The organism is Lysinibacillus sp. NPDC047702 (assembly GCF_050272555.1).
In the GTDB taxonomy this organism is placed as follows: domain Bacteria; phylum Bacillota; class Bacilli; order Bacillales_A; family Planococcaceae; genus Lysinibacillus.
The window spans coordinates 1-57,671 of the sequence record NZ_JBNNMG010000024.1; the positions used below are offsets into that span (position 1 = coordinate 1).

Here is a 57,671-nt window from a genome sequence, read left to right on the forward strand (position 1 = left end):
CCCTTAAATTTTTTGTGAGGCGAGCAAGCGATAGCGCGCTTAGATTTAAAGCAAAATCTCAATTTTCCCTGTCCATTTTCTTGACATAGTATCATGTATAATAATCCATTCCTTTAAAATCTAGATGTTCTTTAGGCGGGTTTGTTATGGAATATTGTTTAGTCATCCCAATTTTCTCTAAAATCCTTACCGAAGGAATATTTTGAGGAAATACCATTGTCACTATTTCATCTAATCTTAAGGTAGAAATACCATAATCTACTAAGGCTTTTGCCGCCTCAGTAGTAAGTCCTCTTCCTCTAAAAACTTTATTGAGATCATAATAGATTTCAATTTTTGTAGAATCTAAATCATAGGGACCAAGACTACAAAAACCAATAAAGCAATTTGATTCTTTCAAAATAATACCAAGATTTAATTTATAAATCTTCTCTAGGGTATTTTTATTATTGCAATCCATAGACCATTGTATTATTTCCTCAACTTCTTTTAGGGAAGGTGGGGTTTCAGGAATGTAGTCATAAAAATTTGGCTCCGATATTATGTTAAACAAATCTTTAATATCTTCCAATCGATAAGGTCTAATAATGAGTCTTTCGGTTTCGATTAACAAATTCTCGAAAATAGTCTGATTTTTGATTTCGCTATTCTCCTTTAATTCTCCTTTGTACATTTTCACACAGAACTAAAAATAACTATGTTTGTTAATATTGTCAAATTGTCACCTTGAGAAATGATATTTCCAAAGCGTTTGATGCTCATAAAAAAGAAAAAGAATAATCTAGATAGAGAATCCATACATTTTTAAATAACGATTTCTTTATGAAGAGGTGAATAATTGGAGAATATGCCAGAGGGCTATTTTTATGTTCCACAGCCTATTCGAGATGATGGAGCGGGAGGGGTGGATAAAGGGCCAAGGGATATTATGAGGGATCTAGAAAATCCAGATATGCTAGTCCCTCCAATAACAGATGCTGGGCTTATCCCAAATCTAAAATTCTCTTTTTCTGATACACATATGACCTTAAATAAGGGCGGCTGGTCACGAGAAATTACTGTGCGTGATTTGCCAATTGCCAAGACATTGGCAGGGGTTAATATGAGTTTGACACCTGGTGGCGTACGTGAGCTACATTGGCATCAACAGGCAGAATGGTCCTATATGCTTCTAGGTCATGCCCGTATTACAGCAGTTGATCAGGATGGCAGAAATTTTATTGCGGATGTTGGACCCGGGGATTTATGGTATTTCCCACCTGGAATTCCTCATTCGATACAGGGTCTTGAGGACGGCTGTGAATTCCTACTAGTATTTGATGATGGGAATTTCTCAGATCTTAATACATTTTCAATATCCGATTGGTTTGCGCATACACCTAAAGATGTGCTGTCAGCCAATTTCGGCGTTCCTATTAGCGCTTTTGACCATATTCCAACTGAACAAGTCTATATTTATCAAGATAAGGTGCCAGGACCTATCGAAACACAAAAGGTACAATCTCCATATGGTAAAGTTCCTCAAAGTTTCAAACATCGATTACTTTCACAACCCCCCATTAAAACACCAGGTGGCAGTGTTAGAATTGTGGATTCCTCTAACTTCCCTATTTCCAAAAATATTGCAGCAGCACTTGTAGAAATTGAGCCAGGCGCAATGCGAGAATTACATTGGCATCCAAATAATGACGAATGGCAATATTATCTACAAGGAAAGGGGCGTATGACTGTGTTTGCCGCTAATGGTACGGCTAGAACATTCGATTATCGTGCAGGAGATGTCGGTTATGTGCCATTTGCCAACGGTCATTATATTGAGAATACAGGAACAGAAACATTATGGTTCCTCGAAATGTTTAAAAGCAACCGTTTTCAGGATGTGTCATTAAATCAATGGATGGCGCTGACCCCATCAGAGCTGGTGCAAAGCAATTTACATGTCGGACCGGATCTCCTTGAGGTTTTGAGAAAGGAAAAGTGGCCGGTCGTAAAATATCCAGGATTTTCTTACTATCCAAGATAAAACAATCAGGTGAAGAAAGATAAAGTGTCTTTCCCACCTGATTGGTTTTAATATTGGTATTTATTTCTAGTTGCAAGCAAAATTGCGATAGCCGGCACAGTACAAATCAGCATTGCCCCAAAGGATAGACCTGGGGAAATTTCGTATAAATAACCACCTAAAAATGTAAGGATGGCTGTACTTAATCCCATTGCTAATGCTGAATAAAGTCCTTGAGCATTTGGGATTTGTTCCTTTGGTAATATTTTAGTCAAATAGCCAATAAAGGCAAAATGCGCAAGGGCAAATGACAATGCATGCAAGGTTTGAGATGCGATAAATACCCAAACATTGGGAAATAAATAGATAAGTAACCAGCGCAAGGAAGAACCACTTGCTGCTAAAAGCAATAAAGAGGATGAGCGCCATTTTGTAAATAACGTATCCGCCTTCATAAAGTATAAAATTTCACAAATAACCGCTATGTTTATAATCATCCCCATATAGAACGGATCGACATGTAAATCACCTAAATAAATATAACCGTAGCTATAATAAGAAGCATGTGCACCTTGCAATAGGATGACGATGAATAAAACAATAGGGAAGCCTTTAATAGTCCATAGTGTTTTCATCGACAGCGATTTTGCTCGTTGTTCTTTTGTCGGTACCACAAGCAATACTTTTGGTGTCGCTAGCTGTTGCATCAACAGCATACCGACTAGACCAATGACCATACTCCAGAAGATAACTTCCTTGCCAAATACACCTGTTAACATACTAATAATTAACACCGCAATAACAAATCCGAAAGATCCATATGAACGACTTTTACCATAGTGAACATTTCCGTTCTGGACTAATGTAGCAGCACTACTTTCGACGGCAGGTAGAAGAGCTGGGTAAAAAACGCTAAATAATATAGTAACAGTTAAAAGCATACTAAAGCTTGTGCTTGGTAAGTAAAGTAATGTTGTTATAAGTGCACCTATCGCTAGAATTGTAATAAGTCTTTTATTGTGTACATACTTAGCAAGGGTTGGGAAGAAAAACAGATTTGAAGTTGCCCGAGCTAAAAGACCACAGCCCATCACAACACTTGCCTGTGAGACAGTAAGATGCTTGACATCTACGAGCCAGCCTGTCCAGTAGGGTAAGAAAATACCCCAAGTAATAAAGAATGCAAAGAAGTTCTGAGAAAGCCATCGTTGATTATTCATAAATTTACCGTACCTCCATTAACTATGTTGAATAATAGCACGTTCGTCGGTACAATAATGTGAGATATCTCATATTTTTTAGGAGAGAGTAAAAAAATGCACATACTGACAGCTAATAAACGCTTACATTATCTAGAAAAATACCCGATCCATGATTTCTTTTCATTTGATATTTATCCTTATCTTGAAGTATGTCAATTTGACAATGGGGAATGGATTTTTAAAGAAGGATCATTTCCAGATACGCTTTACTACATGGTGGAGGGGAAAGCAAAGCTATATATGACCCATAAAAATGGTAAGGTTTCTCTTATTGAGTATTTAGAGGCACCACGTTTTATGGGGGAAATTGAGCTGTTAAATGAAGCAAGATATACTAAAGGGATTCAAACGGTAACAGAGACTATTTGCTTCTCTATTACACAGGCATGTAAAGAAAAACTCCTGGCTGATGCCCTTTTTTTACGGAGACTCTGCGTGTTTTTAGGAGAAAAGGCGACAAATATGACAGCTAAATATACGCAAAATCTGGCATATCCTTTCGAAAATCGTTTAGCTGCCTTTATTCAATTATCTGCAGATCAAGGTATCTATAAAGAAAGGCATACAGAAATCAGTGAATATTTGGGCGTTTCCTATCGGCACCTATTATATGTTTTGGCTCAATTTTGTGATGAAAAGATTCTAGCAAAGAAAAAGAATGGTTATCACATTATTGATGAGGAGCGTCTTCACCGATTGGCCCAGGAAATTCAGTAATTCTAAGTTTAAATAGTTATTACCACCAATTGAGAAATTTTTAAAAAAATAAAAAGGCAACAGTTAATACTCTTTAATTTTGCAATCTTTTTCTATATTTCCTTACAGCAGGCATATATCTAAGTTGTTAGAGGTTCGTAAAATAAAAATTACAGCACATAATGAAGCCATTGAAATGTTAACTAGTTATGAAGGATAGTGAAAATGTTAGCAAAGTGATTGAGGAAATAGCAGCGGTAACTGAGCAAGTGGCGGCTTCAGCGGAGCATCTTCAGACAGTTACGGAGAGTATGCAATAGCTTGCAGTAACCGCTGATAAATTTGAGGAATTAATTAGATTTTATCAGCCAAGATCTGAAAATGAATTTAACAGACTTCAAATAAAGAGGTCAAGCTTATTATATTCACTTTTTTTAACCAACCAGCGAGCAATTTCCTTGCCGCTACAATAAAAGCTAACTTCATTGATTCTTTGTTTTTGTGGGGTAATGTTGAGGGTATTTTCCAAAACGTCAAAAGGAATAATGCCTGTACAATAATGCGTGTAGAGTGAGAATGGCTTATGCTTTACCTCAGTGGAAGTTGAAAATGTAGTATCATGTGATTTTCCAGATTTCTGTGCATTTTGGAATGGACAAGCAAGTAATGCTCCTTGTTCCCATGGTGTACTTGGTGAGTAACAATTACTTTTCATTCATCATGCCCCCTTTTGTCGTTAGTTTTATTGTACAAGATACCTGTCTTAAAAAGTCTTTATTTACAAGGCTTTAACGAAAACTTAAAGGTTAGTAACATGAAGTAGTAATTTGTAACCGTATTCATGCCGTTGAACGATAAAAATCATAGAAAACTGATATAATTTATCAAGCAAAAACAGATACTCAAACTATTGTGAATTTTTCTAACACAAAGTATTATTGTAAGTAGATTTAACGTGAAGTTTTTCACATAGTCACGTAATCTTGAGGAGGAATTTTAATGAGTGCAATTCGAGTAGGTATTGTAGGATATGGAAATTTAGGACGCGGGGTGGAATACGCTATTTCACAAAATCCAGATATGGAATTAGTAGCGGTATTTACTCGTCGTGACCCTTCAACAGTAAACGTTGCAAGTAATGCAAAAGTGTATGTAGTGGATGATGCTGAAAAATTCCAAAATGACATTGATGTAATGATTTTATGTGGGGGTTCTGCAACAGATTTACCAGAGCAAGGTCCACACTTTGCACAATGGTTTAATACAATTGATAGCTTTGATACACATGCGAAAATTCCTGAATATTTTGAAACGGTAGATGCGGCAGCACAACAATCTGGTAAAGTTTCAGTCATTTCAGTTGGTTGGGATCCAGGTTTATTCTCATTAAATCGTGTACTTGGTGAGGCTGTACTTCCAGTAGGTACAACATATACATTCTGGGGAGACGGTTTAAGCCAAGGGCATTCAGATGCTGTACGTCGTATCGAAGGTGTAAAAAATGCTGTACAATATACATTACCAATTAAAGATGCTGTAGAGCGTGTTCGTAACGGTGAAAATCCTGAGCTGACAACACGTGAAAAACATGCCCGTGAATGCTGGGTTGTACTTGAAGACGGTGCGGATGCAGCAAAAATTGAACAAGAAATTGTGACTATGCCAAACTATTTCGATGAATATAATACAACTGTTAATTTCATTTCTGAAGATGAATTTAAAGCGAACCATACTGGTATGCCACACGGTGGTTTTGTGATCCGCAGTGGTGAAAGTGGTGCTAATGATAAACAAATTCTTGAATTCTCATTAAAACTTGAAAGTAATCCTAATTTCACGTCTAGTGTTCTAGTAGCCTACGCACGTGCAGCCTATCGTTTAAGCCAAGCTGGCGACAAAGGTGCGAAAACAGTATTCGATATTCCATTCGGTCTGTTATCACCTAAAACTGCTGCTGAATTACGTAAAGAGCTATTATAATTTTGTATCGTTTATTACCTCGATTATCTCACTACCGATAATCGAGGTTTTTTATTTTACTGTAAAATGAAAGTGGTGGTTAGAATCTCTCCTTAGCCGAGCTGTATGGGACAAATAATTCTTCGAGCGGACCCCCCGTTTGAATTTAAATTCATTGTGTTAGATGTTTTCTTGTATCCATAAACGTAACTTTTCCGCATACAAGGGGCGCTCATTAGGTTCTGTGTAGTAACCTTTTGTCATGTAAAGATTATCAGCATTATATCTTGGGTATACATGAAGATGATAATGCCATACATCTTGATTTCCTGCAGGCTCATTATGCTGTCGCGTGGAAATCCCATCACAACCGTATGTATTTTTCATTGCAAATGCTGTTAATTGAGCAACACGATGGATTTCAGCAGCCATTTCTATTGGAAGTTCAAAAATATTTTCAAAATGTTCGTTTGGAACAACTAGAACATGTCCTTTATTATTTGGCCACCATTTACTCGCAATAAATGCTGTTACATGTTTATTTTGATAAATAATGTCTCTTTGTTTTGTACCATTATTTTGTTTTTCTTTACCTGATATAATTCTACAAAATGGGCACTCATAATCTTTTGGTTTATGAGAATACAAACTAGACACCTCTTCTTCCTTTAAATATTTTTATGCAATTATGGGAATATTTGTTCATTGTTTTATTATATAAGAAAATCACAAAGAAGATATACAAATAATACATCTAACCACTTTTAATATCGATAAAATGGCTCCTCAATTTTAATTATTATCTAACGATTTTTTGAAAAATTGGGTATAGATGATATATTAGTGGAAACAACATTTTTTGGAGGAACAACTATGCCATTTTGCCAGATAAGTAAGGCTAATATTTACTATGAAATGATTGGAGAGGGAAAGCCAATCGTTATGCTTCATGGATTTTCGCCAGATCATAGATTAATGAAGGGGTGTATGGAGCCGGTTTTCTTCAAAAGAGAAGGCTGGAAACGAATCTATATTGACCTTCCGGGAATGGGGGAGACGACAGACTATGAAGAAATTAATAACTCTGATGAGATGTTAAAGGCTGTAGTTGAGGTAATCTATTCCTTAATTCCAAATGAACCCTATCTTTTAGTAGGGGAATCCTATGGTGGTTATTTAGTTCGAGGAATCATGAGGGATTATCAAGAAGAAATATTAGGGGCTGCATTTATTTGTCCGTTGATTATTCCAGAAAAACAAAGAAGAACAGTGCCAGAACAAAGTATTATTCTGTCCGATAAAGAATTTATTTCGACATTGACGAAGCAGGAGCTAGAAGATTATAGCTCCTATCTAGTTGTTTTAGATGAACATCATTGTACCCGATACATGAATGAAGTAGTAGCAGGACAAGAAAAAGCAGACGCGGAATTTTTGGAAAAAATTCAGCAAAACTATAGTTTTCATGTTGTTGAAATACTATTATGTCAATGACATCAAGGTGACAAATTAAAAAGTATAGCCCTTTTTCAAAACGAGGGGTTGATCTACGTTCCGACTGAGTGCTTTCCTGGGGGCGTCCGATGAGCCGCTTGGGGCAACAGGAGGTTGGTCACGAAGGCGTTGTCACAGGACGTGACGGTTTTAGCCTTCGTTCCCCTAATTTGCTCGCTCCAGGGTCTCATCTGTGACGCTGAATCCCCGAGGAGTCACTCAGTCTACACTCCAATCAACCTTTGCTCATAGTATTTTCTCCTGGCAATACACAAATATATAGTGATAAATTTGAAGTCTTACCCATCACTAGATTGTGCAAAAATGGAGTTTTAATAACATTTTTCTATGCGAAAGCAGAGCAGTACTTTATGTAAAGTTACAAAGTAGTTTTATGCATAAAATGTAGGTTAATAGCTGTAGAATTGCACCAATATCTTATCCATTTAATGATGGTGAGTAACATACTTTTACTTTACTTTTGAGGGAAGAAAATATTTAAAGTTCTACACTATTGTTGATTGGAGTGCAAGGCTACTCGACTCCCGTGGGATAGCGAGACAGACGAGAAACTGAGGCCAACATGATGTTGGTCACGAAGGCGTTGTCACAGGACGTGACGCATTTAGTCTTCGTTCCTCCAGCGCAGGAAGCGGCTCGTCGCTCGCCCACAGGAAGCCTTGCTCTGCGCGAAAGCGAAGCGTCAGCGGCAAAGCGAGTAGCCTGAAACGGAGATCACTTTCATTCGACTTAGGAGTGTTCACAAAGAGTCCCTTGACCATTTAGTTTTTCAACACTATGAAAACTATAGTTTTTCCTTTCCTGTTGATGAAATGCTATTTGAAAAACCATGCTTATTTTTGCTGGGTAAACAGGATTCTATGGTTGGATATAAGGATGCGTTTGATATTATTGAAAAGTTCCCAAGAGCAAGCTTCACGATTTTAGATAAGGCTGGTCATAACTTGCAAATCGAACAAGCGAATTTGTTTAATAGCCTCATCGATGAATGGTTGGATAGAGTAGAGGAATTTACCGATTAAAAAGGGAATCCTTTGAATTTATTCACTCAATAAATTCAAAGGATTCGTTCCTGTATTTCACTTCTCATTAGAGTCTATCTCAATTTTTATTGTTTCCAGTCTATCTTTTGTGATATTGCCCTCTTTATCCATTGTATGAACGATTGGTGTGATGAATATTGAGGATGCATTAGCCTGAAAATTATTTAGTATTACTTTACCATTTGAGTAATTATCAGTTATTTTATTTGTGGTTGTTTCGGATGTGTCATAATAATGATTTTCAAAGTTATCAACAATGTCTAAAGTTATGAATTCAGTAGCAAAATCTAAATCACAGCTAAAGTAAATAGATGCTGTATTTTCTGAAATTGAAATACGATTAAAAATAAATTCATGCTGTTTTGAAAAGAGTTTTTCAGATAAAGTTACATCCTTAATTGGTAATATAGATGCCATAGATGGAAAATTCACTAAGCTAGCTGAACAAATTCCAATTGCAAGAATGGAGGCAATGGTCCATTTACGGATTTTCTTTCGCCTGAATTGCTTCTGTAAAACGGTGTTTAAAACCTTTTGCTTCTCATTTTTTGAAACCACTACTGGCGTTATATCATCTATATCCAACTGTAAAAAGATTTTTTCTTTATTCATGTCCAACACTCCTGTAATTTAGGATTTTTAGCAAGCTTTTTCTTTCCTCGATATAAGCGACTCTCCACTGCAGATTTTGAAATATGTAGAATTTCTGCTATCTCGTTATTTGTATATTCAAGGTAATACCTCATTAAAAATAGTTCTCTATCTAAATCAGGTAGATGCATGATTTCAAGAAGTAATTGCTCTTTCGCATACATTTTATCAAGCTGTTGTTCAATATTATCTGGTGCGATAAGAGGAGGAATATTTTCCATAGGTAATGTCGTTAGTTGCTTTTGCTGTTTTCTGTAAAGATCAATCGCTTTATATTTAGTAATCATTCCTATCCATCTTTTAAAATCAGCTTCCTCCCCAATAAAATAATTACTTTTTTGCCAAATAAGTAGGAATACGTCATTTACACATTCCTCAGCTAACATATAATCTGATGGTTTTTCTAAAATTTTTAGAGTAATTGCCTTTATAAATCCTAAATAGTGATCAACAACATATTTCAATGCTTTTTCATCATGTCGTTGAAGACGTTGGATAAAATCATTCATTTTTTCACTCCTTATGATCGTTATACATACTATAACGAAAATTTTGTGGAACACTCGCGCAAAAATGGAAAATTTCCTTTGTAAATATCTAGTTTTTTGTCACTCTTAAGCTAAATAAAAATGCCAAAGCGTTGATTTAAACAACATTTTGGGCATTTTAAGTGTCTTATTTTTTATAAAATAGGAACAGCCCAAATACCTTGGAATCGGAATTTTCTGTTATTAATGGGCTAACAGTGACTTAATGTGGATTTTTTGCTAATGGAGATTTACTTATTTATGAGAGACTATTTTTTATCTTCAGCAAATCAAACTTCTAATATAGTTCTGTTATTCATATCTTTATATTATGAGTTTCTTTTCTTACTATATTATCTAAAAACAACTCTTCCAAATAAATACCCTATTACAGCTCCTAAACTAGCAGTAAATACTTGAAAGTCTGGTAAAAAGCATGCCAAAAATTACACCTATAGCACAACCAAAAATCATCCCTAATGATATTAAACTATCTATTAAATCATTAGTATCACTAGATTTGCCACAATATCCATCAATAAAAAACCGTTGATATTTGTAAAATATATTAATTTATTGATAATGTATTGAAACTATTATTAGAATCATGTTTAATTAACGTGATTTACATTTTATACATATTATTCCTACAAGCTATTTAAGAAAGGAGAGAGAGATTTTGCACACATTTAAAATTAGTACAAAATTTAATTTGCTTTTAGTGGTGGTCATTATATGTTTAAGCATTATGATTGGCGTTGTTTCCTATGTGCAAGTGAAGGATATTATGCGCAATAATTTCGAGCAAAGTATAACGCATATTTCTAAGGTTGGTTATCTGCTGCTTGAAGAACGATTTAAGGGAGACTGGGCAATAAAAGATGGAGAGCTTTATAAAGGCAATGCAAAAATAGTTGACGAAGTGGATTTTGTAGATGAGGTAGGAGAAAGCATCGAAGGCGGTGTGACGATTTTTCAAGGAACCAAAGGGCTGATTACTAATTTACAGCTTAATGGTGATCGCTTAGTTGGCAAGGATGCTGACCCGAAAGTTATTGAAGAGGTAATGAAGAAAGGCAATACATTTATAGGTGAAGCTGATGTTGTTGGGACAAAATATTTAACACTCTACGCACCCATAAAAGATGCTAATGGAGACATTATAGGGATGTGGTTTGTTGGTGAGACGATAGATGAGGTTCAACAAATTATTTTCGCATTTATCGGCAAGCTGTTTATTGTCATGTTAATAGGAGCCGCCATTGCGACTTTGGGTAGTTTCCTTTTCACAAGAGCATTTGTAAGACCACTTAAGGAAATGAATCGTCAACTTCGAGATATTGCAGAAGGGGAAGGGGATCTAACAAAACAGCTACAAATTAATTCGAAGGATGAAGCAGGTGAGCTTGCACAATCCTTCAATAAAATGCTGACAAGTTTAAAGAGCTTAATGCAACAGATTGCCGAAACATCTCATCAGGTTGATTTATCCTCTGATACTTTAACATCCCAATCAGATCAATCAGCGGAAATGACAAGAGCATTAGCCTCAACGCTACAAGATTTAGCACAAGGCTCTAGAACGACATTACATACTACAGCGGAGAACTTAACGGCTATGCAGGAAATGGCCATTGGTATTCAGCAAGTGGCTGAAACTGCTTCAACAGTGTCAGATGCTGCTGATGTAATGGGGCAAGAGGCAGCGCAAGGAAATGATTCCTTGAATCGTGTAATGTCGCAAATGACAATTATAAATGATTCTTCTGATCATGTAGAGAAGCAGGTACGAATATTAGGTGAACAATCACAACAAATAGGCAATATTGTTGATGTGATAACTAGTATTGCAGATCAAACGAACTTACTTGCTTTAAATGCTGCGATTGAAGCAGCACGGGCAGGGGAACAAGGAAAGGGCTTTGCCGTAGTAGCAGATGAGGTACGAAAATTAGCAGAGCAATCGAAGCAATCAGCAGACCAAATTGCGGTCCTTATACAATCGATTCAACACGACACTACCAATGTGATTACAGCTATTTCGAGTAATACGAAGGAAACTGCTGCAGGTATGGAAGTTGTTGATGAAACAAAAGAGGCCTTCCAAAAAATTATGCAGTCCATAGAAGGAGTAAGTTCGCAGCTTCATGACATTTCTGCGGTGACAGAGCAGATGTCAGCAAGCATTGAAGAAGTGACCGCTTCCACAGAGGAAATGGCTCGTATTGCTAGTAGTGCAACAGATAGTTCTGAACATGTAACAGTCACTGCTAAGGAGCAATTAGCCTCGATAGAACATATGGCTTCTACAGCTAAGGAAATGGCTCAGCAGGCAGATGAGCTTCAGGGCTTATTAAAGAAATTTCATTACTAAGACTAAACAATCAGGCTGCAACGCTGCGTGGTGAAACTAAACATATAGAACATGATAACCTAACAGTCGCCCAATGGCTAGATATTGGTTCGAGTTAAATAAAGGTAAATGGAAACCTGCTACCATTACCCAACATGAGGGCTTTATAAAGCTATTTTAAGCCTTTTCTTGGCTCTTACAAGTTGAAAAAACTTGAAAAGGTTATTTATCAAACGGTATTTATTAATGTGCTACAGGACAAGTTAAAACCTTCTACAATACGTGCCCTGCATTCAATTTTTAAGATTGCTATCAATGCAGCGGTAACAGAGGAAATCCTATTACGCAATAAATTAAATGGAGTCGCTCCCCCTTCTCTAAGAGATATATAAACAGAAAAAAATTATCTCACGCCTAGTCAACTTAGTGTATTGCTAGATCATATTAAGCAACATGAGGATATTGCCTACTATTGCTTATTCTTAACAATTGCTTATACAGGTATGCGTAAAGGTGAGGCATTGGGGCTTCAATGGCGAAATATCGACTTTACCAATCAAACGATAACTATTGAGCGAACTAGAGGGAATAACGGTATAGGATCAACGAAAACAAAAAATAGTGAACGTACCATAAAAGTAGATGATATGGTGGTGCAGCAGCTATAGAGCTATCGAATGGCTGTTAAAGCGTTAATTGGATATGCACGTGTGTCAACAGGATACAAAATTTAGATTTACAAACAGATGCGTTAACACAACATGGTTGTACAAAAATTTTTCACGATAAAATAAGTGGGGCAAAAAAACAACGTCCAGGTTTAGAGGAAGTACTTCGGTATGCACGTGAAGGCGACACCATTGTCGTTTGGCGATTGGACTGACTAGGACGTAACATGCAAGATTTGATTTAAATTGTGAACAGCTTAAATGAACGTGGTGTTGGCTTTCATAGTCTTCAAGAAAATCTAACTATGGACAAAAGTAATGCAACGGGGCAATTAATGTTTCACTTGTTCGCAGCATTTGCGGAATTTGAATGTAATCTAATCGAAGAACGCTCTGTTGCAGGTTGAGCAGCTGCAAAGTCGCGTGAACGTCCGGGAGAAGTATGGACCAAAAGATATTGAAATGATGAAGGCTTTAATTGAAAGTGGTACACCGATTAAAGATGTTGCAGAAAGGTGGGGCGTGTCTCGGACGACGATTTATCGCTATTTAGAAAAAGAGTAAATCGGATTATGAGCGCATCGATCAAGCCCGATCTGGTCAAAGCCTTAACCTTGTCTAGCCAATGTCCGAAGTCTGCTTTGAACTAAGAAAAATAGCTGAAAAGCCGATCCAATCATATTTCTCGTAATCTAAAAAAGCCATTAGTTCTGTTTCGCTGTTTCTAAATTCATACAGAAAAAATTGGGTGTGGTGACTAATTCAAACAAGAAAAGGTCTTACGTTTTTGTTGACTTATTCATTAAAAAGAAATTTTTATACTTTCAATCAAAATCAACTGAAAAGTGTATTATTATAATATGTTAATAATTACAAAATATAGGAGATAGCAAACAACCAACAAGATTTATGCATCACCTCTCTATATAACAAAAATCTAGATGGTTCAAAATTTTATAAAAAAATAAAAGGTGGGAAATTTATGACAATCGTTGATATTGAACAAAAAGCTTATGAAGAGTTGAAATGGTATGCTACTAGAAAATTTAAAGTACAACCTAATTCATTTAAAAACCCTAGTTTATATAGTTGGAATATTAAGAATGTAGACGCTGTGCCAGATATAGTTAATATTAGATCTAATCCTAAAATATTGTTAACATCTGTTCAAGTTTTATCAAATGATACAAGTATACAGCAATCTCAAACTATTAAGTTTTCACAAAAGTGTACAGAGACTACTACAACAAGTACCACAACAGGATATAAGATTGGCACAAGTATTAAATCTACTACTAAAGGTAAAATAAAAGTAGGGTTTTTAATAGCTGGAGAGATTGAACAAAGTGTAGAAGTATCTTTAACAGGTGAATATAATCATAGCACTACTAAAACTACTACAAGTACTCATGAAGAATTATGGGAGTATACTCAACCTGTACTAGTTCCTGCTAGAAGTAAAGTTATCGCTACATTTTATATTATGGGAGGTCCTGTTACGATCCCTATGACCTTATCTGCTAATATTTCTGGAACTGGAGTCTCACCAAAAGGAAGTCCTTATCATCTATCCAAAATATATTTTAAAGAACAAAATTTTTCAAATAATTCTTCGTTATCAGCTAGGGCATCGGTCCTTTATAATCCGAACTGGTCAGGGTATTCTCCTGTGTTTACAGGAGTAGGAGAGAATTATTCATTAAATGTAGAAGGCGCATCAGTTAGTGCAAATACAGTTGGCTTATATTCCTATGTAGAATTCAAAGAATATCCATTATCTGCTGATACTGTTGATATTGATGCTGTTCCAATGAGAGAATATTATTCTACTCCAATTCTTAGAAATGGTACGCCTGCTCTTATTCCGACGGATTCATTTAACCCATATTCAAGATTTGCCTCTGTAGATCATAATGCACATTCAATGAGTAAAGAGGAGTGAAATAATTTATTTATTAAAACAGCCAGATTTCCCTAATTGGAGATTTGGCTGTTTTTATTTGTAAAAAAACAGTTTCTTAAATCGTTTCGATCAAGCCAGGTGCATCCTGTAGCGTCTGATCCGGCCAATTCCTGAAGTTTGCTTTTGACCACCCAAACACCAGGTACCCAAGATTATTTGTATGTAAAAAAAGTCTACTCTAAAATTTTCGATAAAGAAGATAAGTAAATATTTAGTTGTGCTTTTTATCATTATGTTGCCTAAAAGTCTGGCTTAAACGTTATCAATTTCACATAAGTGGCATGGTTTCAAAGATTGCCGAAAAGGTGATTGTCTGTGAGAAAGACATGGTAGATACAATCATTTCACCTTTCTCAAACGGCATTATGGAGAGCACAAATAATAAAATAAAGCTCATCAAAAGGCGTGGATTTGGCTACGTAAATGATGATCATCTTTTCCTTTGTTTACGTTTGGAAACAGGTCATTGAATTTGTCATCCCCGGAATTTGGTGATGATCCGGTTTTTCCCAAAAAATTTCATATTATGGGTTAACTAATATTTTCATCCTCTGAGGTGTAGAGTCTTTTTTTGCGAATATCTTATTTCAAAGAAGGATGATATATGAAAACTTCATTTTAAAGTTGTAATTTTAAACTTTGGTTCTTTGACAAATTTGTTTTTCAACACTTGATGAAACCATTAAGGTTTCATTAAGAAAAGTCGATTGAAATTAATGCAAACTTATAATGTATTACGCATTAAGATAGTAAAAGAAAAGGAGAATCGAAAATGGGTATCAAAAATAATTATGTAAAAGCAACAGTAGGTGTCACACTAGCTGTCAGTTCTGTTCCTATGTTTGCACCTACTTACGCACAGGCAACCACCTTTTCGGATGTCCCCCAATCTGCCTATTTCTATGACGCAGTGCATGCATTAGCTGAACGAGAAATTGTGAAAGGGTATGTGGATCATACATTTAAGCCTAATGTAGCGGCTACACGTGGACAAATAGCGAAAATTTTGGCCGGTATATTGGGGCTGGATACGAATGATGTAGTGGATCCAGGATTTACCGATGTTTTGCCTAGCGATTCCTATTATGGGGCGATTGCGGCCTTAGCACAGGCGGGCATTATTAGTGGCTATGAGGATCATACGTTCCGCATGAATGAACCACTTCAGCGCAATCATCTAGCAAAAATTTTGGTGAAAGCATTTCATTTACAATCACCAGAAGGCGCGATCATGCCGTTAATGGATGTGAGTAAGGAATATAAGGACTATATTCTGCCGCTTTATACAAATGGGATCACAACAGGGAGAACAGCGACCCAATTTGATGGTGGGTCGTACGTTACACGCGGGCAACTAGCGGTCTTTGTCATGCGAACAGAGGCAGTCGTCCAATTAACGGCGAACGAGGAAGAGACACCAAATACCGATCCGAACGCTTTAACTGAATCTTATCCAGAGCCAGAACCGGAACTAAATTTAACCTTTACACTGTCAATTGAAGGCATGGCAGAAATTTTTTCAACTGATAAGGAATATGAACTGATGACATCGGCTGTTATTGCGAAGATGTATTTGGAGGGGGATGTTGTAAAAATCACCTTTGTTTCAGAAGAAGCCATTCCGAAAGAGCCGTTTAAAGTAAAGATTCAAAATGTCGAGTATGAATTTAAATTTAATGTGAATGGAAATACATGGGTCGGGAATAAATTTAAGGAATCTGTTTCGCCAGTCCCAGAGTCAAGACCAACACCAGATCCAGCAACATCTCCGCCGAGTACGATTTCAGTAATAGATATCTCACTGAACGTTACAGCCGCAACGATCAATCAAGGGGAAACGGCGCAATTGACGGCATCCATCTTACCAGCAAATGCAACAAATAAAAATGTGACATGGACTTCCTCGGATTCGAAAGTTGCAACGGTAGATAGCCGAGGTAAAGTGACTGCGATTGGTGTAGGGAACGCAACCATCACAGCGAAAACAGCAGATGGAGCGAAAACAGCAACAGTAACTTACACGGTAACCCCTTAAGAAAAATAAACGAAACGTTACTCGATAAGTCTGAACAGATGAAACGAGTGGGTTTAGCAACATCGCTAAATCTAACGATGAAGAAGAAAGGGTTGGTGAATGGCCAATCTCTATCTAACAGTCAGCAGATAGAAGCCTAATCCTCCTGCATCCAGTGAGACGCTACCACGTCGAAGGGGTGAAGTCAGGTGAAGTCGTACTCGCAGGGCGAGGCGGGGCTCTTTAAAAGATGGCAATGGTTAGGACAACGAATCCATTATGTAAAGCACGAGTACCCAATCTGTATGATAAGAAGCTACGCTAGGGGTTTTGTACAGATTCGTCGAGTTGTAATGCTCGATTGGTCATGAAAGAAATTGACTGTTAAATTCATGTTGGTACGCGTTCGCAAAGTGGAAACCTAAAGTCATCAAAATAAGGGATTCTCTTCATGGAACGTTTGAAGCCTTCTGTGCGTAGGTGGGATAGCACCAATGAGGGATAGAAGGTGGCAGCGGGTTTGTAGTAGTGACGATTGCTAGCCGTTTGGACTTGACTGGTAACAGTCAAGAAGGAGAAAACTAGCAGGAACGAAGGAACCCAGTCAGTGACAAAAGTCGTTGATGGATCGCCGTGTGCGGTGAAAGCCGCCTGCATGGTGAAGGCTCACTATAAACCACATGCTATTGAATGTGGATAAGGTGGGAATAGCCCAGTGAATGTAGTAACAGTAAAAACAGCACCAACAAAAGTATCATACAATGTTGGCGATAACCTAGACTTAACAGGTTTAGTAGTTACTTTGCAAAAATCTAATGGGTCTACAGAAGATGTAGGATTAGCAGATTTTGCATCAAAAGGAATCACAGTAAGCCCAACAAATGGTACAGCATTAACAGTGTTAGATAATACAGTAACAATTACTGTGAGTGGAAAAACAGTCACTCAAATGATTACGGTTACGCCTATTACAGTAACAAATGTGGCAGTAAAAACAGCACCAACAAAAGTATCATACAATGTTGGTGATAACCTAGACTTGACAGGTTTAGTAGTTACTTTGCAAAAATCTAATGGGTCCACAGAAGATGTAGGATTAGCAGATTTTGCATCAAAAGGAATCACAGTAAGCCCAGAAGCTGGTGCGGTGTTAACAACGTCAACTACTGCAGTAACAATTACTGTGAGTGGAAAAACAGTTACTCAAGCGATTACGGTTACGCCTATTACAGTAACAAATGTAACAGTAAAAACAGTACCAACAAAAGTAACATACAATGTTGGTGAAACATTAGATTTAGCAGGTTTAGTAGTTACTTTGCAAAAATCTAATGGAACATCAGAAGAGGTAGCATTTGCAGATTTCGTATCAAAGGGAATCACAGTAAGCCCAACAAATGGTACAGCATTAACAGCGTCAAATAATACAGTAACAATTACTGTGAGTGGAAAAACAGTCACTCAAATGATTACGGTTACGCCTATTACAGTAACAAATGTGGCAGTAAAAACAGCACCAACAAAAGTATCATACAATGTTGGCGATAACCTAGACTTAACAGGTTTAGTAGTTACTTTGCAAAAATCTAATGGGTCTACAGAAGATGTAGGATTAGCAGATTTTGCATCAAAAGGAATCACAGTAAGCCCAACAAATGGTACAGCATTAACAGCGTTAGATAATACAGTGACAATTACTGTGAGTGGAAAAACAGTCACTCAAGCGATTACGGTTACGCCTATTACAGTAACAAATGTAACAGTAAAAACAGCACCAACAAAAGTATCATACAATGTTGGTGATAACCTAGACTTGACAGGTTTAGTAGTTACTTTGCAAAAATCTAATGGGTCTACAGAAGATGTAGGATTCGCTGATTTTGCATCAAAAGGAATCACAGTAAACCCAACAAATGGTACAGCATTAACAACGTCAAATAATACAGTAACAATTACTGTGAGTGGAAAAACAATTACTCAAATGATTACGGTTACGCCTATTACAGTAACAAATGTGGCAGTAAAAACAGCACCAACAAAAGTATCATACAATGTTGGTGATAACCTAGACTTGACAGGTTTAGTAGTTACTTTACAAAAATCAAATGGGTCTACAGAAGATGTAGGATTCGCTGATTTTGCATCAAAAGGAATCACAGTAAGCCCAACAAATGGTACAGCATTAACAATGTCAAATAATACAGTGACAATTACTGTGAGTGGAAAAACAGTTACTCAAGCAATTACGGTTACTCCTTAATAAAAATAAACGAAACGTTACTTTATAAGCTAGCTACTACGCTAGTGAAATAAGTGGAAATGATACATTTCTAACTATTACATTGAATAGGTGGGTGAAATACCCATCCTTGCGAAACAGTCAAGTAAGCAAGTGCCTAATCCTCCTGGGTCCAGTGACGCGCTAATATGCGAGAAGGGGCTAAGTCAGGTGAAGTCGTACTCGCAGGGCGAGGCGGGGCTCTTTAAAAGATAGCTATGGTTAGGTAGACGAATCCATGTAGGCAGGGTGAGGTAGTGAATACCGCGAAAAATGCTAGGAGTTCGGTAGGCATCCGAACATCTGAGATGATGTTATGGAGATGAGTAGAATTGACTGTTAAACTGGTCTTTCTCACACCTGATAAGATAGTGGAAACCTAAGGCTATAAAAAAAGGGATAAATGTAATGGAACGTTTGAAGCCTTCTATGCGTAGGTGGGTTAGCACCAAAGAGGCATAGAAAGTGACAGCGGGTTTGTAGTAGTGATGATTGCTAGCCGTTTGGACTTGTATGGTAACATACGAGAAGGAGAAAACTAGCAGGAGCGAAGAAACCCAGTCAGTGACAAAAGTCATTGACGGATCGCCGCGTGCGATGAAAGTCGCCTGCACGGTGAAGGCTCGTTATAAAACCGAGAGATAAAGAAGGTATAAGACGAGAATAGCGAATTAACACTCACAAGCCCATGGAATAATGAATTAGTAGTGAGTGGAGCTCTACCCAATGCAACATTGAGGTTATACTTTGCCGAGTATTATTTACCAGACAGGTTCTACTACTTCGATACAGTTCAAGCTGACGAGAATGGAAGTTGGAGCAATCCAGATCCGCTCACTTCAAGGAATTTATGGTATGTTACTCAAATTATAGATGGGATAGAAAGCGCACCTTCAGACATCGTAGTGATTAAATAAATATCGTGCACCGGGTGCACAGACAATTCAGAATGCGAGAAGGGCTCTACATAGCTTCGGCTGTGTAGGGTTTTTTTATTGTTAAGGAAACTATAGATTTTTTGGCTGTGGATAACTCATGTTTATTTAGGTACAATTTTACTTAAAAAGAAGGCGGTGATGACCATTCAATTTGATAATCATGGGGTGATTAAAACAATCTTAAAGGGCCATTTTTCTGGTTTTTGGGAATTCCATAAGGAGAAGTTTCCAGAAGCCTATCGAAAGGATATTCTTGAAACAGTTCAAAAAACGATTCGTTGTGGGTCATCCGATTTGGGGCATCGCCGTTATGAATGTTTAGGTTGTGAGGGGAATACAAAACCTGTCTTTATTTATTTCTCTCTTGTAAAAGTCGATTTTGTAATAAATGTGGATAAAAGTATACAGATGATTGGTCAGATAAACAACAAGAACTGAGCCCCATCGTCATATGGTATTTACGATTCCTGAAGAACTTCGCAAAGTATTTTTTGTTGTTGCAAGCGGTACTTTGGCTATTTATTTGAAAAGTTTTTAGGACCTGATTATACGAAGGTCCAGCAATATGCAGAGTCGATCAACCAATTTGCAAGCAATCAATCGGAAGTGAATATGACGTTCATCTGGCACCCACATCGATAGGTCTTTATCCGGAGCGACTTCCATGGTTAGCACCGTCATATCCTCAAAGGAAGGTAAATCAATTTATCGGGAAGACTATGTAGAGAGGTATAACCATTATGAATGGCTTTGATTTTTTGGAGCCACATGCAACTGAATCCATTTATTATTGGACTGAGCGTCATTGGACGACAAACGGTGCTTATCTGTCCTATGTTGCTTTTGCAGAGCAACGAAGGTGGCAACCTCTTTCTAAAAAAAGATTTTACGATTGAAACCGTGAGTAAATCATTTCTAGGGAGCTATCATACGAGGAGTCAGTTTACTGGTTTAACGCCGGATACGATTCAAACTTACATACCACTTCATCCAGTAACGACAGAGATGTGTATCGCGGATGCGGATCAAACAGTGACAAGCATGTATGATGAGAGCTTTCTTGCGAAAAAAGATCATTCCTATTTCTTGGAGGGCACTGAAAAAGTCCATAATTTACATCAGACATTTGAAAGTTCGATTTAATCGAACTTTCAAATGCCTTTTTACTTTATAATAATGATATTAAAAGTATGTAGGTGATAAACCCGATGATCTCAAACCAAGAATCTCTTAATCTCAGTCCATTTATGGCGATTTATGACATTATAGTATGAGGTATTATTAAATGAACGAGGCTAATTAGTCTAAGTAAGAGTGTTATAATTTTAATATCAAAATTGAGTGGGAGATATGATATATGTCTGATTGCTGTACAACAGGTACAAAAGAACGGATTTCTGAAAAAAGTGTATATGAGTTTTGTCCATCTTGTAAGGTGAAAGGTAAGAAATTAAAAATAATTACTTTAAAATCAATGTTAAAACCATTAGTACTAGATTCTTTGAATCCTGATTTAGTTCATTTTTTCTGCGCTACAGAGGATTGTGGAGTTGTGTACTTTGATGAACATAAAAAGACTTTCTCAACATCAGAAATTAAAGTTCCTGTTTATCAAAAGGAGGGTTCTCTTACTGTACCTATCTGCTATTGTTTTGAATGGACAAGAGATAAAATTAACAAATATGTGGAAGATGGTCTTTCTTCAAAGCCATTGGATCACATTCGTCAAAACGTTAAAGCAAATAGATGTGGTTGTGATGTAAATAATCCTCAAGGTAGTTGTTGTATGGGGAATATTACAAAATATATAAAAAACCTTTAAATTTTAATACACTTATTTTTACTTACTGACGCATTAGTTGAAAAATTCATAAAAAGATCACTTCGTGATGGAGGGCACTGAAAAAGTCGATTTGCCACAAGAAATGTGATGCAAATCGACTTTTTTTTAGTTTTCAATTCTAACATAAGACAGATTTTCGATATAAAAAGTTTCATTTTTAGTTTTTCAGCCTTCCGTATTATTTTTATAAAGTATTTTCCGATTGCAATATTAGGTTCACTGTTAGTGGCATGTACAGATAATGAGATTTTGTATTCAAATACTACTGATAAAAGGTACTCAATTAACTTTAGTTCTTGGTCATTTTTTATTTATATTATTGGTATATTTAGTAATTAGCTCATCATCTATTCCTTCAAAAATTACTAAAAAATGAATTGGGAAATTAAATAACCTTCTGTTAGTATTAAAGGAAAGGAGGAATAATATGAGAGTAATTACTTTTATTACAACAGTATTTTTAGCATTTGTTTTAATGCCTATAGGAAACGTACATGCGGCTTTGATTCAATTTAGTGATGTTTCTGAGAAGCATAGTAACTATGAGGATATAATGTATTTGTTAGAGAGGGGAATCGTAGCGCCTACGAAAACATATGGCGTGAACGATATTGTAACGCGTGAGGAAGTTGCGGTTTTGATAGCAAAAGCAGTCGGACTTAGTGGTACTCAAAGACCTACAAAATTCAGCGATGTACCTGAACATAGTCCAAATAGCGGTTATATCCAGTCTGCAGTTGAACAAGGGATTATTAAGGGCTATGAAGATGGCACATTTAAGCCAAACGTAAAAGTTACACGTGGTCATATGGCTACTTTCATCGCACGAGCCTTTAATTTACCAAGTGGCAAACAAACTTTTAAAGATATTCCTAAAAATAGCACAGCATATGAAGCGGTCCAACAACTAGTTGCAGCAGGAATTACGAATGGCTATGAGGATGGGACATTTAGACCTTCGAACAATTTAACTAGAGGTCATATTTCAGCATTTTTAGCACGCGCGCATAAATATGAAAATGCTAGTAAAGAGAAGGAATCTGTTGAAGAGCCAATAATCACCAAAACGCCATACAAAATAGATTTAGAATATTTAACAGATGAAGAAAAAGAATTGGCAACATTAATCAATGAATACCGAGAATCATTAGGACTGAAACCATTCATAATTTCAAGGTCATTAACTACAGTAGCGAGGGCGCATGTAATCGATTCTAATAATTATTCTCCATCACAAGGGGCGGATCAGCGGGGAATTAAATGTAACTTACATAGCTGGTCTAGCAATGGTTCTTGGTCACCGATTTGTTACACAAGCGACCACCAGTATGCAAAACAAATGTGGGATAAACCACGGGAATTAACGTCTTACAATGGAAATGGCTTCGAAATTTCAGCTAGTTCTATTGGTATAAGTCCTTCAATGGCGCTTGACATGTGGAAAAATTCTACGGGACATAACGATGTCATTATCAGTGCTGGAAGTTGGTCCACGTTAACAGTAATGGGTGTAGGAATTAATGGAAACTATTCACATGTGTGGTTTGGAAAAGAGCCTGATTATGCTTTGCCAATAGAGTGATTAAACTATTACTCTACACACATTAGTTCCTTTCTGAAAAAGCTCAGGTACTCAATTATTTTGATATGCTCCCTATTCGGTAGACAGATAAAAAATAAAATCTGTTTATCTAAGGGACGTAACAAGGTTTAGATAAAATAAGTTTGAATCAACTGAAAAGCGCTTCAAATCCTTTAGTATCGAGGGTTTGAAGCGCTTTCCTATTTTTGAGAATTCGTTAGAAAAGGATAGAAAATGAAAAGTTTCTACACATTTTCTACACAAAAAATGTTCAAAAAGATGCTAATTGTCAGTTCTAAATCGAACCCCTTTATCTAATACAGATTCCATCACCACTCGAATATGATGTAGCTTCGTTTTAATGTTTAACATTGAAATGAAATTAGATATTAAAAGAACATAATTTACCATATAAATGTGTCATGTCTTTAAACCTCTCTGATGTCACTATTCATGTGATATCTGTCCTTTCTTCTTAATCTACCCATTCCATGACCAATTTGTCCATGCACTGTTTGTTGTCATTGCGTTTTATTTCCTTAATTGGTTATCTTATACATAGTGTACTTGGTGAAGCTTATAGTGAAATAATGCCTGTCTTAAAGAAATCTTAAAAGTAGGTGATAGAATGCAAGATGTGTCAATTTTAGTGTTAGAGGATGAACGTGCTATTGCGGAGATGATTGAAATTATCTTAAGAAAAGATGGATTTTTAAACATCACATTATGTAGCACCGTAAACCATTTAATCACGGTGACGTGACTGTAGAAGAATATATAGTATTGGAAGGTTTAGCCGAATGTTTTGCTGAAGAGATGTATGGGAAAGAGTTGATAGGGCCTTGGATTGCAGATTTTGATAAAGAAGAGATGTAGTACTCAATCGAAGTGATAAAAAAAGGACGGAAGACTAAAGGTTTTGGAGAAGTATCAGCCTATATGTTTGGTGATGATATTGCTATGAAACGAGGGTACAGTCCAGTTGGTTTATCAGTAAATGCAGGTAATTTTGTTCAAATTAATGTAAATAACATTGATAAACGAACAAAAAGAAAGAGCGAAACGTGGATGATTTTCTTTAAAGATACTGAAGGAAATACACATGCTTTAATGTGCGAAGTACAAATTTAATTCGTATATCTTCTTTATCAGACTATCGGGTGCTTTACTTGAAGATCATTGAGTTACATATGCAGCTCAATATCCGAACCGTTGTTAGTGATTTCCAAGAAATATACTACAAATGCTTATTTATTGTTAGAAAAAAGGATTAATGATTGGTTTGCACGTTGTGAAAGCAAAAATATAAAGGTGGTATAATAAAGGAAAATGGTGATGATAGAACAATATGGACACTAAAAAAAATATTGCAAATATTAGCCTATTAAAAGAGAAAATTTCTAATTGTCATAAATTGAGTGATGAAGAGCTGTTTCTTGCTATAAAAGAGTTTGAGAAAACACCCAGGTTAGAGGTTTCAATTTATTATCAAGATATATTTAATGATCTGAAGTTTTCTAAAAACCTTCTTGATATCTATATTAAGCATAAGGATAATACTAAACTTGTAGTTCTGCTTGTTTCAGCAATTGGGAATATGATTCAGAGATATGATCTTCCGGAAACAAAGGAGATTTACGAATTCATGTTGGAAAATTCCGATAAAAGTAACATAGGACCTTATGTCGCGATATTCCTGCCTAGATTAAAACATTTTGAAAACTATGATAATAAGTGGGAATATTTTATGAATGTCAAAAAAATGTCCCCCAAAAAAGTAGCCGAAAGTTCTTTTGAAAATATAATGGATTTGTATTTAGAAAAAATTCCGGAACAATATAAAAATGAGGCCATAGAATATTTTAATAAAAAATTAGAAGAGTCTAACAATGAATATGGCAAACAATATTATCAAGATATCATCAATAAAATCAAGTGTTAATATCAACGAGAACCGGGCGAGATGACGTTTTCAGTGGATATTACCGTAAATTACATCGCAGCAGGATATTATAACTATTGTAGGAGAGTAATCATTTAGTAAATTATCGTTAAAAAATAAATATTATAAGTAAAAATTGCAGGAAACAGATAAACAATAAAAAAAGTATCGCTCATATTCTTTAAATTTCCGACTCGTTGATTTCAGCCAAAAGGAAAAGTTCGATTTGGAGAACGAGTAGTTTTCCAAGTCGAACTTTTTATTTAGAGACTTGCAGGGTAGCCCCTTATTCACACATGATATACCTATACACTCGCTCGCCTAGTTTTAATTAGCCCCATTCAGCCCCAATATATATATGCAGTATTCTGCATATATATATTGGGGAGAGACTTCCTAAATCATTGATGTATCAACGGTTATTCAGTTATTCATGTTCACTTTGCACCCTTCCCATATTACACAATCTAAAATCAACTTTGTGAATATTGGTGGAGCTATATATCAACAATAGTGTTTTGCCAATAACGGCTGTACAAACAGAAAAGCCTGAATAGTCTTAGCGTTATTTTTGTTGTCTAAATCGGCAGGGAATTACTTCCTTTAGTCGAATTGGTGTAGATGAGAGGAGTGAATTTTATGGCAAAGCCAAAGTGTCCAGAATGTAAAATTGAAGGATTAGAACACATAGTATCTGAAGATAGTACTGAAGAATCAGAAGATGGACAACCATGGTTTAATGTTGCTTTTTGTAATAACTGTGGGCATGTATATGGTATTTTTAACAAGTATTCGCTTAATCCTTTTGATTTTGACTAATTTAAAGTTTAATAATTTCGCACTCTCAACTGAGGGTGCTTTTTGGATAGTACCTATGGATGTTGGGATGTTTTAGTTATACTTATGTTCTAAATAAACCAAAGAATATATTTATATTAATTCAATGAACAAAGATGATTTTTTAGGTAGATTTAAATAGGAGCTAACGTATCTTAATGCGCCAAAATCAATTGTTGAGAAACTTTTAACTAGATTGAATTATATTGAAACTATTCAAGTACAAAAAAGACATGTGTATGATTACATATTTGGACATTCGGATAGTCATTACTTTTGATTTGAATGGGGAATATATGATTAGTACTTTGACTATTAATCAATAAGTACGTTTTGAAACGAATACATTCTAATAGTTCAAACTTGTAATGGGTGATCTGCTACACACAACACTACACTACACAATTATAGTCGGGAAATACGATGGAAGCTATGACTATGATATATAAGTGCTTTAGCTTTCTCAAGTTTCTATATGAACAAATAAATTATTATCAAACTGAAAACTTTACTGACAGTGGATGTCAGTGAAGTTTTTTTATAATAGGATTTATTAATTAGAAAGGAAGTGTCTATTATGAATGCAAAGGTGTATCTTTATGTATTTGATACAATGTCAGACTGGGAGGTAGGCTATTTAATTGCTGAACTTAACTCAGGGAGGTATTTTAAAAAGGAACTAGCACCTTTAGAGGTGATTACAGTAGGCATTGATAAAAATGCTGTTACGACAATGGGAGGATTAAAAATAATACCTAGTGTTTCTATTGAAGAGTGTATTTTAACAAGTTCGGATATTTTTGTTCTTCCAGGAGGAGATACCTGGTTAGAATCAATACATGACCCCATCTTGAAAAAGATATCTAAATCTTTAAAAGAAGGAATGGTTGTTGCTGCAATTTGTGGTGCAACTGTGAGACTGGCAAATGAGGGATTACTAGACTCTAAAAGACACACAAGCAATCATCTAGAATATTTGAAAATGGTTTGTCCTAATTATAGTGGAGAAAAATATTATGCAATGGAACCGGCTGTAACTGATGCAAATTTAATTACTGCATCAGGAATAGCTCCTTTGGATTTTACAATGCATGTATTGAAATTGCTCGGTGTATTTGCACCTGAAACATTGCATGCATGGTTTAAACTGTATCAAACGCAAGAGCCAAAATACTTTTTTGATTTAATGAATTCTATCGAATAGCAAATGGGTGGAATATTATTAAAAAAATAAAAGCGATAATCTTCATCTTACTAGCAATTATTTTTTCTCAAAGGTTCCCATAATGAATACATATCAGTAAAATAGAGTAGGTTAGGGGGACTTTATTTTGAAAGATCAACGTTTTAAAGTTGCGCATCGAGAGGCGCTTATTGGTGTGGTGCTTGTCATCGTCAATTTTGCGATCTGGTTTGGCTTTGCCTATGGACTAGGTTCTGGTGATCCGACAAGCTATACGTATGTTTTCGGTTTCCCTGCATGGTTTTTCTATAGCTGTATCGCAGGGACAGGCTTTATGATACTTCTCATTTGGTTTGTCATGAAACTCTTTTTCAAAGAGGTACCGTTTGAGGATGAGGAGGTGGATCAATAATGCATTGGCAAGTTATTTTTCCACTGTTATTATTTTTAGTCATTATCTTTGGCATTGGTGTCTGGGCTAATAGGCATGTACGTTCCTCCAATTCATTTTTACAGGAGTACTTTCTAGGTGGTCGTGAAATGGGCGGTTTCCTCTTAGCTATGACCATGATAGCTACATATGGTAGTGCAAGTAGTTTTATTGGTGGTCCAGGTGTTGCTTACACGAAAGGTCTAGGATGGGTGTTATTAGCAATGGCACAGCTTCCTGCTGGCTATTTTGTGCTCATGATATTAGGGAAAAAATTTGCCATTCTTGCAAGACGTTATCATGCCATTACATTAATTGATTTTTTACGAGAGCGCTATAAAAGTCATGTGATTGTGATCTTATCCGCTATTAGTATTATTGTCTTTTTATTTTCTGCTATGATGGCACAATGGGTAGGTGGCGCACGACTTATTGAATCATTAACAGGCTTAAATTACACAGTAGCACTCTTTATCTTTGCGATTTCTGTGTTAGTGTATGTCATTATAGGTGGCTTTCGTGCTGTAGCATTAACAGATACTGTGCAGGGCTCTATTATGGTCATTGGAACGATTATATTATTAATTGGGACAATTATCGCCGGTGGAGGCATCGATCAAATTATGACATCCCTTGTCGCAGAAAACCCAAATTTTGTCTCTCCATTTGGAGCAGAGGGTGATTTAACACAATTATATGTTTCTACATTTTGGATTTTAATCGGGGTTGGAGTTGTAGGGCTTCCACAAATCGCAGTTCGTGCTATGAGCTATAAAGATTCTAAAAGCATGCATTTAGCGATTATCATTGGCACTATTGCCATTGGGACAATCATGTTTGGGATGCATTTAATTGGTGTCTTAGCTCGTCCAGTTTTACCAGGAATTGAGATTGGGGATAAGGTAATGCCCCTACTGACATTAAAGGTTTTACCGCCTTTTCTAGCTGGTGTTGTCTTAGCTGCACCAATGGCGGCCACAATGTCAACAGTCAACGCATTATTGATGCTTGTAAGCTCTACTGTTGTGAAGGATATTTATCTAAATTATATAAAACCAACAGCTAATGATACAGAAATTAAGCGAGCTAGCTTTATTGTCACGACTGTTATAGGTTTAGCCGTTATCGTTTTTGCTTTGAATCCACCAGATTTATTAGTCTGGCTGAATTTATTTGCTTTTGGTGGACTTGAGGCAGTCTTTATTTGGACAGTTGTATTGGGGCTCTATTGGAAGAAGGCTAATAAGTACGGTGCTATTGCGTCAATGTTTTCAGGCATGATCTTGTATATTGTTATTGATCGTTTTTACCCGTCCATCTTCGGAATGCATACCGTGACTATCCCGATTGTCGCTTCTTTATTCATCTTTGTAATTGTAAGTTTATTAACAAGCCATAAATTTAAGGAAGATAAGTTATTTATTTAACTAGAAAAATGCCGTGAATTTTCGTTCACGGCATTTTTCATGTCTATTAATGGGCAAAGTAATCATATGCATTTTTTGTTAATAATGTTATGGTCACAATAATAAACAAAACACGTACAAAACCGCTACCTTTTTTAATGGCTACACGTGAACCTACCATCGCACCAGCAATTTGAGCGATGCCCATTATGAAACCATAGGCAAAATGAACATGTCCTAAGTAGACGAACATTAAAAGACCCGCAAAATTACTTGCTAAATTTAAAAACTTTGCATTTCCTGCAGCCTTTAAAAAGTCAAAGCCAACAAGTAGAAAGCTAAAGATTAAGAATGATCCAGTACCTGGACCAAGAAATCCATCATAAAACCCAATACTAAATAGCAAAAACATAAATAAAGCCAAGTGTAAAGGAGACAATGTTTTAACAGCGGATACAGAGCCCCAATCCTTTTTAAAAATCGTATAAACTGTTACCCCTGCTAGCATTATGAGCATGATTGGTTTGAGTAGCGAGGGATTGATTAAATGTACAGTCCATGCGCCAAATAACGATCCGACAAAGGCTAGTGGAAAGTATTTTATGACAGAACGAATGTCTAACTGTCCTGAACGATAAAAGGAAATCGTAGAGGTTAAAGAACCCATAGTCCCCGCTAACTTATTGGTTGCAACGGCTGCTGCAGGATTTAAACCCGCAAACAAAAGAGCAGGTAATGAGATTAAGCCACCACCACCAACCACAGAGTCTACAAAGGCTGCGAGAAACCCAAACGCAATCAATAAAATTACTACATTTACATCTACTTCAAAAAGCATGTTGACACCTCATTAGATAGTTACTACTGAAATAGTAACTAATTTTTATTTCGCTGTAAAGACTATTTTTTTCATTAGCTTCTATTCATCAAATTATTCTATAATAAAGGAAATGGAGGGATTGGATGGATGAATTAATCGCCCAATTAAAAGAGCTAGGATTTACAGAATATGAAGGAAAGGCCTATACGGCACTTGTCCAAAAGAGCCATATTAGTGCTTATCAGGTCAGCAAAAACTCTGGTATTCCTCGAGCAAGAGTTTATGACATACTGGATGTGCTCGTTGAAAAAGGATTAGTGCTGAAAGAGGAGGCTGCTGATCAAACAACTTATTCTTCCATTCCTGTTGCTATGTTTTTACAGCAAATTCAACAGCGCTGGCAATCGAATTTTACGTCAATTAGTGACCAATTAGAAAAATTAGAAACTAAGGAGCAGGAAGCGGAGCCTAAAGTGTTAATGTTAAAAGGGAAGCAGACCATTATTAATTATTGTCAGTCATTATTAAAGAAAGCGGAGAAAAAGGTACTTCTTTCTATGTGGGAAGAGATGTATGAAGCATTGAGAGAGGATATTTTATTGGTGGCTGAACAAGTTCCTGTTCACGGTATTACACTATATGTGCATGAACCTGTGTCATCCATCGATATGCATCGAATGACATATTATACGAAAAAATCTTCTACACAGCACTGGTTTATCTTGTCTATCGATGGTCAAGAGATGATTTATGGACATTCTCCTTCAAATCTTGAAACTGCTTTTATTACGAATGATCCGGTTCACATTTATTTATTAGAGGATTATATTTGGCATGATGTCCTTATTAATCGTCTCCTAAGACGAGATGATCATGAGCTTGAGGAATGGATTACGAAAGAACGAAAAGCATTTTTTGTAGAGTAAAAAATAAAGAATCTGCTTGCCTTTAGAGGCAAGCAGATTCTTTTTTAATAAAATACTTTATCAACATTATATCTAGAGCGGAAAACATTAATGGCATACGTTTCGTAAATTTCACGTTCCATTGGATCTTCTATTTCATAAACTTCAATTTTGAAAATTTCTTGACGATGATTTTTCATAGGTGATACATTGTCTTCAAAATGTTTTTTTATACGTTGACGAATTTTACGCGCTTTACCGACAAATAAAAGCTCATTTTTCTCATTGTAAAATAAGAAGATGCCACCTTTGTCTCGTGTGATTTTATGGAAGTCAATAAAACCATGGTATGGTGTAATTGGTACATCACCAGGCTTTAAATCTTGCTCACGCTGGCGAATCACTAAATCTGGTTTAGGAAATTCAATTTTAATCAAGCTATTCACGTTCCTCTCTGTTACTAAAGGTATATGTTAACATAATCACAGCATGTTTACCATAAAATTTCATATGTTGTTATGATGATTAGTGTTCATCAAAATTTAGCTAAACATGCATAGTAATGACAAAATATTCTATGTTTTATTGATATTCTTAATAGTTCATGTTACAATTCATTTTAATTAAATAATCTTATCAAGAGAAGCTGAGGGATTTGGCCCGATGACGCTTCAGCAACCTCTAACAAATGTTAGAAAGGTGCTAATTCCAGCAAAGGTTTTTTCCTTTGAGAGATAAGAGTGAACGTGGTGAAAATCCCCCTCATTCTATCTCGCATGGAATAAGGGGGATTTTTTAATTTCATAAAAAGTGTCATTGTAAACTTGATTTTGAAGAGGGAAATAAAAGAGAGGGGAATGCAAGATGCCAATTAATATTCCAAAAAACTTACCAGCTGGAGAACATTTACGAGAGGAAAAGATTTTCGTGATGGAAGAGGATCGTGCGAATACACAACAAATTCGTCCATTAAATATATTAATTTTCAACTTAATGCCTGAAAAAGAGAAAACAGAGCTGCAATTACTGCGCTTGCTAGGGAATACGCCACTGCAAGTCAATATTACATTTTTAAATACAGCAACACATGAATCAAAAAATGTTAGTAAATCACATTTACAGCTATTTTACACGACTTTCCAACAAATTCGTCATCGCCGCTTTGACGGAATGATTATTACAGGAGCACCTGTAGAGAAGATGGCTTTTGAAGAAGTGAATTACTGGCAGGAAATCTCACAAATTATGGATTGGTCTAAGAAAAACGTGACATCTATCCTACATATATGTTGGGGGGCACAGGCTGCTTTATATCATCATTATGGAATCGGGAAGGTTGAACTTCCAGCAAAATGCTCAGGTGTTTATTCGCATGTCATTACAGATTTAACAGTCGACTTAGTGCGTGGATTTAGTGATTTATTTACAGCACCACATTCTCGTTATACATCTGTTTCTATTGATGAAGTACGCAATCATCCTGATTTACGTTTACTGTCCTATTCAGAGGATGCAGGTGTATTTATTGTGCAGTCCAAGGATAATAAAAACATTATGATCACAGGTCATCTTGAGTATGATGCAACAACTTTAGCAGATGAATATAATCGAGATGTCGCAAAAGGGTTAGATATTACTGTACCGGTGAACTATTTCCCGAATGACGACCCAGCACATGAGCCAATTAATACATGGCGTGCCCATACCCATTTGCTATTCTCAAACTGGCTGAATTACTATGTTTATCAAGAAACACCATATGAATGGGATTTCGTTGATGAAATTGAATATCATATTTAGTTAAATTTAAATCCGCAAAAAGCCCAATGTCTCAACTTACTAGAGTGAGAGGTTGGGCTTTTGCTATTTCACTCTTTGTTCACAAATACTGCCATTTTTCCCTTGGATAATTTCTAAAAAGTTGAATTCTACTTAATGTTTGGTATATTATTTTATCAAATGATAGATTTAACTATCATTTTTATTTTACTGAAAGAAGGGATTCATGATGATAAGTGTAGAAGATGTTCCAAAACCAAAAACATTTGGTCCACTTGGCCATTTGCCCTTAATCGATAAAGAGCAGCCAACATTATCACTTTGTAAGCTTGCAGAAGAGTATGGGCCGATATATCGATTAGAAATCCCAGGTTATACTAGCTTAGTAATATCTGGTCATGAATTGGTAGCTGATGTTTGTGATGTTTCACGTTTTGATAAGCAGATTTATAGTGAGTTAGAAAATGTTCGTGCTTTTGGTGGTGATGGCTTATTTACAAGCAGAACAACTGAGCTGAACTGGCAAAAGGCACATAATATCCTACTTCCCACGTTTAGTAAACAGGCTATGAAGGATTATCATTCTATGATGACGGATATTGCTACACAGCTGATACAAAAATGGGAACGTTTGAATCCGATGGAGGAAATTGATGTCCCAGAGGATATGACACGGTTAACGCTAGATACCATTGGATTATGTGGCTTCAACTATCGTTTTAATAGCTTTTATAGAGAAACACATAGCCCTTTTATTATGAGTATGGTTCGTGCTTTAAATGAAGCCATGTTAAAAAGTTCCCGATTAAAGATACAAAATCTGATGATGGTTGGCACAAGGCGTCAATTTAACGAAGATATTGAAACAATGTTTTCATTAGTAGATAAAATTATTGAGGAGCGAAAGACAAGAGGTATGCAGGAGGAGATAGATTTACTAGGCAGAATGTTAAATGTAAAAGATCCTGACACAGGAGAAACGCTGAGCGATGAAAATATTCGCTATCAAATCATTACATTTTTGATAGCCGGACATGAAACAACAAGTGGATTGCTATCCTTTGCCCTCTATTTTTTAATTAAGCATCCTGAAGTGCTAGAAAAGGCTTATAAGGAAGTTGATCAAGTATTGACTGAAGAAACACCAACATATGAACAGATTTTACAGCTAAAGTACATTCGTCTAATTTTAAATGAATCATTACGTTTATGGCCAACAGCACCTGGCTTTGAGCTTTATGCTAAAGAGGATACTGTGATTGGCGACAAGTATTTGATTAAAAAAGGAGACAATATTAGTGTTCTTCTGCCGCAGCTTCATCGTGATAAAAATGCGTGGGGTGAAAATGTTGAACAATTTTATCCAGAGCGCTTTGAAGATCCTCAGAATATTCCTACACATGCCTTTAAACCGTTTGGAAATGGTCAGCGTGCCTGTATCGGCATGCAATTTGCCCTTCATGAGGCAACTTTGGTGTTAGCAATGATTTTACAGCGTTTTGAATTAATTGATTATGATAATTATCAATTAAAAATACAGCAAACTCTTACGATAAAGCCAGGTGATTTTAAAATTCGAGTAAAGCAGCGTAATCGAGTAATTAACCAGAAAACAACAGTAGCACCTCAGCGACTAGAAAAAATGCATACTTTACCAAAACTCAGTGTAGAGAATGCAAAAATGTCTTTGTTAATCCTCTATGGCTCTGATTTGGGAACAGCAGAAAGAGTTGCTAAACAGTTAGCAGACGAATCTATTTTGTATGGTATTCACAGTGAAGTAGCTTCGCTAGATGAGTATGCTGGAAAATTACCTAAAGAGGGCGCTGTATTGATTGTTTGCTCTTCTTATAATGGTCATCCTCCAAGAAATGCTCGAAAGTTTCTTGCATGGCTAGAGAATAGTAATGAGAATAGCCTACAAGGAGTAAATTATGCTGTGTTTGGCTGTGGAGATCGAAATTGGCATTATACGTATCAAAAGGTACCTCGAACGATAGATCAACAGCTTGCCATTAAAGGGGCTACAAGAATTTTGCTACATGGGGAAGCGGACGCAAGTGCAGATTTTGAAAAGCAATTGGAGCACTGGCGAGAGCAGCTGTGGCAGACTATGAAAGAGACATTTGATTTAACTATAGATGACAATATGCTACAGGAACAAGCTAAATTGTCTATTCAAGTTGTAAAAGGCTTAGAAACGGTACCACTTGCATTAAAACATGGCGCCTGCTATGCATCAATTATAAAAAATGAAGAGCTTCAATCAGCCAATAGTAAACGGAGTACACGTCATATTGAAATTGCATTGCCAAAGGGGCTTAGCTATCAGGAGGGGGATCATCTTGGAGTGGTACCTAAGAATAGCAGCAAGCTAATCCATCGAGTTCTTCGTCGATTTAAATTGAATGCAAATGATCAGCTACTCATTTCGTTTAATGGAAATGGATCACATCTTCCTACAGATGATTATCCGGTCAGCTTATACGAAGTGCTTGCGACAAGTGTTGAATTGCAGGAGACAGCTAGTCGTATACAAATACGAGAGCTAGCAGCGTATACAGAGTGTCCACCGCATAAACGTGAATTAGAGCAGCTATTACAGGAAGATATTTATAGGGAGCAGGTATTAAAAAAACGCTTATCTATGCTAGAGCTCCTTGAAATGTATGATGCCTGTGAATTACCGTTTGAAAAATTTATAGCTTTACTACCGCCTTTAAAGGTTAGATATTATTCCATTTCTAGTTCACCAATGGAAAATCCTGAACGACTTAGTATTACAGTAGGTGTCCTGCAGGAAGCAGCCTGGAGTGGGCGGGGGGACTATCATGGCGTAGCATCAAATTATTTGTCACAGTGTCAACCAGGTGAATCGCTGGTGATATTTATACGTTCAGCTGATTCAGGATTCCTGCTGCCAGAGGATGCGTCTACATCGATCATAATGGTTGGACCAGGAACTGGTATAGCACCATTTAGAGGCTTTTTACAGGCTCGTGCTGCGATGAAACAGCGAGGAATTTCACTTGGGCAAGCACATCTTTTCTTCGGCTGTAGAAATGATGCTGATTTTATTTATCGTGAGGAGCTTGAGCAGTTTGAAAAGGATGGGATTGTGACACTTCATACGGCATTTTCTCGTAAAGATGGAATACAGAAAGCTTATGTGCAGCAATTAATGGTGCCATATGCCTCAAATATTATCGAAATGTTAAATAATAATGGACGATTATATGTTTGTGGAGATGGTAATTACATGGCACCAGCTGTAGAGGCTATGTTGCAGTATGCCTATCAATCTGAAAAAGGAGTAGAGGAAAAGAAGGCAAAAGCCTGGTTAGAGCAGCATCAGTATAGAGGAAACTATGTTAAGGATGTCTGGGTCCAGAATGGGTAGTGATATTCTTTGTAATGCAAAATGTTTTATTTCCTTGTAAGAACAGCCTTCACGATGTGCAAGTAGGTTGAATTCCAGTGTCCTGTATTCTACAATTGTATCAATTGGTAGTAAACACTATCTAGTATTCACCTTATTTTTGGAAAGAAGTGAAGCATGATGAAAAACGTAAAAGAGGCCAGGCTTCATGCTATATTAGATGCAGCTACAGAGCTTCTAGTCGAAAAGCCGACTGCCTCCTTAACTGACATCGCTAACTATGCTGGCATTGGTATCGCTACATTGCATCGTTATATTGAAAGCAGGGAACAATTGATGTTGCAATTAGGTTTTAGAGCTGTTCAGGTTGTCAGTGATACCATGAATGAAATACCAGTTGATGAAGAAAAGCTGGAATCCTATATCCCGAAGCTTGTTGAGGCTTTAATTCCGTTAGGAGATAAAATTTATTTTCTTGCACATGAATGCTCCGTAAATTACAGTTCAGAACTTTTGGCTGCTGAAGATCAGCTTAAGGAGCCTATTAGACAGACGATTATCCAATTACAAAACCAAGGTTATTTACGTCAGGATATGAGTAGCGAATGGATGCTTAATGTCTTATATTCACTCCTATTTACTATGTGGCAGCAAGTGCAGGAGGGGAATATTGCCAAAAACTCAGCTGCATTGTTAATTGTTGAAACGTTATTCAACGGTATTAAAGCGAAATAATGATAAAATGATGACCTGATAAAATATAAGGTCATCATTTTTAATGTTCACTTTTACCTTGATCAGATTTTACAACATTTTCATTTTTAGTATGCGGCTTACTATCATTTTCACGTTTATTTTCATTTTGTGCCTCATTTTTAGAATCACTTTGCTTAACTCCCTCTGAATCATTATTGCTTTTATTCTCACTATAGTTCTGCGCATGATTTTTGCTTGTTGTTTGAACTTCACTGCTATTTTCACCCTGTGAATGCCCATCTATTTTGCGGATCATCGCAACGATCAGTAAGGTTAACGGCAAAATAATGGTGAATATAGCAGAAAATATTGGCCAAATTTCATTGTTGTAGACATTGGAATGAACGATATTAGGATGAACAATTTGTGAAAGACCAATCATTAATAAACCAAGTGGAAAAATAAGTGGACGATGATCCTGTATCTTACATATCTGCGCTATACCAATGACTGAGGCGTAAAAATACATGAACGTTCGAATATAAATAGATATAATCCACATGCCTGCCATAATAATCTCAATACGCTGTAAAAAATTACCGATAGAAATTCTTTGCGCCAATGCATAGCTAGGAAAGGTACGAGAGGCGGTATTGGAGGGACCTAGCACAAGAATACATAAGGTAATTAGTACAATTAAGACAATACCACCGATAATCGCTCCAATGTAAAATCCCTTTTGTGCAGACTTTTGAACATTTACGGCAGATGGGAAAAGCATTAACAGTACAACTAGTGGAAAAGAAAAAATACTCATAAATCGAATAATACTAAATAAAATTGATTTTTTAGGTGTCTCCAAGATTGGCTGTACATTATCGAAACTAATTTGAGGTGTTATACATACTGCAAAGATGATAAAAATCAAGATAAAAAAAGGGAATAGAATCTCTGCAGATCGTGCAAATACCTCAATGCCAAGAAAGGCAGCATACACTATGATGATACTAAACAGCAATGCAAATGCCATAGTAGGTGTTTCTGGCATCACTTCTGTTTTCATGAAAATACCAATAAAATATAATAGTTCACCTGAGGAAAGCAAGGTAAGAACTATAAAGCCGATTGCTGTAAATTTTCCGAAAATGCGACCAAGTATTTTTTCATTTGCCTCAATGAATGTAAGGGAAGGTGTGCGTTTTCCTAAAGAAATATATAGCTTTACTAAGAGAAAGCTTATTGCAACTCCGATAATTGCCGCAATCCATGCATCCTGCTTTGCTTCACTTGCTATATTAGCAGGAATAATTAATATGCCAGTTCCAATAGAAAAGAGAAGGGTAATGATCATAAATTGTCTTGAACTAATGATTTCTTTTTCCATTATGAGTAACCCCTTCTTCTTTATTTTGTAAGTGAAACAATTAGATCTTTGATTGGAGAAAAAATAAACGTGATAAAGTCAAGTGGACTTGGAATCTTAAGCTTTAATGCGACTCCAATATTTAATGCAGCAGCAAGTAATAAAAGAATTGAAAAAGTTATGATCGTTTTCGTTTCTTTCTTCTTATTTAATTTTGGGATAAAGGCAAAGGCAATTATAGACGAAATAACAAGAATAAATAGCGTCATTACCATGGCTTTACTCCTCCTTATTGGACTTGTGTAATAATGAGTTTTGCATTGTTCCTAATCCTTGTGTATTAACATGAACCTCAACGTTAATAGGAAGCTCAGGGAAAATTGTCTCCCAATCATTTTTTATTTTATTCCATTGTTTAGCATTTGAACGATGAAGTACTTCACTGAAGCCGAAAACATCCACTTGATAATTTTGCTGAACAGTTCTAATTGTCTTTTCAACTTGTTGTTTAATAACTTCCTCAGTTTTTTTATTTATATAATGAATGGATTTATTGCTAGAAAGCTTCATATTACATTCAACTTCTCCAACATTTTGTTCTACGTCTATATGCACATTTATCTGAGGAGAGCTCTTTTTAAATTGACCTTTTACTTTGGTAGTTGATTGGGTAATTTCGGTTGACAGAGTGCCTCCATTTGTGCAAGCGATAATTTCAATCGTGCTATCTATTTTGTCATTAATATAGCTAAGTCCTCTACTTTCATCTTCTGTTAAAAGTCCGATATATTTATCTTTTTTAAAGATAGCCAAACCAGCATACTTTAACAGTACTGGGGTCTTCACTCTTTTGACGTTTGTCTGATCCATTCCTAATTTTGGATCACCATGTATTTCAATAGCTGAAAGGATGGCACTTTTTTCATTATTGTTTAAAGTATTAACTAAATCATCAATATTGATGGAAATGGTGGAGCCCCAAACTTTTTCGGACACTCTCAAAGAATTTAGCATTTTGTTGGCTGGTACTTTTTCAATGGGTGTTAACACACTTAAAACGTCCTTAGCACTTGCCTGATGAGAGATGATGACATCAAAATCATTTCGGAATTCATGGTCTCTGGAAATTAAATCTAGTGCCTCGTTTATTCCCTCTTTCGCTAATTCCTCACCGATAACAACAATCCTAAGATGAGAAAAATAGGGTTTCCTAGCTGCTAACGTTGTCATTTTTCGAATAGCTTCAAAAACGGTTTCTCCTGTTGCGTGATAGGTAATCACAGGAGTGCGCCCAGTAGAAGGCTGTCTAGTAGAAATTTCACTAGGATCTACCACTTGAATGGATAACTCATATTCATCATCGACCTTATCAATTCCGAGTGCTAGGACAATTGCTAATTCATTTAGTTCACGCTTACTCCAGCAACCACTTAGTAGCAAAGGTAGGATTAGTAGGAAACAAATTAGGCTGAATTTTGACATATGCCATACCTCGTTTACACATTAGTGTTATTTCTTTTTTTCGTATCCGAATATTTACGTCCTCTAACGGTATTTTTTTGACTGACTAAGCGTGGTCTAGTCAATAAAGCTCTACGTGGAAATAATACTAACGCATCTTTTTGATCTTTTAAAATTAATGGCCCGAATGGACTGAAGTAGGGCACACCGAAAGATCGAATACTACATAAGTGTAGGATAATCATCATTATTCCAAACATAACACCAAATAAACCTAGCATTGCTGCTACAACCATTAATGGAAAGCGTAGAACTCGAATGGTGTTCGATAAGCCATAGGCAGGGAATAGGAAGCTACAAATCGCTGTTAATGCCACAATAATAACCATTACAGCTGATACAATTCCTGCTTCAACGGCAGCTTGACCAATGACTAGGGTCCCTACAATGGATACGGCAGGTCCAATGGTTCTTGGCATACGAAGACCCGCTTCTCGTAATACTTCAAATGCAATCTCCATAATAAGTGCTTCAACCACTGCGGGAAAAGGAATTCCTTCTCGTTGGGAAGCAATACTAATAAGCATAGCGGTTGGAAGCATTTCCTGATGAAAGGTGGTGATGGCAACATAAAGTGATGGTGCTACCAACGCAAGGCTTATTCCTAAAAATCTTAGTAAGCGAATAAGTGAACTGATGATCCAGTTCTGATAGTAATCCTCTGCAGATTGTAAAAAAGATGTAAATAAAGCAGGTACCACCAACACAAAGGGTGTACCATCCACTAAAATAGCAATTTTCCCATCTAACAATTCTCCAGCAATAACATCAGGCCGTTCAGAATTATAAATTGTTGGAAACATTGTGAATTTAGAATCTTGAATAAAATCTTCGATATAACCACTTTCTAATATGCCGTCAGTATTAATACGGTCTATACGTGTCAGAACCTCTGCCACTATTTTGTCATTCGCAATGCCATTTAAATACATAACGGCTACATCTGTTTGTGTTACCTCTCCAACCACACGAGATTTTATCCAAAGATTAGGGCTTTTAATTTTTCGGCGGATAAGGGCTGTGTTTGTGCGTAATGTTTCAGTAAAGGATTCCCTTGGTCCTCTAATCACAGATTCTGTTGTAGGCTCTGTAACCTCTCGATCTTTAGCACTTTTTGTACTTGTTACGATACCAGTGGTAACTCCATTTAATAAGATAACTGTATTACCATTCAAAATAGCAGTGTACAGTGCTGAGAAATGAGAAATATTATTTGCATCACCGACTGTCAAACAAGATTCTCTTATATACTGATAAATAGTTTCTATATCTGTATCTGAGCCATTTACTTCAACCATATCGAGCATGAGCTTATCAATAACAGTATCCGAAATGGTTGTTTTATCAGATAAGCCATCCATATAAACAATTGCGATTGTGTGTTTCTCAGCTTTTCCAATGGTAATTTCTCGTATAATCAGGTCATTACTATTTCCAAGTGTATTTCGAATCAATTTTACATTACTCGAAAGTGAACTAAATAGGAGTTCATCATTGGAATTTGGTTGGGAGGCATCTGTACTTTTTGAAACGGACATTTTCTTTCCTCCTCCAATCGTGCATTCACTACCTATAGAATGGACAAATATCAGGATAGATAAACAAAGATAGAAATTTATTCTATTTAGTTTGCGGCAAATGAAAAAGCCGTGTTCCCTTCGTATAAACGAAAGGAAACACGGCTTTATTTACGATAGTCATATTTTAATTCATCGTTTGTAGCATCAATATCTACATGTAGGTTGTGGCTATCAAAAAACCATAAATCTTTTTCATCAATATAGTAGGTAACGCCATCAATCACTGTTTTGACACCAATCTCGATTGGCTCCTCACGAGTCATACCAAGAGAAAAGCCTTCGTGAAATGGACTAGAACCTCCGTATCTTGCATAAAAACGAATGGTATCGCCTGTTTCTACTTCCATTTCTCGTTTAAACCAATGCAGGGCTTCATCTGTTAGTGCAATATTCATTAGAATGCTCCTCTCTTTGCTACAGCCATTTCACCTTTGGCTCGGTCCCATTTTTAATGCGGCCAATGTTTGCACGGTGACGATAAATAATAAAGGTGAATAAACATGCTACTAAAATGCTTAACGCAAAATCACCTGTAACAAAATAATAAACGATTGAATAAATAAGTGCTACTAAAGCGGCAATCATGGAAGTTAAACTTACAATTTTTGTGACTTTTAACGTTACAATAAATGTAATAAAAAGTAAGACAAATAAAGGCCATGAATATCCTAAGAGAACACCAGCTGATGTTGCTACAGCTTTTCCTCCGCGGAAATTTGCAAAGATAGGGAACATGTGACCAATAACCGCTATAAGTCCAAGAATTAATGAGTGTATGGAGACCTCAGAAAATATCGGCAATGCTACTAGCAATACAGCTGCTGTCCCTTTTAGAACATCCATAATGGTTACGACGATTCCTGCTTTTTTTCCTAAGATACGGAAGGTATTCGTGGCACCCAAATTACCACTACCATGTTCACGAATATCTGTTTTATAAAAAATTTTACCTATCCATAATCCAGAAGGTATAGAGCCAATTAGATAAGCACATAAAATAATAAGTCCATTTAACATAGCTGGACTCCTTTCATTGGTAATTCATCACTTGGTACTAATAGTTTGTAACAAGTATTTTACACTTTTTCTTGATAATCTACAATGTCAGGAAGGAGATTTCATGACGTTCCTTGAATTCAATACAAAAGATAACTATTTTTTCAAGGGTTTCGATATGTATATTGCACTGAGGTTAGGCTATTTGACACGAGCTTCCCATCATCAAGACAATCCTTTTCTAAAAATATAGGTAAAATGGCAATTTTGTCAATCATCCTTTCCTTTGGTAGAATAGAAGTCTATCTTAAATTTCATGGAAATGCTAGTATGAATCTTCAGTCAGACAGAAGATACCCATTTTGTTGTTAATCTACATATCCATTCCTATTAGGGTGGCTATTAAATGCTTCTGCATGAAGAATTGAAAACCTTCACGAGTTATCTTTGTTTTAGTTGAAAGTTTATAATCGGTTATTAGTCATTTGGTGTTTTACTTGATTCAGCAAATCTTTACTGTGCGACAGCAACTTATGTTTTTGTACCGAAAGCGGAGTGTCAGGTACAGATTACTTACATTTCTATAGATGAAGAGATGAATGAGTTATGCAACAAAAGCTTAAGTCCTTGCGTCAAGGGAATATGACAGCTTATGACAATGCAGATGATTACTTTTAAAAATGAGGAAGCTGTGGGGAATTAAAATTTTATTGGGCCTGTCGCTAGCTATTGACAGGAAATGCTATTATTATTAGGAAGAGAAGATAAATAGAACATCCGTTTGTTTTTTGGAGGGGAATTTTTTGACGAATAAGCAGTCACCAAGCGTCTATAATGATGACGCTATACAAGTATTAGAAGGATTAGAAGCGGTACGAAAGAGACCCGGCATGTATATCGGTTCTACAGATGGCCGTGGACTTCATCACCTCGTGTATGAAATCGTGGATAATGCGGTGGATGAAGCATTGGCTGGCTTTGGTTCTCATATTATTGTCAAGATTCATAAAGATCAGAGTATTAGCGTGCGTGACTTCGGTCGAGGAATGCCAACTGGTATGCATAAGATGGGGAAGCCAACACCTGAAATTATTTTTACGATTTTACATGCTGGCGGTAAATTTGGACAAGGCGGCTATAAAACGAGTGGTGGTTTACATGGCGTAGGTTCTTCTGTCGTTAATGCGTTATCAACATTTTTAGAAGTTACCATACACCGCGATGGGAAGAAATACTGCCAACGCTTTGAAAATGGTGGCCATCCAGCCACAACGCTTGAAGAAATCGGCAGTACGAAACAAAAAGGTACTCTAGTCCATTTTTTACCAGATGACAAGATTTTTTCTGTTACAAAATTCAATTATGATACACTTGCAGAACGTTTACGCGAGTCGGCATTTTTATTGAAGGGCTTAAAAATTGAGTTAATCGATGAACGCGAGGAAGGCAAAGGTGATGTGTTCTTTTATGAGAACGGCATTGAAGCTTTCGTTGCGTATTTGAATGAGGAAAAAGACGTTCTTCATCCTGTCAAATATGTGGAAGGGATCCAGGATGATATTGAAGTAGAATTTGCATTCCAGTATAACGATGGCTATTCAGAAACAATTCTGTCCTTTGTTAACAATGTTCGTACACGTGATGGCGGCACACATGAAACAGGCGCAAAAGCAGCATTAACTCGTGTGTTTAATGAATACGCAAGAAAAATTGGTCTGTTAAAAGATAAAGATAAAAACCTTGAAGGAACAGATATTCGAGAGGGTCTGGCAGCGATTGTGTCTGTACGTATTCCTGAGCATTTACTACAATTTGAGGGGCAAACAAAAGGCAAGCTAGGGACGAGTGAGGCTCGTTCTGCCGTAGATAGTGTGGTTTCTGAGCAAATTTTATATGTGCTTGAGGAAAATGCCGAGCTATCCGCATCCCTTGTGCGTAAAGCTATTCGTGCACAGCAAGTTCGTGAAGCGGCTCGTAAAGCACGGGAAGATGCACGTAATGGCAAGAAAAACAAAAAGGCCAGTACCATACTTTCTGGAAAATTAACACCCGCACAATCTCGCAATGCTGCGAAAAACGAGCTGTATTTAGTCGAAGGTGATTCTGCTGGGGGCTCCGCAAAGCAAGGGAGAGATCGTACATTCCAAGCCATATTACCATTGCGCGGTAAAGTCATTAATACGGAAAAGGCCAAGCTGCAGGACATCATGAAAAATGAGGAAATTTCAACGATTATTCATGCAATTGGAGCAGGGGTTGGCACAGATTTTTCTGTTGAGGATTCAGCCTATGATAAAGTCGTTATTATGACCGATGCCGATACGGATGGTGCACATATTCAAGTGTTGCTATTAACGTTTTTCTATCGTTACATGCGCCCATTAATTGAAGCAGGCAAAGTCTTTATTGCTTTACCACCATTGTATAAAGTTTCAAGGGGTACTGGTAAAAAAGAAGTGATTGAATATGCTTGGACTGAAAATGATTTACAAAAGGCCATCAAAAAAGTTGGAAAGGGTTACATATTGCAGCGTTATAAAGGTCTTGGTGAGATGAATGCAGACCAGCTGTGGGATACGACGATGAACCCTGAAACACGTACGTTAATTCGTGTAACGATTGAGGATGGTGCACGAGCTGAAAGACGTGTCACAACATTAATGGGCGATAAAGTTGAACCGCGTCGAAAATGGATCGAAGCCAATGTAAACTTCGGTATGGAGGATGATTCAAATATTTTAGACAATGAATTCATCCAACAAGAGGAGGACCAAGCATGAGTAGTACGGAAAAGTTTCAAGATTTACCTTTAGAAGAAGTGATGGGTGACCGTTTTGGTCGCTATAGTAAATATATTATTCAAGACCGCGCGTTGCCTGATGCACGTGACGGTCTTAAGCCTGTGCAGCGTCGTATACTATATGCAATGTTTTCTGAGGGGAATACACACGATAAACCATTTCGTAAATCCGCTAAAACGGTCGGAAATGTAATTGGTAACTATCATCCTCATGGTGATAGCTCAGTTTATGAAGCTATGGTGCGCATGAGTCAAGATTGGAAAGCGCGTCATATGCTGATTGAAATGCATGGCAATAACGGCTCTGTTGATGGTGATCCACCAGCAGCGATGCGTTATACAGAAGCAAGACTATCAGCTATTGCCGCAGAGATGCTACGTGATATTGGCAAGAAAACTGTTGAATTCGTACCAAACTTTGATGATCAGGATATGGAACCAACTGTGTTACCAGCACGCTTCCCAAATTTACTGGTGAATGGCTCGACAGGTATTTCAGCTGGCTATGCAACAGATATTCCTCCTCATGCTCTTGATGAGGTGATGGACGGTGTTCTAATGCGCTTAGAAAAGCCTCATTCAACGGTTGATGAGTTGATGACAGTTATTAAAGGTCCCGATTTCCCAACAGGTGGTATTATTCAAGGTGTTGATGGTATTAAAAAAGCTTATGAAACAGGCCGTGGTAAAATCATTGTCCGTGCGCAAGCTGTTGTGGAACCTATTAAAGGCGGCAAAGAGCAGATCATCATTACGGAATTGCCATATGATGTTAATAAAGCGAATCTTGTGAAAAAAATAGATGAGCAACGCGTCGATAAGCGTCTAGAAGGTATTGCGGAAATTCGCGATGAATCGGACCGTACAGGCTTACGTGTGGTCATTGAGCTGAAAAAAGATGTACCAGGGCATGGTATTTTAAATTATTTATTTAAAACTACGGATTTACAAGTAGCTTATAATTTTAATATGATTGCCATTCATAATCGTCGTCCAACGATGATGACATTACCTTTATTACTTGATGCGTATATTGCCCATCAAAAAGAGGTCGTTACAAACCGTTCGATTTTTGATCTACAAAAGGCTAAGGATCGTTCGCATATCGTTGACGGCTTAATTAAGGCATTGTCTATTTTAGATGAAGTGATTGCTACGATCCGTTCTTCTAATGATAAAAAAGATGCGAAACTAAATCTACAAACTAAGTTTGACTTTACAGAGGTGCAATCTGAGGCAATTGTTAGTTTGCAATTATACCGTTTAACGAACACAGACATTACAGAGCTTCGCCAAGAACAGGATGAATTAAATAAATTGATTGCCAAGCTAGAAGGCATTCTTAATAGTGAAGCAAAGCTTATCCGCGTCATAAAACAGGAGTTACTTGATATTAAAAAACGCTTTACAGAGCCACGTCGTTCGAAAATTGAACAAGAAATTGAAGAAATCAAAATTACATTAGATGTCCTTGTACCAAGTGAAGAGGTTGTCGTTACTGTAACCAAGGATGGTTATATTAAACGTACATCTACACGTTCTCATGCAGCCTCAAATGGTCAGGATATTGCGATGAAGGATTCGGATTATTTATTGTATGAAGAAAACTTAAATACACAGCATCATCTGTTGCTGTTCACAAATCGAGGCAATTATATTTACCAGCCTGTTCATGAGCTCCCAGATATTCGCTGGAAGGATCTCGGTCAGCATATATCGAGTATTGTGCCAACTGGAGAGGATGAATCTATTATTGCGGTCTATGGTTTCGAGACATTTGAACAAGCAAATACCTATATTTTAACGGCTACGAAAGATGGACAAATTAAACGATCTCCTTTGGCAGATTATGCAGTTACCCGTTATTCGAAGCCGATAAAAACAATGAATGTAAAAGCTGGCGATGAAATGATATTTGCAGATTTCGTTACGGATGACACTGAATTATTATTAACAACGGATACAGCCTATGCCATCCGTTTCCCAATGGAGGAGTTACCAGTAACTGGTGTGAAAACTGGTGGTGTCAAAGGGATTACCTTAAAAGATGGGGAAGCACTTGTTGGTGTCAATGTTTTACAGCCAAACGACACAGAATATGTTGTTATTGTAACGCAGCGAGGTGCTGTGAAGAAAATGAATGTAGCTGAAGTAGAGATGGCTAGTCGCGCGAAACGGGGCTTAAAGGTTTTAACTGAATTAAAAGCAAACCCTCATCGTATCGTTGCCGTTGTCAAAGCGACAGATGAGGAGCATGTTATCATTGAAACTGAAAAAGGTGTACAAGAGGTCGTAGATGTTCATGCATTAACCCGTGCAGATCGTCATTCAAATGGCTCGTTTAAAGTAGATATTGCAACTGACGGACAGATCTCACATGTATTAACAGCAAAAAAAGAACAAAATCCAAGCTAGATTAAAGCCTGTTCTCTTTATGAGAAGGACACTAAAAAAGTCGATTTGCCACAAAATGTGATGCAAATCGACTTTTTTTAGTTTTTCAGTGCCCTCCTTTATGAGTGCTGGTTTTTATATCGTTATTCAGCACCAGTTGAATAATGCCATTAATATAAAATTAATGGAAAAATGAAACCAATGAGCAGTGTGCTTTGTCTAACTTTACAAATTGATGAAGGGAGGGAATTGCTTGAAGAAACAACAACGAGATATACATTTACAGGAGGCTATGGATTTATACGGTCATTACTTACTTCGACTAGCTTATACATATGTAAAAAGTAAAGAAAGGGCAGAGGATATTGTGCAGGAAGTGTTCATCTGCTATTACATTCATATGGAGCAATTTGAAGGGCGTTCTAGTGTCAAAACTTACTTATACCGTATGGTCGTCAACGAGTGTCATAATTACTTTAAAAGCTGGGCATATAGGAAAACAGAGTTAACTAGACTTTTTAAAAAGCAGGAAGCCTCTATTTCAGTGGAATCTCAAATTTTAAAGCAGGAGGAAATGGATGTTATTGCTCACAGTATTACTACATTAGAAACGAAATATCGAGAGGTTCTTTGGCTTTATTACTATGATGAACTATCTATCACCGATATCGCATCCATTTTACAATGTTCAATCAATACAGTGAAAACAAGGCTAGCAAGAGGGAGAAAACGAGTAGGTATCCAATTAGAAAAGGAGGGGTTTTATAATGGAAATGAATTTACGTAATCGATTAAAGGCTACTATACCAGATCAATTAGCATTAACTCCCCAAAAAAAAGAAGAGATATTAGAGGCTGCTCATGTTAGATTTGAGCAACAGCAAATCCCTGTAAAAAAACATATGTGGAAACCTGTAGCAGTAGGAATTTCAGCTTTAGCACTTACGGCATTATTAAGTTATCCTTTTATAGATGGAATAAAGGAACAATTGACGATTTCGCAAATAACTGAGCAATCCTATGAAGAAATTAGTATCCCTGGTCGATCTGCTCATACATTATCTACAGCTGTCTTTGATGATGCAACGAACTCCTTTTATTATTACGAAGGCAGTACCATTTACTCCTATGCACTCGATTCACATATTGAAAAAGTGGAAGTAACAAGTAAATTCCCTATTTCAAAAATGTTAGTAAATGAAGATTGGCTTGCTTGGATGGTTGATGATAGGAAATCTATGTTCGTAAAAAATAGAGTAACATTAGAGGTCAAAGGCTTTCCTACGGATACTTTTATGGATTTAGAAGATGATACGCTACTGACAGAAATATCTGATACAAGGACAGGTCATACCATTTATAGCTTAACAAATCTGCGTACAAATGAGGTAAAACAATTTAAACAAGCCTTTGATAATAGTGCAGTAAGCCAGCCAATTTATCAGGACAATCAATTGCTCCTACCAAGTGCCTTTAAAAAAGATGGAGTAGAAACGGTCCGCTTTACGCTCTATGATGTTCAAACGGAAAAAGAAAAACACTACGATTTACCTTTTAAACGCATACATGACATGTCAATGACTGACCATAAAATCTATGCTTCTTTTAGAACTGGAGAAAGCTTTGAGGTAGGATATGTTGATTTAGAAGATGGCTCCTATCATAAACTTGATGGTAAAATTGCCCTTACTTTAACAGCCTATCAGAATAATCTTGCTCTTTACGAATGGATACCGAAGGAGGAACATTACCGCTTTAGATTCTATCAAGTCGAAGAAGATGGTTCATTAACACCACTTTACGCCTTTAAAGATGTTTCATTAGCTCTCTTAGTGCCACGTTATAATAAGGAAGGGACATTACAGGTATTTGGGCTAAATGAAAAGTATCTCACTGAGGATGGAATGCTTGAAGCGAGAGATGATGCGATTAAATTATTTTTACAGCGTTTTCATTAAAAAGAGCCTTGTTATTTACAGTGAGATATGGGTATAATAATCAACGAAAAGTTCATATGTAAAGAATGTAGGGGGGCTGGTAGTTGCCAGCTGAGATTGTGTCCGTTAGACGCTGACCCTTTGAACCTGATTTGGCTCGTACCAGCGTAGGGAACATCTATTCAAAAAAAGTAAGTTTTTGATATTGATTGCACAACGTCTGGGAGGATTCCTGGGCGTTTTTTTATGTTTTCTTTACATTAATTACAGATATTCTATGAATACGCTTTCTTCTGGTTAAAACATTCACTCATGAACACTTTCACACTATTTACTGGGAGGATTCAGCATGAAAAAATGGTTATTGGTTCTTATGGCTGCCCTTTTAACATTAGCTGGCTGTAGCGAAAAAAAGGATACCAACAAGGATGAACATGCATTAAAAAAGGTGTCCGTTGTACTCGATTGGACACCAAATACAAATCATACAGGGCTATATGTTGCTAAGAAATTAGGTTATTTTGAAGAGCAGGGCTTAGATGTTGATATTTTACAACCTGGTGACGCAGGAGCGGATCAGCTTGTGGCGTCTGGCAAGGCACAGTTTGGTATAAGCTATCAGGAGGGAATTACACAGGCTCGTGTACAGGATGTACCTCTAGTATCGATTGCGGCGATTATTCAGCATAATACTTCTGGCTTTGCCTCAATTGCCTCTAAAGGCATTACATCACCAAAGGAATTTGAAGGGAAAACGTATGGTGGCTGGGGAGCTCCTCTTGAGCAGGCCGTTCTACAATCATTAATGCAAACTGAAAATGCAGATATAAATAAATTAGATATTATTAATGCCGGCGATATCGATTTCTTTACAATGATGAAAAAAGATATTGATTTTGCATGGATTTATTATGCTTGGACTGGAATTGAAGCTGAGCTTCGTGGTGAAAAGCTGAACATGCTGTATTTAACAGATTATAGTGATCAACTGGATTATTATACACCCGTTCTAGCTACGAATGAAACAATGATTAAGGATGATCCAAAGACAGTTGAAGCATTTGTCGCTGCCGTGGCAAAGGGCTATGAATATGCGATCAGTAATCCAAGTGAGGCAGCAGATGTTTTACTTGAGGCAGTACCTGATTTAGATAAAGATCTTGTGCATAAAAGTCAGGAGTGGCTGGCAGATAAGTATCAGGATGACGCTGCTCAATGGGGCGAGCAAAAGTTAACTGTCTGGGAAAACTACGCGAAGTGGATGACTAGCAACAACGTTTTAGAGGGCGAATTTAACGCAGAACAAGCATTTACAAACGACTTTTTACCGAAAAAGGAGACAAAGTAATATGGCAAACTCATTAATCAGTGTACAAATTATCCCGAAAACAGAAAAATATGAAGATGTTATTCCATTTGTTGATGCAGCCATTGCTATTATTGATGCATCAGGTGTGAAATATGAGGTGCACCCTTTAGAAACGACAATGGAGGGTGAGCTGACAACGTTACTACAAATTATTGAACGAATGAATATCAAGATGATAGAGCTTGGTGCCATCAATGTTATTACGCAAGTGAAAATTTTATATCAGCCAACTGGGATTACAATGGGCACATTAACGGAGAAATACCAGTGATGAAGTGGGCAATACAAAAGGGAAGGACGATAATTTTTATCGCCTTCCTCTTATTCATATGGGAGCTAATCGTGCGTTTAGCAGATATACCGCATTGGTTATTGCCGGCACCAAGTGCTATTTTGACAGAAGGTATACAATCGTATGAAACATTTATGCCTCATGCCTTCGCAACAGTGAAATTAGCTTTACTAGGACTTACTATTGGCATAGGTTGTGGACTAGCAGTTGCTGTGCTCCTGCATCGTTTTTCATTTATTCGAGAGCTACTTTATCCCATTCTCATTATGTCACAAAACGTTCCTATACTCGTCCTAGCACCGTTATTAATTATTTGGTTTGGCTTTGGTTTATTACCTAAACTTATCATTATTTGTCTTGTATGCTTTTTCCCAATTGTTATTGCAGCAATGGATGGCTTTCGTCAAACCTCACCGGAGTTGAAGCATTATTTTGAGATGATTGGGGCAACAAAGGCACAAACTTTTTGGAAGCTAGAATGGCCATTTGCATACCCATCTATTTTTTCGGGTATTAAAATTGCTGCCACATACAGCGTTATGGGGGCTGTTATTGCTGAGTGGTTAGGTGCCAAAAAGGGAATTGGGGTCTATATGACATTGGCCCAATCATCATTTCGTACAGATCGTGTGTTTGTGGCAATTTTGGCTATTGTCTGTTTAAGTTTAGTATTATTTAGCGCTATTCTACTGCTAGAAAAACTTACTGTGAAGGGGAGAGGATTCCATGCTAAGCGTTCAAAATATTGATAAATCCTTTGATTCTCTTCAGGTCATTCGAGATTTATCTTTTGAGGTAAAGGACGGTGAATTTGTGGCAATCATTGGTCCATCTGGTAGTGGGAAAAGCACGCTCTTTCAATTAATTGGCGGTGTTTCTTCTATTGATAAGGGAGCTATTTTATTAAACGGTGTAGATATACAGCAGAAAAGAGGAACGATTGGCTATATGCCTCAGCAGCCATGCTTATTACCATGGAGAACCATTTTAGAAAATGTCACAATTGTAGAGGAGCTTCAGCAAAGACCAAATGTAGAACTTGCTAAGGAGTGGTTAGCAAAAGTGGGTCTTGCTTCATTTATTAATGCCTATCCAAGAGAGCTATCTGGCGGTATGCAGCAGCGAGTGTCCTTTATTCGTGCAATTGTTAGTGACAAGCCTATTTTATGCTTAGATGAGCCATTTTCTGCGCTAGATGAATTTACAAGACTAGAAATGCAGGCTTGGCTATTATCCATTTGGGAAAAATATCGAAAATCCATTTTATTTGTTACCCATAGTATTGAGGAAGCGCTATTTTTGGCGGATCGTATTATTGTGCTATCGAAACGACCAGCAACAATTAAACAAGAAATAATTGTTCCTTTTGCACGACCACGACAAGAGGAGATTCGTCATTCTGAGAAATTTGCAGCATTAAAGCAACAATTATTTACGTTTTTAAAAGAAGAGAAGGGTGATGTTCATGTTGATTGATGCCCATATTCATTTAGATCAGTATCTGGAAAACGAGATACCTTCTTTATTAGAGAAAGCTGAACATGTTATTGCGGTCAGTATGAATCTTGCATCATGTGAAAAAACGTGGATGCTGTCGAAAACTTATAAAAATGTAAAGGTTGCGTTTGGTTTTCATCCTGAGCAAGCCCTGCCTAGTAAAAACGAAATGGATGCTTTATTTGATTGGATACGTCAACATACACATGAAATGGTAGCAATAGGGGAAGTAGGTCTGCCGTATTATTTAAAGCAAGAAAAATCTATTGATTATCGTCCATATACAGCATTGTTGGAACAGTTTGTTTTGTTAGCGAAGGAATTAGATAAACCAATTATTTTACATGCAGTTTATGAGGATGCAGCACTTGTTTGTGACTTGCTTGAAAAACATCAAGTAACAAAAGCCCATTTCCATTGGTTCAAGGGAGATGAGAAAGTGATCGAACGCATGATCCAGAATGGCTATTTTATTTCTGTTACGCCTGATTGTACGTATGAAGAGGAGATTCAACAGCTTATTATGAGATATCCAATTGAGCTAATCATGGTGGAAACGGATGGGCCTTGGCCATTTGAAGGTCCTTTTGACAATAAACGTACATCTCCCTGGATGATGAACCATTCTGTAGAGGTCATTGCATCAATAAAGGCGTTATCAACACACGAAGCGGCAAAAATAATTACACAAAATACAAAATCATTTTACAATCTATACTAAATAAAAAAGCAGTATATAGTGTTTATTCATCTATACGCTGCTTTTTGTATTTTGTAAAGTTGCGTTCTATTGTTTCCTGCTTTGTCTTTGTGACACGTTCATGTGTGCTAAAAGGGGAGGATTGACGATCGATTTCAACGTTTTTTCCTTTTGTACGCTTTAGATGCATACGTTTCTTTTTGGCTCTTGATTGTGACATAGTATTACCTCCATTGTTTATTATCAATATAATACTGAATAAAGCAGAAAAAGTAAAACCTCGTAAGTAATTTACTTACGAGGCAATTGTCATATTATTAGTGAGATACGTCTTGTACAGAAATACCTGTGTTTGCTTTAACATCCACTTCGCGGTATTTCTTATCATCGCTTTCTTTAGAAAGTAATGTTCCAATGAAACCACCAAGGAAACCAAGTGGTACCGAAATTAATGCTGGATTTGTTAACATAATTAATGGGTCACCCACGAAAATTGCTTTTCCTTCAACTGGATTCCAGATGTTTGGTGATACCGCAACAAGTGCTAATGCAGAGATTAAACCTGTTAGCATTGCCGTTACAGCACCAGCTGTATTGAAGCGTTTCCAATAGATTGTATAAATGATTACTGGTAGGTTAGCAGAACCTGCAATACAGAATGCAAGTGATACTAAGAACGCTACGTTTAATGTTTGTGCACCAAGTGCTAAAAGGATAGAAACAATAGAAATTGTAATAGAACCGATACGAGCTGCAAGTACTTGCTCTTTTTCTGTAATTTGACCTTTTTTAACGATTTGACCATAAATATCGTGAGAAAGGGCAGACGCACCAGAAAGTACAAGACCTGCTACTACCGCTAAAATTGTTGCAAATGCTACCGCACAAACGAATGAGAATAGAATGTCGCCACCAAGTGCTTCCGCAAGAAGTGGGGCAGCCATGTTACCAGCTGCGTTTGCTGCAATAATTTCTTCTTTACCAACGAATTTTGCTGCACCGAAGCCTAGGAAAATCGTAAGTACATAGAAAATACCTACAATCCATGTAGCCCAAATAACTGAAGAACGAGCTGTTTTCGCATCTTTTACTGTAAAGAAGCGCATTAGGATGTGTGGAAGACCAGCAGTACCTAACACAAGAGCGATTAACATGGAGATCGTATCAATACCATTTGTATATTTAAGACCAGGGTTTAAATAAGCTGCACCGCTTTCAGTAGCAGTCCCCATTTCTTTGAACATTGTAGCAATACTGAAGCCGAACTCTTTTAATACCAAGAATGAAATAATGATAGTACCTATCATTAAAAGACATGCTTTAATAATTTGTACCCAAGATGTAGCAGTCATACCACCGAATAATACGTAAGTTGTCATCATTACACCTACGATTAATACGGCAATCCAATAGTCAATCCCTAAAAGTAATTGAATAAGTGCTCCTGCACCAACTAGTTGTGCAATCATGTAGAATAAAACAATTGTAATAGTGCTTAAAGCTGCCGTTCCACGAACTTTTGAGCTATTGAAACGCGCTGTAATCATATCAGCCAATGTAAATTTCCCAAGGTTACGTAAAGGCTCTGCAACAATGTATAATACCACTAAGTAAGCTACTAAATAACCAATAGAGAAGAAGAATCCATCAAATCCAAATAATGCAACTGCACCGGCAATCCCTAAGAAAGAGGCTGCTGATAAGTAGTCACCAGCAATAGCTAGTCCATTTTGCCAGCCTGTTAATCCACCGCCAGCAGTATAGAAGTCACTTGCTGAAGAAGTACGTTTAGATGCCCACCATGTAATAACTAATGTTAAACCTACAATGGCAACGAAAAAGAATATGGCTGTAAAACTCATTCCTCCATCATTCATCGGCGGCCACCTCCGTTCTCATATTCAGCGATAATCGCCTGTGCTTCTTTATCGTAGCTATTTGCTTTTGCTACATATAAATGACATAAACTCCATGTCATAATGAATAATCCTGCTGCATAAACCCACACCCAAGTGATTTCCCCAAATGCCTTTTGGTGTAGAATTGTCGTGTACGAAGTAAGAACGGGTAGCAACATATATGCTGCTAAAAAGACTACAGTCATAGTCCAAAGAAATGAATTCTTTCTACGTACAAGTGATTTAAACGATTGTTGATTTGCAATTGCATCATAGTCAATCACGACGCTTTTGTTTGCTTGATTGTTCGCCATTAACATTCCCCATTTTGTGTTTATTTTTACTGCTTCAAGACTTGATTTTGCTAGTTAAGTGAATTCACATCTTCATTTTATGAGACAGTTCACAAAATTGCAATACATTTCAGAAAAATTATGTAAAAAAAATTTTTAGAAAAATAGTCTTGGGAGAGAAAATATATGACAAAGCCTAGAAATATAGGGGTTTTGGAAAATTCAGATAAATATACGAAACGGGGACAAATCTAGATTTCGAGGCATAAAATAAGGTTAAAATTTGAAAATAAATTTATTTTTTCCATAAAAAATAAACACTATTTACCTAGTGAAAATTGGTTTTTTTCTGTTTTTTGGAAATGAAATAGTATTGTTCAATAAGTAAATTGGTAAAATTTTTATAATAAAAAAGTAAAAAACTCGACCAAAAACTCGAGTTTTTTACTTAAATTGTTAGTGTTGTAGAACAGAAAATTTGAGATTGTAAAGTGCTAAAGATTAATGTGAAATATCAGAAACCGAGACACCTGTATTTGCTTTAACACGAATTTCTTTGTAAATACGATCTGCTTCTGCCTGTGATACTTTGCTAGAGGATAGAACAGATCCTAAGTAACCTGCGATAAAGCCAAGTGGAATTGTAATGATTGCTGGTACTGCTAAAGGCACAATAGGGTTACCAACGAAGATTGCTGCTCCCTCAACAGGGCTCCATACATTTGGTCCCATCGCCCCTAATATTAAACATGATACTAAACCAGTTACCATTGCTGAAACGGCACCTGTTGAATTGAATTTTTTCCAATAAATTGTGTAAAGAATAACAGGTAGATTTGCTGAAGCACCAATACAAAATGCAAAAGAAACTAAAAACGATACATTTAGGTTTTGCGCAAATAAAGCAAGGATAATCGACACAATGGCAATAGAAATAGAGCCAGTACGAGCTGCAAGAACTTGTTGCTTTTCAGTTAATTTACCACCTTTAATAATTTCACCATAAATATCATGAGAAATTGCAGAAGCACCTGTTAAAACTAAACCTGAAACAACAGCTAAAATAGTGGCAAATGCTACTGCACCGATAAATGCCATCAGCACATCACCGCCCAAGTATTGAGCAAGCAGTGGGGCAGCTGTGTTACCTGCTTTACTTTCAGCAAGAATTGAATCTAAACCTACAAAATTTAATGCACCAAAGCCTAAGAAAATAGTCAATGAGAAGAAAATAGCTGTAATCCAAGTAGTCCATGAAATAGAAGATCGGGCAGTTTTAGCATCTTTAACAGTAAAGAAGCGCATTAAAATATGTGGTAAACCAGATGTACCTAAAACAAGTGCCATCATCATAGAAACAGAATCAACCGTACTTGTATATTTAATTCCTGGTACAAGGAATTTCTCGCCATGATCAACAGCGATTGTATCGAACATCTTCATAAGAGAGAAATCAAATTTAGCTAATACCAGTGTAGCTAATAAACCTGTCCCAAATAATAGAAGACTTGCTTTAATGATTTGAACCCAAGATGTAGCAGTCATGCCGCCAAACAATACATAAGTTGTCATCATCACACCTACGATTAACACAGCAATCCAATATTCAATTCCAAATAATAGTTTAATAAGAGCACCTGCACCTACTAATTGAGCGATCATATAAAGAATAACGATAATAATTGTTCCTGAAGCAGCAACCCCACGGATACGTTTTTCATTGAAACGTGCAGTTAGCATATCAGCTAATGTATAACGACCTAAATTACGCATTGGCTCTGCAATTACATATAAAAGAACTAAGTTAGCTACTACATAGCCAACAGAGAAGAAAAAGCCATCAAAACCTGTTAAAGCGATTGCACCAGATACACCTAGGAATGCGGCTGCAGATAAATAGTCACCAGCAATCGCAAAGCCATTTTGCCAGCCTTTAAGACCTCCTCCAGCTGTATAAAAATCCGCTGCAGAAGACGTGCGTTTTGCTGCGATATAGGTAACAACAAGTGTCAAGCCAACGATTGCTAAAAAGAAACCAACAGATACCAAATTCATTTATTTTCCACCTTTCGCATGATATTCTGCTAGCACCGCTGCTGCAGCTTTATCGAATGAAGACGCTTTTTTTACATATACTGTACAAAGTACGATTGTCATAATGAATAATCCAGCTGAATAAACCCAGACACCTGTAATATTTCCGATGAATTTTTGTTGTAGTACAGGCTGGAAAGCAAGGATTGGCAGCAAGATATAAAGAGTTAGAAATACTGCTGTAATCGAGAAAAGGAAGGTATTTTTCTTTTTCACGAAGTTGTTGAACGATTCCATAGCTTCAATTGCACTATAATCAACTGATT

53 protein-coding genes, 4 pseudogenes and 2 riboswitches (1 of these 59 running past the window's edge) are annotated in these 57,671 nt (G+C 36.7%); of the genes and pseudogenes, 38 read left to right on the forward strand and 19 right to left on the reverse strand.

Features of this window, described 5'->3' with window-relative positions; genetic code table 11:
- Positions 1–91: 91 nt before the first annotated feature.
- A complete protein-coding gene (locus ACQKIM_RS13060; protein WP_427544519.1) occupies positions 92–673 on the reverse strand; it encodes a GNAT family N-acetyltransferase in 582 nt (193 codons plus the stop codon).
- Between the two features lie 174 nt (positions 674–847).
- On the opposite strand from ACQKIM_RS13060, the gene ACQKIM_RS13065 reads away from it, so the two are divergent.
- Positions 848–2,023: an oxalate decarboxylase family bicupin gene (locus ACQKIM_RS13065; protein ID WP_427544647.1), complete on the forward strand. Its 1,176-nt coding sequence runs from the start codon at positions 848–850 to the stop codon at positions 2,021–2,023.
- 47 nt (positions 2,024–2,070) lie between these two features.
- Here the strand turns inward: ACQKIM_RS13065 and ACQKIM_RS13070 are convergent, their stop codons facing one another.
- On the reverse strand, positions 2,071–3,222 hold the full coding sequence (locus tag ACQKIM_RS13070) for an MFS transporter (RefSeq protein ID WP_427544522.1): 1,152 nt from the start codon (positions 3,220–3,222) through the stop codon (positions 2,071–2,073).
- A 96-nt stretch (positions 3,223–3,318) separates the two neighbouring features.
- Between ACQKIM_RS13070 and yeiL the strand changes: the two genes are divergently transcribed.
- Positions 3,319–3,981 (forward strand): transcriptional regulator YeiL, encoded by a 663-nt coding sequence (gene yeiL / locus ACQKIM_RS13075; RefSeq protein ID WP_427544525.1) that lies wholly within the window; start codon positions 3,319–3,321, stop codon positions 3,979–3,981.
- Between the two features lie 376 nt (positions 3,982–4,357).
- On the opposite strand, the gene ACQKIM_RS13080 is transcribed toward yeiL, so the two are convergent.
- Complete coding sequence (locus tag ACQKIM_RS13080) at positions 4,358–4,675, reverse strand: hypothetical protein (RefSeq protein WP_427544528.1); 318 nt, start codon at positions 4,673–4,675, stop codon at positions 4,358–4,360.
- A 284-nt stretch (positions 4,676–4,959) separates the two neighbouring features.
- Here ACQKIM_RS13080 and ACQKIM_RS13085 point away from each other — a divergent pair, with 284 nt between their 5' ends.
- Positions 4,960–5,940, forward strand: coding sequence for a diaminopimelate dehydrogenase (locus ACQKIM_RS13085; protein ID WP_427544531.1), 981 nt, complete (start codon positions 4,960–4,962; stop codon positions 5,938–5,940).
- A gap of 159 nt (positions 5,941–6,099) precedes the next feature.
- Here ACQKIM_RS13085 and ACQKIM_RS13090 read toward each other — a convergent pair whose 3' ends face one another.
- Positions 6,100–6,567, reverse strand: coding sequence for an HIT family protein (locus ACQKIM_RS13090; protein WP_427544534.1), 468 nt, complete (start codon positions 6,565–6,567; stop codon positions 6,100–6,102).
- 225 nt (positions 6,568–6,792) lie between these two features.
- Between ACQKIM_RS13090 and ACQKIM_RS13095 the strand changes: the two genes are divergently transcribed.
- On the forward strand, positions 6,793–7,413 hold the full coding sequence (locus ACQKIM_RS13095) for an alpha/beta fold hydrolase (RefSeq protein ID WP_427544537.1): 621 nt from the start codon (positions 6,793–6,795) through the stop codon (positions 7,411–7,413).
- 803 nt (positions 7,414–8,216) lie between these two features.
- Positions 8,217–8,456 (forward strand): annotated as a pseudogene (locus ACQKIM_RS13100) (alpha/beta fold hydrolase); the annotation flags it as partial.
- Positions 8,457–8,513: 57 nt separating this feature from the next.
- Here the strand turns inward: ACQKIM_RS13100 and ACQKIM_RS13105 are convergent.
- Both ACQKIM_RS13105 and ACQKIM_RS13110 read right to left on the reverse strand, forming a co-directional pair.
- Positions 8,514–9,089, reverse strand: a complete 576-nt coding sequence (locus tag ACQKIM_RS13105) for a hypothetical protein (protein WP_427544540.1) — start codon at positions 9,087–9,089, stop codon at positions 8,514–8,516.
- The gene (locus tag ACQKIM_RS13110; RefSeq protein ID WP_427544543.1) at positions 9,086–9,637 is read right to left on the reverse strand and encodes a sigma-70 family RNA polymerase sigma factor; all 552 of its coding nucleotides are present in this window, start codon (positions 9,635–9,637) and stop codon (positions 9,086–9,088) included. The genes ACQKIM_RS13105 and ACQKIM_RS13110 overlap by 4 nt, the downstream gene beginning before the upstream one ends.
- 697 nt (positions 9,638–10,334) lie before the next feature.
- On the opposite strand from ACQKIM_RS13110, the gene ACQKIM_RS13115 reads away from it, so the two are divergent.
- From ACQKIM_RS13115 to panF, 20 genes and pseudogenes are all read left to right on the forward strand, one after another.
- Positions 10,335–12,029 (forward strand): methyl-accepting chemotaxis protein, encoded by a 1,695-nt coding sequence (locus ACQKIM_RS13115; RefSeq protein ID WP_427544546.1) that lies wholly within the window; start codon positions 10,335–10,337, stop codon positions 12,027–12,029.
- A 395-nt stretch (positions 12,030–12,424) separates the two neighbouring features.
- A pseudogene (locus ACQKIM_RS13120) lies at positions 12,425–12,676 on the forward strand (site-specific integrase); the annotation flags it as partial.
- A 9-nt stretch (positions 12,677–12,685) separates the two neighbouring features.
- Positions 12,686–13,240: pseudogene (locus ACQKIM_RS13125) on the forward strand (recombinase family protein).
- Between the two features lie 418 nt (positions 13,241–13,658).
- Positions 13,659–14,618 (forward strand): ETX/MTX2 family pore-forming toxin, encoded by a 960-nt coding sequence (locus tag ACQKIM_RS13130; RefSeq protein WP_427544549.1) that lies wholly within the window; start codon positions 13,659–13,661, stop codon positions 14,616–14,618.
- A gap of 236 nt (positions 14,619–14,854) precedes the next feature.
- Positions 14,855–15,076 (forward strand): annotated as a pseudogene (locus tag ACQKIM_RS13135) (transposase); the annotation flags it as partial.
- 335 nt (positions 15,077–15,411) lie between these two features.
- Positions 15,412–16,674, forward strand: coding sequence for an S-layer homology domain-containing protein (locus ACQKIM_RS13140; protein WP_427544552.1), 1,263 nt, complete (start codon positions 15,412–15,414; stop codon positions 16,672–16,674).
- 694 nt (positions 16,675–17,368) lie between these two features.
- On the forward strand, positions 17,369–18,913 hold the full coding sequence (locus ACQKIM_RS13145) for a bacterial Ig-like domain-containing protein (RefSeq protein WP_427544554.1): 1,545 nt from the start codon (positions 17,369–17,371) through the stop codon (positions 18,911–18,913).
- 1,094 nt (positions 18,914–20,007) lie between these two features.
- On the forward strand, positions 20,008–20,307 hold the full coding sequence (locus ACQKIM_RS13150) for a hypothetical protein (protein ID WP_427544557.1): 300 nt from the start codon (positions 20,008–20,010) through the stop codon (positions 20,305–20,307).
- Positions 20,308–20,609: 302 nt separating this feature from the next.
- A complete protein-coding gene (locus ACQKIM_RS13155; RefSeq protein WP_427544559.1) occupies positions 20,610–20,765 on the forward strand; it encodes a DHHW family protein in 156 nt (51 codons plus the stop codon).
- A 4-nt stretch (positions 20,766–20,769) separates the two neighbouring features.
- Positions 20,770–21,012, forward strand: coding sequence for a hypothetical protein (locus tag ACQKIM_RS13160; protein WP_427544562.1), 243 nt, complete (start codon positions 20,770–20,772; stop codon positions 21,010–21,012).
- A 214-nt stretch (positions 21,013–21,226) separates the two neighbouring features.
- Positions 21,227–21,691, forward strand: coding sequence for a putative iron-sulfur cluster-binding metallochaperone (locus ACQKIM_RS13165; protein WP_427544565.1), 465 nt, complete (start codon positions 21,227–21,229; stop codon positions 21,689–21,691).
- A gap of 448 nt (positions 21,692–22,139) precedes the next feature.
- Positions 22,140–23,294, forward strand: a complete 1,155-nt coding sequence (locus tag ACQKIM_RS13170) for an S-layer homology domain-containing protein (protein WP_427544568.1) — start codon at positions 22,140–22,142, stop codon at positions 23,292–23,294.
- Positions 23,295–23,922: 628 nt separating this feature from the next.
- Positions 23,923–24,057, forward strand: a complete 135-nt coding sequence (locus ACQKIM_RS13175) for a hypothetical protein (protein WP_427544571.1) — start codon at positions 23,923–23,925, stop codon at positions 24,055–24,057.
- Complete coding sequence (locus ACQKIM_RS13180) at positions 24,054–24,170, forward strand: DUF2268 domain-containing putative Zn-dependent protease (RefSeq protein ID WP_427544573.1); 117 nt, start codon at positions 24,054–24,056, stop codon at positions 24,168–24,170. Before ACQKIM_RS13175 ends, ACQKIM_RS13180 begins: the two co-directional genes overlap by 4 nt.
- A gap of 84 nt (positions 24,171–24,254) precedes the next feature.
- Entirely contained in the window at positions 24,255–24,425 is a 171-nt protein-coding gene (locus ACQKIM_RS13185; RefSeq protein ID WP_427544576.1) for a hypothetical protein, read from the forward strand.
- Between the two features lie 217 nt (positions 24,426–24,642).
- Positions 24,643–25,236 carry a hypothetical protein gene (locus tag ACQKIM_RS13190; protein WP_427544578.1) on the forward strand — a complete coding sequence of 198 codons (594 nt, stop codon included), beginning with the start codon at positions 24,643–24,645 and terminating at the stop codon, positions 25,234–25,236.
- A gap of 639 nt (positions 25,237–25,875) precedes the next feature.
- Entirely contained in the window at positions 25,876–26,055 is a 180-nt protein-coding gene (locus ACQKIM_RS13195; protein WP_427544580.1) for a transcriptional regulator, read from the forward strand.
- A 592-nt stretch (positions 26,056–26,647) separates the two neighbouring features.
- Positions 26,648–27,277, forward strand: coding sequence for a type 1 glutamine amidotransferase family protein (locus ACQKIM_RS13200; protein ID WP_427544649.1), 630 nt, complete (start codon positions 26,648–26,650; stop codon positions 27,275–27,277).
- A gap of 127 nt (positions 27,278–27,404) precedes the next feature.
- Complete coding sequence (locus tag ACQKIM_RS13205) at positions 27,405–27,668, forward strand: YhdT family protein (RefSeq protein WP_427544582.1); 264 nt, start codon at positions 27,405–27,407, stop codon at positions 27,666–27,668.
- Positions 27,668–29,113, forward strand: a complete 1,446-nt coding sequence (gene panF, locus ACQKIM_RS13210; protein WP_427544584.1) for a sodium/pantothenate symporter — start codon at positions 27,668–27,670, stop codon at positions 29,111–29,113. The genes ACQKIM_RS13205 and panF overlap by 1 nt, the downstream gene beginning before the upstream one ends.
- 46 nt (positions 29,114–29,159) lie before the next feature.
- Here the strand turns inward: panF and ACQKIM_RS13215 are convergent, their stop codons facing one another.
- Entirely contained in the window at positions 29,160–29,930 is a 771-nt protein-coding gene (locus tag ACQKIM_RS13215) for a TSUP family transporter (protein WP_427544586.1), read from the reverse strand.
- Positions 29,931–30,055: 125 nt separating this feature from the next.
- On the opposite strand from ACQKIM_RS13215, the gene ACQKIM_RS13220 reads away from it, so the two are divergent.
- Complete coding sequence (locus ACQKIM_RS13220) at positions 30,056–30,838, forward strand: TrmB family transcriptional regulator (protein ID WP_427544588.1); 783 nt, start codon at positions 30,056–30,058, stop codon at positions 30,836–30,838.
- A gap of 44 nt (positions 30,839–30,882) precedes the next feature.
- Here the strand turns inward: ACQKIM_RS13220 and ACQKIM_RS13225 are convergent, their stop codons facing one another.
- Positions 30,883–31,254 carry a nucleotide excision repair endonuclease gene (locus tag ACQKIM_RS13225; RefSeq protein ID WP_427544590.1) on the reverse strand — a complete coding sequence of 124 codons (372 nt, stop codon included), beginning with the start codon at positions 31,252–31,254 and terminating at the stop codon, positions 30,883–30,885.
- 193 nt (positions 31,255–31,447) lie between these two features.
- Positions 31,448–31,558: riboswitch (SAM riboswitch) on the forward strand.
- A 123-nt stretch (positions 31,559–31,681) separates the two neighbouring features.
- On the opposite strand from ACQKIM_RS13225, the gene metA reads away from it, so the two are divergent.
- The 3 genes from metA to ACQKIM_RS13240 all read left to right on the forward strand — a co-directional run bounded on the left by metA (position 31,682) and on the right by ACQKIM_RS13240 (position 36,710).
- The gene (gene metA, locus ACQKIM_RS13230) at positions 31,682–32,617 is read left to right on the forward strand and encodes a homoserine O-acetyltransferase MetA (RefSeq protein WP_427544592.1); all 936 of its coding nucleotides are present in this window, start codon (positions 31,682–31,684) and stop codon (positions 32,615–32,617) included.
- Between the two features lie 205 nt (positions 32,618–32,822).
- Positions 32,823–35,996 (forward strand): bifunctional cytochrome P450/NADPH--P450 reductase, encoded by a 3,174-nt coding sequence (locus ACQKIM_RS13235; protein ID WP_427544595.1) that lies wholly within the window; start codon positions 32,823–32,825, stop codon positions 35,994–35,996.
- A gap of 159 nt (positions 35,997–36,155) precedes the next feature.
- On the forward strand, positions 36,156–36,710 hold the full coding sequence (locus ACQKIM_RS13240) for a TetR/AcrR family transcriptional regulator (RefSeq protein ID WP_427544597.1): 555 nt from the start codon (positions 36,156–36,158) through the stop codon (positions 36,708–36,710).
- A 40-nt stretch (positions 36,711–36,750) separates the two neighbouring features.
- Here the strand turns inward: ACQKIM_RS13240 and ACQKIM_RS13245 are convergent, their stop codons facing one another.
- The 6 genes from ACQKIM_RS13245 to plsY form a co-directional block, all read right to left on the reverse strand.
- A complete protein-coding gene (locus ACQKIM_RS13245) occupies positions 36,751–38,055 on the reverse strand; it encodes a GerAB/ArcD/ProY family transporter (RefSeq protein ID WP_427544599.1) in 1,305 nt (434 codons plus the stop codon).
- Between the two features lie 20 nt (positions 38,056–38,075).
- Positions 38,076–38,309 (reverse strand): hypothetical protein, encoded by a 234-nt coding sequence (locus ACQKIM_RS13250; RefSeq protein WP_427544601.1) that lies wholly within the window; start codon positions 38,307–38,309, stop codon positions 38,076–38,078.
- 4 nt (positions 38,310–38,313) lie between these two features.
- Positions 38,314–39,516 carry a Ger(x)C family spore germination protein gene (locus tag ACQKIM_RS13255; protein ID WP_427544603.1) on the reverse strand — a complete coding sequence of 401 codons (1,203 nt, stop codon included), beginning with the start codon at positions 39,514–39,516 and terminating at the stop codon, positions 38,314–38,316.
- A gap of 14 nt (positions 39,517–39,530) precedes the next feature.
- Positions 39,531–41,093 carry a spore germination protein gene (locus ACQKIM_RS13260; RefSeq protein WP_427544605.1) on the reverse strand — a complete coding sequence of 521 codons (1,563 nt, stop codon included), beginning with the start codon at positions 41,091–41,093 and terminating at the stop codon, positions 39,531–39,533.
- 146 nt (positions 41,094–41,239) lie between these two features.
- A complete protein-coding gene (locus ACQKIM_RS13265; RefSeq protein WP_427544607.1) occupies positions 41,240–41,530 on the reverse strand; it encodes a HesB/YadR/YfhF family protein in 291 nt (96 codons plus the stop codon).
- A gap of 19 nt (positions 41,531–41,549) precedes the next feature.
- Positions 41,550–42,152 (reverse strand): glycerol-3-phosphate 1-O-acyltransferase PlsY, encoded by a 603-nt coding sequence (gene plsY / locus ACQKIM_RS13270; RefSeq protein WP_427544609.1) that lies wholly within the window; start codon positions 42,150–42,152, stop codon positions 41,550–41,552.
- Positions 42,153–42,934: 782 nt separating this feature from the next.
- Here plsY and parE point away from each other — a divergent pair.
- From parE to ACQKIM_RS13315, 9 genes are all read left to right on the forward strand, one after another.
- Complete coding sequence (parE, locus tag ACQKIM_RS13275) at positions 42,935–44,911, forward strand: DNA topoisomerase IV subunit B (RefSeq protein ID WP_427544611.1); 1,977 nt, start codon at positions 42,935–42,937, stop codon at positions 44,909–44,911.
- Positions 44,908–47,346, forward strand: a complete 2,439-nt coding sequence (parC, locus tag ACQKIM_RS13280; RefSeq protein ID WP_427544613.1) for a DNA topoisomerase IV subunit A — start codon at positions 44,908–44,910, stop codon at positions 47,344–47,346. The genes parE and parC overlap by 4 nt, the downstream gene beginning before the upstream one ends.
- 232 nt (positions 47,347–47,578) lie before the next feature.
- The gene (locus ACQKIM_RS13285) at positions 47,579–48,112 is read left to right on the forward strand and encodes a sigma-70 family RNA polymerase sigma factor (protein ID WP_427544615.1); all 534 of its coding nucleotides are present in this window, start codon (positions 47,579–47,581) and stop codon (positions 48,110–48,112) included.
- Entirely contained in the window at positions 48,093–49,283 is a 1,191-nt protein-coding gene (locus tag ACQKIM_RS13290) for a hypothetical protein (RefSeq protein ID WP_427544617.1), read from the forward strand. The genes ACQKIM_RS13285 and ACQKIM_RS13290 overlap by 20 nt, the downstream gene beginning before the upstream one ends.
- A gap of 59 nt (positions 49,284–49,342) precedes the next feature.
- A riboswitch (TPP riboswitch) is annotated at positions 49,343–49,453 on the forward strand.
- A 158-nt stretch (positions 49,454–49,611) separates the two neighbouring features.
- Positions 49,612–50,610: an ABC transporter substrate-binding protein gene (locus ACQKIM_RS13295; RefSeq protein ID WP_427544619.1), complete on the forward strand. Its 999-nt coding sequence runs from the start codon at positions 49,612–49,614 to the stop codon at positions 50,608–50,610.
- 1 nt (position 50,611) lies between these two features.
- Positions 50,612–50,902, forward strand: a complete 291-nt coding sequence (locus ACQKIM_RS13300) for a thiamine-binding protein (protein WP_427544621.1) — start codon at positions 50,612–50,614, stop codon at positions 50,900–50,902.
- Entirely contained in the window at positions 50,902–51,672 is a 771-nt protein-coding gene (locus ACQKIM_RS13305) for an ABC transporter permease (protein ID WP_427544651.1), read from the forward strand. Before ACQKIM_RS13300 ends, ACQKIM_RS13305 begins: the two co-directional genes overlap by 1 nt.
- The gene (locus tag ACQKIM_RS13310) at positions 51,650–52,399 is read left to right on the forward strand and encodes an ABC transporter ATP-binding protein (protein ID WP_427544623.1); all 750 of its coding nucleotides are present in this window, start codon (positions 51,650–51,652) and stop codon (positions 52,397–52,399) included. The genes ACQKIM_RS13305 and ACQKIM_RS13310 overlap by 23 nt, the downstream gene beginning before the upstream one ends.
- Positions 52,389–53,141 (forward strand): TatD family hydrolase, encoded by a 753-nt coding sequence (locus tag ACQKIM_RS13315; RefSeq protein ID WP_427544624.1) that lies wholly within the window; start codon positions 52,389–52,391, stop codon positions 53,139–53,141. The genes ACQKIM_RS13310 and ACQKIM_RS13315 overlap by 11 nt, the downstream gene beginning before the upstream one ends.
- 22 nt (positions 53,142–53,163) lie before the next feature.
- Here the strand turns inward: ACQKIM_RS13315 and ACQKIM_RS13320 are convergent, their stop codons facing one another.
- From ACQKIM_RS13320 to ACQKIM_RS13340, 5 genes are all read right to left on the reverse strand, one after another.
- Positions 53,164–53,340 carry a hypothetical protein gene (locus ACQKIM_RS13320; RefSeq protein ID WP_427544626.1) on the reverse strand — a complete coding sequence of 59 codons (177 nt, stop codon included), beginning with the start codon at positions 53,338–53,340 and terminating at the stop codon, positions 53,164–53,166.
- A gap of 97 nt (positions 53,341–53,437) precedes the next feature.
- On the reverse strand, positions 53,438–54,982 hold the full coding sequence (locus tag ACQKIM_RS13325) for a solute symporter family protein (protein ID WP_427544653.1): 1,545 nt from the start codon (positions 54,980–54,982) through the stop codon (positions 53,438–53,440).
- Positions 54,983–54,993: 11 nt separating this feature from the next.
- Positions 54,994–55,332 carry a DUF485 domain-containing protein gene (locus tag ACQKIM_RS13330; RefSeq protein ID WP_427544628.1) on the reverse strand — a complete coding sequence of 113 codons (339 nt, stop codon included), beginning with the start codon at positions 55,330–55,332 and terminating at the stop codon, positions 54,994–54,996.
- Positions 55,333–55,812: 480 nt separating this feature from the next.
- A complete protein-coding gene (locus ACQKIM_RS13335; RefSeq protein ID WP_427544630.1) occupies positions 55,813–57,366 on the reverse strand; it encodes a solute symporter family protein in 1,554 nt (517 codons plus the stop codon).
- Positions 57,367–57,671, reverse strand: the 3' portion of a protein-coding gene (locus ACQKIM_RS13340) for a DUF485 domain-containing protein (protein ID WP_427544632.1). 31 nt of this gene lie beyond the right edge of the window; 305 of the gene's 336 nt are visible here — the last part of the coding sequence; the start codon falls outside the window, past its right edge; its stop codon occupies positions 57,367–57,369.

What these genes read in the sequence shown, in the direction of transcription:
- ACQKIM_RS13235 (WP_427544595.1), top strand. Translation starts at nt 32,823, where the DNA reads ATGATGATAAGTGTAGAAGATGTTCCAAAACCAAAAACATTTGGTCCA.
- yeiL (WP_427544525.1), top strand. Translation starts at nt 3,319, where the DNA reads ATGCACATACTGACAGCTAATAAACGCTTACATTATCTAGAAAAATAC.
- panF (WP_427544584.1), top strand. Translation starts at nt 27,668, where the DNA reads ATGCATTGGCAAGTTATTTTTCCACTGTTATTATTTTTAGTCATTATC.
- ACQKIM_RS13290 (WP_427544617.1), top strand. Translation starts at nt 48,093, where the DNA reads ATGGAAATGAATTTACGTAATCGATTAAAGGCTACTATACCAGATCAA.
- ACQKIM_RS13095 (WP_427544537.1), top strand. Translation starts at nt 6,793, where the DNA reads ATGCCATTTTGCCAGATAAGTAAGGCTAATATTTACTATGAAATGATT.
- ACQKIM_RS13110 (WP_427544543.1), bottom strand. Translation starts at nt 9,637, where the DNA reads ATGAATGATTTTATCCAACGTCTTCAACGACATGATGAAAAAGCATTG.
- ACQKIM_RS13150 (WP_427544557.1), top strand. Translation starts at nt 20,008, where the DNA reads ATGACCATTCAATTTGATAATCATGGGGTGATTAAAACAATCTTAAAG.
- ACQKIM_RS13085 (WP_427544531.1), top strand. Translation starts at nt 4,960, where the DNA reads ATGAGTGCAATTCGAGTAGGTATTGTAGGATATGGAAATTTAGGACGC.
- ACQKIM_RS13080 (WP_427544528.1), bottom strand. Translation starts at nt 4,675, where the DNA reads ATGAAAAGTAATTGTTACTCACCAAGTACACCATGGGAACAAGGAGCA.
- ACQKIM_RS13060 (WP_427544519.1), bottom strand. Translation starts at nt 673, where the DNA reads ATGTACAAAGGAGAATTAAAGGAGAATAGCGAAATCAAAAATCAGACT.
- ACQKIM_RS13310 (WP_427544623.1), top strand. Translation starts at nt 51,650, where the DNA reads ATGCTAAGCGTTCAAAATATTGATAAATCCTTTGATTCTCTTCAGGTC.
- ACQKIM_RS13070 (WP_427544522.1), bottom strand. Translation starts at nt 3,222, where the DNA reads ATGAATAATCAACGATGGCTTTCTCAGAACTTCTTTGCATTCTTTATT.
- ACQKIM_RS13245 (WP_427544599.1), bottom strand. Translation starts at nt 38,055, where the DNA reads ATGGAAAAAGAAATCATTAGTTCAAGACAATTTATGATCATTACCCTT.
- ACQKIM_RS13175 (WP_427544571.1), top strand. Translation starts at nt 23,923, where the DNA reads ATGCAAGATGTGTCAATTTTAGTGTTAGAGGATGAACGTGCTATTGCG.
- ACQKIM_RS13300 (WP_427544621.1), top strand. Translation starts at nt 50,612, where the DNA reads ATGGCAAACTCATTAATCAGTGTACAAATTATCCCGAAAACAGAAAAA.
- ACQKIM_RS13305 (WP_427544651.1), top strand. Translation starts at nt 50,902, where the DNA reads ATGAAGTGGGCAATACAAAAGGGAAGGACGATAATTTTTATCGCCTTC.
- metA (WP_427544592.1), top strand. Translation starts at nt 31,682, where the DNA reads ATGCCAATTAATATTCCAAAAAACTTACCAGCTGGAGAACATTTACGA.
- ACQKIM_RS13295 (WP_427544619.1), top strand. Translation starts at nt 49,612, where the DNA reads ATGAAAAAATGGTTATTGGTTCTTATGGCTGCCCTTTTAACATTAGCT.
- ACQKIM_RS13165 (WP_427544565.1), top strand. Translation starts at nt 21,227, where the DNA reads ATGTCTGATTGCTGTACAACAGGTACAAAAGAACGGATTTCTGAAAAA.
- ACQKIM_RS13215 (WP_427544586.1), bottom strand. Translation starts at nt 29,930, where the DNA reads ATGCTTTTTGAAGTAGATGTAAATGTAGTAATTTTATTGATTGCGTTT.
- ACQKIM_RS13330 (WP_427544628.1), bottom strand. Translation starts at nt 55,332, where the DNA reads ATGGCGAACAATCAAGCAAACAAAAGCGTCGTGATTGACTATGATGCA.
- ACQKIM_RS13335 (WP_427544630.1), bottom strand. Translation starts at nt 57,366, where the DNA reads ATGAATTTGGTATCTGTTGGTTTCTTTTTAGCAATCGTTGGCTTGACA.
- ACQKIM_RS13130 (WP_427544549.1), top strand. Translation starts at nt 13,659, where the DNA reads ATGACAATCGTTGATATTGAACAAAAAGCTTATGAAGAGTTGAAATGG.
- ACQKIM_RS13105 (WP_427544540.1), bottom strand. Translation starts at nt 9,089, where the DNA reads ATGAATAAAGAAAAAATCTTTTTACAGTTGGATATAGATGATATAACG.
- ACQKIM_RS13320 (WP_427544626.1), bottom strand. Translation starts at nt 53,340, where the DNA reads ATGTCACAATCAAGAGCCAAAAAGAAACGTATGCATCTAAAGCGTACA.
- ACQKIM_RS13185 (WP_427544576.1), top strand. Translation starts at nt 24,255, where the DNA reads ATGAAACGAGGGTACAGTCCAGTTGGTTTATCAGTAAATGCAGGTAAT.
- ACQKIM_RS13155 (WP_427544559.1), top strand. Translation starts at nt 20,610, where the DNA reads ATGAATGGCTTTGATTTTTTGGAGCCACATGCAACTGAATCCATTTAT.
- parC (WP_427544613.1), top strand. Translation starts at nt 44,908, where the DNA reads ATGAGTAGTACGGAAAAGTTTCAAGATTTACCTTTAGAAGAAGTGATG.
- ACQKIM_RS13260 (WP_427544605.1), bottom strand. Translation starts at nt 41,093, where the DNA reads ATGTCCGTTTCAAAAAGTACAGATGCCTCCCAACCAAATTCCAATGAT.
- ACQKIM_RS13065 (WP_427544647.1), top strand. Translation starts at nt 848, where the DNA reads ATGCCAGAGGGCTATTTTTATGTTCCACAGCCTATTCGAGATGATGGA.
- ACQKIM_RS13325 (WP_427544653.1), bottom strand. Translation starts at nt 54,982, where the DNA reads ATGAGTTTTACAGCCATATTCTTTTTCGTTGCCATTGTAGGTTTAACA.
- ACQKIM_RS13265 (WP_427544607.1), bottom strand. Translation starts at nt 41,530, where the DNA reads ATGAATATTGCACTAACAGATGAAGCCCTGCATTGGTTTAAACGAGAA.
- ACQKIM_RS13170 (WP_427544568.1), top strand. Translation starts at nt 22,140, where the DNA reads ATGAGAGTAATTACTTTTATTACAACAGTATTTTTAGCATTTGTTTTA.
- ACQKIM_RS13255 (WP_427544603.1), bottom strand. Translation starts at nt 39,516, where the DNA reads ATGTCAAAATTCAGCCTAATTTGTTTCCTACTAATCCTACCTTTGCTA.
- ACQKIM_RS13315 (WP_427544624.1), top strand. Translation starts at nt 52,389, where the DNA reads ATGTTGATTGATGCCCATATTCATTTAGATCAGTATCTGGAAAACGAG.
- ACQKIM_RS13250 (WP_427544601.1), bottom strand. Translation starts at nt 38,309, where the DNA reads ATGGTAATGACGCTATTTATTCTTGTTATTTCGTCTATAATTGCCTTT.
- plsY (WP_427544609.1), bottom strand. Translation starts at nt 42,152, where the DNA reads ATGTTAAATGGACTTATTATTTTATGTGCTTATCTAATTGGCTCTATA.
- ACQKIM_RS13240 (WP_427544597.1), top strand. Translation starts at nt 36,156, where the DNA reads ATGAAAAACGTAAAAGAGGCCAGGCTTCATGCTATATTAGATGCAGCT.
- ACQKIM_RS13190 (WP_427544578.1), top strand. Translation starts at nt 24,643, where the DNA reads ATGGACACTAAAAAAAATATTGCAAATATTAGCCTATTAAAAGAGAAA.
- ACQKIM_RS13195 (WP_427544580.1), top strand. Translation starts at nt 25,876, where the DNA reads ATGGCAAAGCCAAAGTGTCCAGAATGTAAAATTGAAGGATTAGAACAC.
- ACQKIM_RS13140 (WP_427544552.1), top strand. Translation starts at nt 15,412, where the DNA reads ATGGGTATCAAAAATAATTATGTAAAAGCAACAGTAGGTGTCACACTA.
- ACQKIM_RS13220 (WP_427544588.1), top strand. Translation starts at nt 30,056, where the DNA reads ATGGATGAATTAATCGCCCAATTAAAAGAGCTAGGATTTACAGAATAT.